Annotated in this window: 42 protein-coding genes, 1 tRNA gene and 2 pseudogenes (2 of these 45 cut by a window edge); 30 read left to right on the top strand and 15 right to left on the bottom strand. The window is 64.5% G+C overall.

Features of this window, described 5'->3' with window-relative positions:
• From ABFX55_RS40610 to ABFX55_RS40600, 3 genes are all read left to right on the top strand, one after another.
• Positions 1-103 carry the 3' portion of an HIT family protein gene (locus ABFX55_RS40610; protein WP_346128684.1) on the top strand. It extends 353 nt beyond the left edge of the window, so the window shows 103 of its 456 coding nt (coding positions 354-456); the start codon falls outside the window, past its left edge; the stop codon is at positions 101-103.
• Between the two features lie 396 nt (positions 104-499).
• Positions 500-1,282 carry a nucleotidyltransferase domain-containing protein gene (locus ABFX55_RS40605; protein ID WP_346128683.1) on the top strand — a complete coding sequence of 261 codons (783 nt, stop codon included), beginning with the start codon at positions 500-502 and terminating at the stop codon, positions 1,280-1,282.
• Complete coding sequence (locus ABFX55_RS40600; protein ID WP_346128681.1) at positions 1,279-1,887, top strand: metallophosphoesterase; 609 nt, start codon at positions 1,279-1,281, stop codon at positions 1,885-1,887. Before ABFX55_RS40605 ends, ABFX55_RS40600 begins: the two co-directional genes overlap by 4 nt.
• 20 nt (positions 1,888-1,907) lie before the next feature.
• Here ABFX55_RS40600 and ABFX55_RS40595 read toward each other — a convergent pair whose 3' ends face one another.
• Entirely contained in the window at positions 1,908-3,341 is a 1,434-nt protein-coding gene (locus tag ABFX55_RS40595) for a tetratricopeptide repeat protein (protein WP_346128679.1), read from the bottom strand.
• Between the two features lie 548 nt (positions 3,342-3,889).
• Between ABFX55_RS40595 and ABFX55_RS40590 the strand changes: the two genes are divergently transcribed.
• Positions 3,890-4,576 carry a hypothetical protein gene (locus ABFX55_RS40590; protein ID WP_346128678.1) on the top strand — a complete coding sequence of 229 codons (687 nt, stop codon included), beginning with the start codon at positions 3,890-3,892 and terminating at the stop codon, positions 4,574-4,576.
• Positions 4,577-4,619: 43 nt separating this feature from the next.
• Here ABFX55_RS40590 and ABFX55_RS40585 read toward each other — a convergent pair whose 3' ends face one another.
• Together ABFX55_RS40585 and ABFX55_RS40580 are read right to left on the bottom strand one after the other, a co-directional pair.
• Positions 4,620-5,594: a CBS domain-containing anti-phage protein gene (locus ABFX55_RS40585; RefSeq protein WP_346128676.1), complete on the bottom strand. Its 975-nt coding sequence runs from the start codon at positions 5,592-5,594 to the stop codon at positions 4,620-4,622.
• A complete protein-coding gene (locus ABFX55_RS40580) occupies positions 5,591-7,435 on the bottom strand; it encodes a GmrSD restriction endonuclease domain-containing protein (protein ID WP_346128675.1) in 1,845 nt (614 codons plus the stop codon). Before ABFX55_RS40580 ends, ABFX55_RS40585 begins: the two co-directional genes overlap by 4 nt.
• Before the next feature lie 260 nt (positions 7,436-7,695).
• Here ABFX55_RS40580 and pglW point away from each other — a divergent pair, with 260 nt between their 5' ends.
• The 6 genes from pglW (at position 7,696) to ABFX55_RS40550 (ending at position 25,479) form a co-directional block, all read left to right on the top strand.
• Positions 7,696-11,895: a BREX system serine/threonine kinase PglW gene (gene pglW / locus ABFX55_RS40575; RefSeq protein WP_346128674.1), complete on the top strand. Its 4,200-nt coding sequence runs from the start codon at positions 7,696-7,698 to the stop codon at positions 11,893-11,895.
• Positions 11,892-15,566 (top strand): BREX-2 system adenine-specific DNA-methyltransferase PglX, encoded by a 3,675-nt coding sequence (gene pglX / locus ABFX55_RS40570; RefSeq protein WP_346128673.1) that lies wholly within the window; start codon positions 11,892-11,894, stop codon positions 15,564-15,566. The genes pglW and pglX (ABFX55_RS40570) overlap by 4 nt, the downstream gene beginning before the upstream one ends.
• A gap of 79 nt (positions 15,567-15,645) precedes the next feature.
• On the top strand, positions 15,646-19,290 hold the full coding sequence (locus ABFX55_RS40565; protein WP_346128671.1) for a BREX-2 system ATPase PglY family protein: 3,645 nt from the start codon (positions 15,646-15,648) through the stop codon (positions 19,288-19,290).
• Positions 19,287-22,019: a BREX-2 system phosphatase PglZ gene (gene pglZ / locus ABFX55_RS40560; RefSeq protein WP_346128669.1), complete on the top strand. Its 2,733-nt coding sequence runs from the start codon at positions 19,287-19,289 to the stop codon at positions 22,017-22,019. The genes ABFX55_RS40565 and pglZ overlap by 4 nt, the downstream gene beginning before the upstream one ends.
• The gene (brxD, locus tag ABFX55_RS40555) at positions 22,016-23,356 is read left to right on the top strand and encodes a BREX system ATP-binding protein BrxD (RefSeq protein WP_346128668.1); all 1,341 of its coding nucleotides are present in this window, start codon (positions 22,016-22,018) and stop codon (positions 23,354-23,356) included. Before pglZ ends, brxD begins: the two co-directional genes overlap by 4 nt.
• Complete coding sequence (locus ABFX55_RS40550) at positions 23,353-25,479, top strand: DEAD/DEAH box helicase (RefSeq protein WP_346128666.1); 2,127 nt, start codon at positions 23,353-23,355, stop codon at positions 25,477-25,479. The genes brxD and ABFX55_RS40550 overlap by 4 nt, the downstream gene beginning before the upstream one ends.
• Before the next feature lie 249 nt (positions 25,480-25,728).
• Here ABFX55_RS40550 and pglX (ABFX55_RS40545) read toward each other — a convergent pair whose 3' ends face one another.
• Positions 25,729-29,268, bottom strand: a complete 3,540-nt coding sequence (gene pglX / locus ABFX55_RS40545; protein ID WP_346128665.1) for a BREX-2 system adenine-specific DNA-methyltransferase PglX — start codon at positions 29,266-29,268, stop codon at positions 25,729-25,731.
• Between pglX (ABFX55_RS40545) and ABFX55_RS40540 the strand changes: the two genes are divergently transcribed.
• Positions 29,259-29,750, top strand: a complete 492-nt coding sequence (locus ABFX55_RS40540; RefSeq protein WP_346128664.1) for a hypothetical protein — start codon at positions 29,259-29,261, stop codon at positions 29,748-29,750. The two genes, pglX (ABFX55_RS40545) and ABFX55_RS40540, sit on opposite strands and share 10 nt — an antisense overlap.
• Positions 29,751-29,889: 139 nt before the next feature.
• Here the strand turns inward: ABFX55_RS40540 and ABFX55_RS40535 are convergent.
• A pseudogene (locus ABFX55_RS40535) lies at positions 29,890-30,786 on the bottom strand (IS5 family transposase).
• 1,064 nt (positions 30,787-31,850) lie between these two features.
• On the opposite strand from ABFX55_RS40535, the gene ABFX55_RS40530 reads away from it, so the two are divergent.
• The 3 genes from ABFX55_RS40530 (at position 31,851) to ABFX55_RS40520 (ending at position 34,915) form a co-directional block, all read left to right on the top strand.
• Positions 31,851-32,660: an alpha/beta fold hydrolase gene (locus ABFX55_RS40530; protein WP_346128662.1), complete on the top strand. Its 810-nt coding sequence runs from the start codon at positions 31,851-31,853 to the stop codon at positions 32,658-32,660.
• 121 nt (positions 32,661-32,781) lie between these two features.
• Positions 32,782-33,582, top strand: a complete 801-nt coding sequence (locus ABFX55_RS40525; protein WP_346128660.1) for a helix-turn-helix domain-containing protein — start codon at positions 32,782-32,784, stop codon at positions 33,580-33,582.
• Between the two features lie 790 nt (positions 33,583-34,372).
• On the top strand, positions 34,373-34,915 hold the full coding sequence (locus tag ABFX55_RS40520; protein ID WP_487047410.1) for a phosphotransferase family protein: 543 nt from the start codon (positions 34,373-34,375) through the stop codon (positions 34,913-34,915).
• Between the two features lie 208 nt (positions 34,916-35,123).
• On the opposite strand, the gene ABFX55_RS40515 is transcribed toward ABFX55_RS40520, so the two are convergent.
• The 3 genes from ABFX55_RS40515 to ABFX55_RS40505 are packed head-to-tail and all read right to left on the bottom strand — an operon-like array spanning position 35,124 to position 37,206.
• A complete protein-coding gene (locus tag ABFX55_RS40515; protein ID WP_346128659.1) occupies positions 35,124-36,350 on the bottom strand; it encodes a site-specific integrase in 1,227 nt (408 codons plus the stop codon).
• On the bottom strand, positions 36,347-36,538 hold the full coding sequence (locus tag ABFX55_RS40510; protein ID WP_346128657.1) for a helix-turn-helix transcriptional regulator: 192 nt from the start codon (positions 36,536-36,538) through the stop codon (positions 36,347-36,349). Before ABFX55_RS40510 ends, ABFX55_RS40515 begins: the two co-directional genes overlap by 4 nt.
• Positions 36,535-37,206, bottom strand: coding sequence for a replication initiator (locus ABFX55_RS40505; protein ID WP_346128655.1), 672 nt, complete (start codon positions 37,204-37,206; stop codon positions 36,535-36,537). The genes ABFX55_RS40510 and ABFX55_RS40505 overlap by 4 nt, the downstream gene beginning before the upstream one ends.
• On the opposite strand from ABFX55_RS40505, the gene ABFX55_RS40500 reads away from it, so the two are divergent.
• The 4 genes from ABFX55_RS40500 to ABFX55_RS40485 all read left to right on the top strand — a co-directional run bounded on the left by ABFX55_RS40500 (position 37,199) and on the right by ABFX55_RS40485 (position 39,778).
• Positions 37,199-37,795, top strand: a complete 597-nt coding sequence (locus ABFX55_RS40500; RefSeq protein ID WP_346128654.1) for a NucA/NucB deoxyribonuclease domain-containing protein — start codon at positions 37,199-37,201, stop codon at positions 37,793-37,795. The two genes, ABFX55_RS40505 and ABFX55_RS40500, sit on opposite strands and share 8 nt — an antisense overlap.
• Positions 37,796-37,864: 69 nt before the next feature.
• On the top strand, positions 37,865-38,968 hold the full coding sequence (locus ABFX55_RS40495) for a DUF6461 domain-containing protein (protein WP_346128652.1): 1,104 nt from the start codon (positions 37,865-37,867) through the stop codon (positions 38,966-38,968).
• Between the two features lie 49 nt (positions 38,969-39,017).
• Positions 39,018-39,117, top strand: a tRNA-Gly gene (locus ABFX55_RS40490).
• 259 nt (positions 39,118-39,376) lie between these two features.
• The gene (locus ABFX55_RS40485) at positions 39,377-39,778 is read left to right on the top strand and encodes a hypothetical protein (protein ID WP_346128650.1); all 402 of its coding nucleotides are present in this window, start codon (positions 39,377-39,379) and stop codon (positions 39,776-39,778) included.
• A gap of 121 nt (positions 39,779-39,899) precedes the next feature.
• Here the strand turns inward: ABFX55_RS40485 and ABFX55_RS40480 are convergent, their stop codons facing one another.
• On the bottom strand, positions 39,900-40,928 hold the full coding sequence (locus tag ABFX55_RS40480; protein WP_346128648.1) for a hypothetical protein: 1,029 nt from the start codon (positions 40,926-40,928) through the stop codon (positions 39,900-39,902).
• Positions 40,929-41,461: 533 nt separating this feature from the next.
• Between ABFX55_RS40480 and ABFX55_RS40475 the strand changes: the two genes are divergently transcribed.
• The gene (locus ABFX55_RS40475; RefSeq protein ID WP_346128646.1) at positions 41,462-42,001 is read left to right on the top strand and encodes a hypothetical protein; all 540 of its coding nucleotides are present in this window, start codon (positions 41,462-41,464) and stop codon (positions 41,999-42,001) included.
• Positions 42,002-42,059: 58 nt separating this feature from the next.
• On the opposite strand, the gene ABFX55_RS40470 is transcribed toward ABFX55_RS40475, so the two are convergent.
• Positions 42,060-42,350: a hypothetical protein gene (locus ABFX55_RS40470; RefSeq protein ID WP_346128645.1), complete on the bottom strand. Its 291-nt coding sequence runs from the start codon at positions 42,348-42,350 to the stop codon at positions 42,060-42,062.
• Positions 42,351-42,433: 83 nt separating this feature from the next.
• On the opposite strand from ABFX55_RS40470, the gene ABFX55_RS40465 reads away from it, so the two are divergent.
• From ABFX55_RS40465 to ABFX55_RS40445, 5 genes are all read left to right on the top strand, one after another.
• Positions 42,434-42,625 (top strand): hypothetical protein, encoded by a 192-nt coding sequence (locus ABFX55_RS40465; RefSeq protein WP_346128644.1) that lies wholly within the window; start codon positions 42,434-42,436, stop codon positions 42,623-42,625.
• A gap of 191 nt (positions 42,626-42,816) precedes the next feature.
• Complete coding sequence (locus tag ABFX55_RS40460) at positions 42,817-43,335, top strand: TlpA family protein disulfide reductase (RefSeq protein WP_346131389.1); 519 nt, start codon at positions 42,817-42,819, stop codon at positions 43,333-43,335.
• Complete coding sequence (locus ABFX55_RS40455) at positions 43,332-43,892, top strand: S26 family signal peptidase (RefSeq protein WP_346128642.1); 561 nt, start codon at positions 43,332-43,334, stop codon at positions 43,890-43,892. Before ABFX55_RS40460 ends, ABFX55_RS40455 begins: the two co-directional genes overlap by 4 nt.
• A gap of 232 nt (positions 43,893-44,124) precedes the next feature.
• On the top strand, positions 44,125-44,643 hold the full coding sequence (locus ABFX55_RS40450; RefSeq protein WP_346128640.1) for a MauE/DoxX family redox-associated membrane protein: 519 nt from the start codon (positions 44,125-44,127) through the stop codon (positions 44,641-44,643).
• Positions 44,644-44,686: 43 nt separating this feature from the next.
• The gene (locus tag ABFX55_RS40445; RefSeq protein WP_346128638.1) at positions 44,687-46,498 is read left to right on the top strand and encodes an ABC transporter ATP-binding protein; all 1,812 of its coding nucleotides are present in this window, start codon (positions 44,687-44,689) and stop codon (positions 46,496-46,498) included.
• A 15-nt stretch (positions 46,499-46,513) separates the two neighbouring features.
• On the opposite strand, the gene ABFX55_RS40440 is transcribed toward ABFX55_RS40445, so the two are convergent.
• Together ABFX55_RS40440 and ABFX55_RS40435 are read right to left on the bottom strand one after the other, a co-directional pair.
• Positions 46,514-47,284, bottom strand: coding sequence for an AfsR/SARP family transcriptional regulator (locus ABFX55_RS40440; RefSeq protein ID WP_346128636.1), 771 nt, complete (start codon positions 47,282-47,284; stop codon positions 46,514-46,516).
• 65 nt (positions 47,285-47,349) lie between these two features.
• On the bottom strand, positions 47,350-48,939 hold the full coding sequence (locus ABFX55_RS40435; RefSeq protein ID WP_346128634.1) for a LamG-like jellyroll fold domain-containing protein: 1,590 nt from the start codon (positions 48,937-48,939) through the stop codon (positions 47,350-47,352).
• 26 nt (positions 48,940-48,965) lie between these two features.
• Between ABFX55_RS40435 and ABFX55_RS40430 the strand changes: the two genes are divergently transcribed.
• The 5 genes and pseudogenes from ABFX55_RS40430 to ABFX55_RS40410 all read left to right on the top strand — a co-directional run.
• Positions 48,966-49,127: a hypothetical protein gene (locus ABFX55_RS40430; RefSeq protein ID WP_346128632.1), complete on the top strand. Its 162-nt coding sequence runs from the start codon at positions 48,966-48,968 to the stop codon at positions 49,125-49,127.
• 355 nt (positions 49,128-49,482) lie between these two features.
• On the top strand, positions 49,483-50,244 hold the full coding sequence (locus ABFX55_RS40425; RefSeq protein WP_346128630.1) for an NUDIX hydrolase: 762 nt from the start codon (positions 49,483-49,485) through the stop codon (positions 50,242-50,244).
• A 5-nt stretch (positions 50,245-50,249) separates the two neighbouring features.
• Positions 50,250-51,410: a 5'-methylthioadenosine/S-adenosylhomocysteine nucleosidase family protein gene (locus tag ABFX55_RS40420; protein ID WP_346128629.1), complete on the top strand. Its 1,161-nt coding sequence runs from the start codon at positions 50,250-50,252 to the stop codon at positions 51,408-51,410.
• The gene (locus ABFX55_RS40415; protein ID WP_346128627.1) at positions 51,407-53,395 is read left to right on the top strand and encodes a hypothetical protein; all 1,989 of its coding nucleotides are present in this window, start codon (positions 51,407-51,409) and stop codon (positions 53,393-53,395) included. Before ABFX55_RS40420 ends, ABFX55_RS40415 begins: the two co-directional genes overlap by 4 nt.
• 164 nt (positions 53,396-53,559) lie before the next feature.
• Positions 53,560-53,859, top strand: a pseudogene (locus tag ABFX55_RS40410) (transposase); the annotation flags it as partial.
• On the opposite strand, the gene ABFX55_RS40405 reads toward ABFX55_RS40410, so the two are convergent.
• Entirely contained in the window at positions 53,819-54,001 is a 183-nt protein-coding gene (locus ABFX55_RS40405) for a hypothetical protein (protein WP_346131506.1), read from the bottom strand. The pseudogene ABFX55_RS40410 and the gene ABFX55_RS40405 sit on opposite strands and share 41 nt — an antisense overlap.
• A 6-nt stretch (positions 54,002-54,007) precedes the next feature.
• Here ABFX55_RS40405 and ABFX55_RS40400 point away from each other — a divergent pair, with 6 nt between their 5' ends.
• Positions 54,008-54,967: a TAXI family TRAP transporter solute-binding subunit gene (locus tag ABFX55_RS40400; RefSeq protein WP_346128626.1), complete on the top strand. Its 960-nt coding sequence runs from the start codon at positions 54,008-54,010 to the stop codon at positions 54,965-54,967.
• 531 nt (positions 54,968-55,498) lie between these two features.
• On the opposite strand, the gene ABFX55_RS40395 is transcribed toward ABFX55_RS40400, so the two are convergent.
• Together ABFX55_RS40395 and ABFX55_RS40390 are read right to left on the bottom strand one after the other, a co-directional pair.
• On the bottom strand, positions 55,499-57,040 hold the full coding sequence (locus ABFX55_RS40395) for a sensor histidine kinase (RefSeq protein ID WP_346128625.1): 1,542 nt from the start codon (positions 57,038-57,040) through the stop codon (positions 55,499-55,501).
• A gap of 45 nt (positions 57,041-57,085) precedes the next feature.
• Positions 57,086-57,671, bottom strand: partial view of a response regulator transcription factor gene (locus tag ABFX55_RS40390; RefSeq protein ID WP_346128623.1) — the 3' portion only. Its footprint extends 98 nt past the window's final position; 586 of the gene's 684 nt are visible here — the last part of the coding sequence; the start codon falls outside the window, past its right edge — the gene reads right to left on this strand; it ends in the stop codon at positions 57,086-57,088.

Below are 57,671 nucleotides of genomic sequence, written 5' to 3'. Positions count from 1 at the left end.
CGGGCGAACCGAGTGGGGCGACGTGCCCGAGTTGCCTATCAGCGAGACGGAAACGCTCGCTGACAAACTGCGGGCAGTGCGTGACGATCTAGCAAGCGAGTAGAGGTAGGACGTTTGAGAGTTCACGATCCTGCTTTAGATCTTGTGCTTTTGGCTGGGACGACCACCCGCGAGGTCCCATCGTAGGGGCTTGTCATCGGATGCCTATGGCTCAGGTGACAGTAACGTTCCCCCACGCTGACACATTCGCGCCACCGTCGACACGCGACTGACTACGGTCTAGGTCAGCGGAGCAGGGCGATTACTCCGCTTGAATAGCGGAGCCAGGCTGCCGCGGGGCTTGGGTTCCTCAGACCTGACAGTCCTGCGGTACGGGTCCCCTTGCCACCGGATAGCTACCTTGATAAGCGGTCACACTGCCACCTCATCGGGGCCGACACGCGTAGGGTGCTAGTCGTTGTTTGTCTCAAGAGCGGGCAGGTCGCAGGAGTTGGGGAACGTGATCCGTGATGATGTGGTTAGTGCCCTGCTGGGAATGAACGTTCCGGCCAGGGTTTTGGAGGACTTCCCTGCACTACCTGCGGATGCTGAGGGGTTGTTGATCTACGGGAGTCAGGCCCGCCAAGACGCCGGCCCCGATTCGGACCTAGATGTGCTGGCCCTGGTGACAACTCAGCGACCCAGCACTGACGCCGGTTACGTACATGTGAGTTACTACACCCGAAAGCAGCTCTCGACTGGCATCGGTACTCTTTTTGGGGCCCACCTCAAGCGTGACGCCAAGATTGTTTGGGACAGACATGGCTATCTAACCCGCGCTGTGGAGGACATGGGCGAGGTCGACACTAAGCGACTCCTTGCCCGCGCTCGGAGCTTGTCTGAGCTGTTCACGAGCTTGGAGCGAGACTTACCGAAGTACCTCGCCGGCCTTTTGCGTCAGGCCCGGTACCTGCTGCGCAGCTGCTTATACGCGCAGGCCATCGCCGACGGTGCTCCCTGCTTCTCAGTACGGGAGCTGGCCGTTCGGCATGGAGATCCTTGCCTGACCAGCCTCCTGGCCTCACGGCAGCCAGGTGAGGCGACTACATCGGACCTTGAACAATGCCTGTCCCGGCTGCGCAGGATAATCGGCGAGTTCCCGCCCAGTGAACATGGTTCCCTTGAGGCCACAGTCGTCAACGAATGGGGACGTCCCAGCGACATCCTCTCGATGGCGTTCATGGCCCTGGGCGTTACCGGCAAGACCTCCGACTACGCCGAGGTGGAGAAGATCCTGTTATGAGTGCCGAGATCGCATTTGTAGGCGACGTCCACGGAAATCTGAGTGCTCTCCGGGGACTATGCGAAATCCTCGCTGCGCGAGGTGGACCGCACGCGATTTTTCTTGGTGACTACATCAACAAAGGAGCACAGTCTGCCGAGGTGATGGAAGAGCTTCTTACGTATTCCGGATCCGGACGCGCGACCCTCCTCAGGGGGAACCACGAGGCAGCGTTGCTCGATGCGTTGGACACCGAAGACTTGACGGCCTTTCTCAAAATGGGCGGGGCGATGACCATTCGGTCGTACGTCGGTGCGAAAGTTGGACCCGACGTACTCAGTGACTTTCGCGCCAGGTTCCCAAGTGAGCATTTGGACGGGATGCGGCGTATGCCCGAAACCTACGAGTCGAATGACTTCATCGCTCAACACACCCCTCCGTCAGCCTCGACGCGCAAGTTCCGGGTGAGTGCGCACGTTACAGTCGGCCAGCTTCCAAGGATCGGTCCCAACTCGGCGCAGCTGGATACCGGCTGTGGGTCCGATGATGGTCGTCTCACGGCTTTGCTGTGGCCCAGCCTCGACTACATCCAGGTTGACGCTGATGGCGCCATCGTGACCAGCTGACCGGGCGAACCAGCGCTCGGTCACTCGTCCAGCTGATCGAGAAGCCACTGGGCTCGCTGCTCACCCTCCTTGTTCCCCATCGCCCTGTTCACTTCAAGACAGGCGCGCGCGTGCTCTCCCGCCTTGCGTCCCATATCGGCCGCGCGGCAGCACTGCGCAAGCAGGAGCAGGGAGATGGCCTCCCCCCGCCTGCTCGCGATCTGCCGGTTTAAAGACAAAGCGCGCTCGGCATATGGCACGCCCTCTTCAGGCCGGCCTTGGCGGAGGCGTACCTGCGCGGCCAACACCTCGGCATTGGCATGTAGTGCCGACGGTGGTGTGCCACGTAGAGTCGAGACTACTTCGTCCGCATGGGAAGCCGCAGTCTCTAAGTCTCCCACGCCAACCTCAAGCCTTGCCAGATTAACAAGAGACTGGCACACGTCCAGATGGTCTTCCGAGCTGCGCCTTGAATCGAGAGCCTTTTGGAAGGCGCGCCGAGCTGGCTCCAGGTCGCCGATTCGCTGGTGCGCAAGGCCGAGGTCGTCAAGGATCCGACAGCGGACTTTCTGTGCATAGGCGTCATTCTCGTTGAGAAGGGTCAATGCCTGGTCGAGCCGTCCTATTGCATCGACGTCGCGTCCCTGCCTGCGCAGCACCCCGGCCTGGGCAGCGAAGGCTTCGGCTGCGAGCGGTGAGTGCAGGTGCGAGGCTGTACTGATGAAGTGTTCGATGGCGCGCTGCGTCGCGGCGTAAGCCTCGTCGAGTTCACCGTAGCGAGCCAGGGACCGGGCGTAGGCCAAATGTTCGGCCGGACCGCCCATCGCGGCTGCCTCTCGGAGGTTTGCCCGTCCCGCCTCAGCCTGACCGAGGTCGATTAACTTCTCACCGCGCAGGCGCAGGTTCGCAGCCCGCAAGACGTCTTTTCCTGACGACGGCAGCAGGTCGACGTGCCTAGGAATCTTCGATCCGGCCAGGGCTTTCCATGCCTCAAGACGCTCAGTTAGCTTCGTCTTGAGGTCGCGCATGTCCGCAATGGACTCGTACATCATCGCGTGGTGCCGGGACATCTGCTCTCGGAGCTTCACGATCCGCTCGGCGGGCGAAGGATGATCGAGGAAGGCCACCCACACATCCCGCATCGGCTGCTCGGCGCGGCCGAGCTCAAGCAGGCCCGTGAACAGTTCCTCTTCGCTACCGGACGTGTATCCCCATGGACCGCCCGACTCGCTACCCCAAGATCCCTTGAACAACGCAACCAGGAAGTGGCTCTCCCCAATGAGTTCGTTGATTGCCTCCTGCGGTCGCCGGGCAGTTCCTCGCGCGCGCTCCCAGCCGACGATTTCGTAGGTCACGTTGCTCTCGCCTCTGCAACGAGCGTTGTGCTCGTCGACACAGGCGCGAACACTTTCCCGCTCGTCCGGGAGATCGCCGGGCGAGGCCAGAAAAATGCGGAGCGGTAGCGCATCAGCCATGTCCCGACGATATCCGGTGCATTGACATCGTGTGGCCAGTCAAGGGTGACTACGCCACCAGCAGGGCTGACTTCACTTCGTAGGCCTGAGTCTCGGGGGTGAACGCCGACCGTGTGCCGGCGTTCGCCCCGGGAGCCTTCGATCCGAACGTGTGAAAGGTTTCGGGCGCCGACCGCCGGGACAGCTCAAAACATCGCCACATACTCATCTTTAACTCATAGAGTTATAGCAACTTGGAGAACAAGCTGGTAGCAGGTTGCGGACGACCCCCTTGGACATCTACTGGACCAGCCCTTCCCACGGAATTTCGGCTATCTGGAATCTGCAATATAGATCTCCAGTCGAGCATACGACAGGAAACAATCACCTCCGCAATACGAGACATGCCTGCGGGCGTGACATACAGTTCCGGAATGCCGTCTCGAGCTATAGGACGGGTTGCCCGTGTCCGGATAGTGCCACCGGCGCAACCAAGCCTCTTCGACACACCGGCCGAACGACTACTCAGCGTCCTGCAATCAGGAACCCGCACTGTCTGGTACCGGCGCATGTGGCGAATAGGCGGCGTCGATACTCCCAAAGGCTATATACGTGGACGCCTCGGTTGCGAAACCGAGATGGGCATAGACCATTGGGACGACGAACAGTTGGACTTTGTGCCAGAAATCCTTCCCGCTGGCGCCGCATCGCCTTTCGTGATCCGTCTCTCCGATTTCGCCGCAGTCTTCCAGGTGAGATCACCCGTAATACGAGTCGCTTCATTCACGGGAGCTCTTCGCGCAATTCTCCGCGAGCAGATGGACGAACAGTGGGAAATAGCCCCTCCAGCAAAAGAGAAATCGTTCGAGGAGTGGAGAAAAACAGTCGACAAAATTATCCGCCTGAGCGTTAGATTCACTCCTCCGTCAAGCAGTGAAGGGGGATCCGAAACTGATCAGCTCATAACAGAAATGCGCCTGGATTCCGCGAGCCTAGAGCTCAAATCCGAATCCGGAATCGAAACCAATGGAAATATCGCTCAACAGATGCTAGATCATGTCGATCGCAGACATGTCCAAGCGTCAGCGACTGGGGTGCGTGAGAACGGAGAGGTTCCAGTAGAGACCGTATGGGATAGCCAACTCCACGGAGAAAGCCTGATCACCACTATCGCCGTCGACCAAAAAACGGGTGAAGCCACCTTCGAGTCACTGTTCGAAGAAGTGGAAATCATGGAGCTTGGTGAGACATCCTGACCGAATAGCGAACTTCGTCCTCGCCCTCAGCCTCGGTCGATTGTCAACGTTGTGGATCGAGGCTGTGCATCCAGGAGGTGAAGTTACGCAGGCGATCGCGCTGTGCAGGGGTCAGTGGGTTGGGGCGAAAGTGCATGATTTCGTTACGGACCATACGGACCTGATCGAGCCGTTCGGTGAAGAGGGTGCAGTCAATGTGCCAATGGAGCTGCGGCCAGATGCCGGGCATGCGAAGGAAGCGAACGTACTGCCCGAAGGTCATGCTGTTTACCGAGGTGATCCTCCCTCCGACGCACTGAAGGTCCTCGACGGAGAAGGCCCTCCCGATGCACCGGCGCAGCCGCTTCTCGATCTCGCCGACGAGGAAGAACGGCTCTGCGAGCAGACGAAACTGCTCGGTCAGGTCAGCCGTGGTAACAATCCCGCAGATCTCATCACTTTGCTCGCGGACGAGCGCGAAGCCGGCGTCGTAGATCATTGGGATCTTCTTGAGCAGGTCGTCGTTGAGCTTGACGACGTTTGGATCACGATCAATCACCGTGCTCAGCTCGGCGGTCGGAGACCCTACACGGATATGGCCAATCCGTTCCCAGCTGACGGTACCGACGAGACGTCCGTCATTGGTAATGACGGGGAGCTGCGAGTACCCGTGATCCATCATCACAGCATGTGCCTGTGCCAGCGTGGCATCCGGAGGGATAGACATCACCTCATGGTTGGCTGAGGGGATGTCCTTGATGAGGAGAGCAGCTTGCGGGAAGAGTAGCTCCACCGAATCTTCGATCTGCTCCTCATCTACAGCTAACGTCTTGGACGATACGCATACGGATGTCGTCATGCTGACATCGTCGAATGCAGGTTCGCATTTCAGGCCGGCTCTGGCGAGGTCGGCCGCGACACGTGGGACCGTGGTGAAATTCCGAATCTTGAAATCCCATTTGTCCAGTAGGTCGCGGACCGTGAGGTGGATCGGCTCCGAGGCGGCATCGTCCAGGAACTGCTTCAGCTTGTCACTCACGCCGCCCCCTGATCCTGGTAGTCGGAGGTGCTTTCGGGCGCCGCCTCAGCCGGGATAGTGAGACGACCCATAGCGTCTTCGATCAGCGCGACCAACTCCCTGTGGCGGGTTGCGTAGAAGCGCTTGAAGTCCCCTGCCCGCAGGTCAGCGGGATCGATCAGGTGGGTGCCCACGGCATCGTCGAGCCAGTTTCCGGGCAAGCCGGTCTCGGTCTCCAGCGCCCTCATATAGACGCTCGGCGCGCGTGCCCCAATCAGCCGGGCAGTGTGGCTGGTCAGCGGGGTCTTGTTCACGATGCTGTTTTTGCGATCCGCCGGGATGCCGTTCTTCTCGCACCAGGCCTTGGGGAAGATCCGCACGACGTCGACCTGCTGTTCCTCGAAGATGGTCGCGTCGATGATGTCCTTGCTGTGCGTCCAGTCGTAACAGCCTTGCCGAAGTACAAGTGCGTACACCCCCTTGTAGGCCGCGCTGTTGCGGCTAAGGAGGGTATCCAGTCGAGCCGCGCGGAAGGTTGCCGAGGTCACCGATTGCGGTTCCTTGCCGCCACGTACCCAACCAGCGACCTGCTCAAGGTCGCGCGGGAATCGGCTCTCCAGGGCTCCGCTGTACTGCTCCCCAAGGACGCCGCACCAGTACCAGCGTGTGATCTTGTCCAGGATCTCAGGCTGGTCGGTCTCCGAGCCGAGGAGAGTTCTGATGGCTGCGAGCGGGACGAGTTGGGTACGGTAGGGCAAATCGCGATAGGCGAAGACACCCTGGCTGTTCAGGAAGCGCGCGGTCCAGTGCAGTGCCTCGACAACCTGTGGCGCCCAAGTGAGGTAGTCCGCTAGAAGCAGCTCAAGGATGTCCTTGCGTTTGCAGCTCGCTGCGGGGGCGACGAAGGGGTCTCCGCTACCTCGCTTCCGATGGTGAGTGGCGAGAAGGCAGACTGCCTGCAGGAAGTCACTGCTGGCGAGCCGCTCACTCCGATCGGAGCCGTTGAAGACCGGATGCACAGACAACTCTTCAAGTGTCTTCTCCCAGTGCTCAACCAACTGGAAGTCATGGTCATGATCGCGAGAATAGACCCGATCGCCCGCGTACGTCGCGGTAAGCAGCTCGAACACGTTAAGGGGCACGCCCCCTGTGTTGACCTTCTCAAAGACCAGACAAACCGCCTCTTTGGGGGTTGTCTTCGTAAGTTTGATCATCGGAACCTGATACTGGGCAACGTTGACCAAAACGGTCTCGGTGAAGGCCCTCCACCTTTCCCGACGCGCATCGTCTGAGGCGTACTCCCACATCCACCGCTGAGTGGCACCGATGTCGAAGACGTAGCGCAGCGGGAAGTACCCCGACGAACACTCTTGTTCCTCCGTGCTGAGGTCAAGAGCGACGCCGCGCCCGAAGTCGTCTCGGACCATCCGGTCGACCGGTACGGAGATCACCGCCTCCTCGCGGTCGCCATCCGGTGAGATCGCCGCCTCGATGTTGATGTAGTACCAACGGCGCAACTTCTTCTTCCGCGCATCCATGGTTTCAACGGGTTTGCCGGACTTGAGCGCCTGATAGAGGGACGTCATCCGCTGTTGCCCGTCCATCAGCAACTCGTCGGGCTCCCGATTTTCCTCCAGGATCACCCCAGCTAGCGGGCGCGGCTTGAATCTGGCGCCGGTCCCGCCAGTTTCCAAGGTCATCATGACGCCCAACGGGTAGTCCATGGTCACGGTGGCCAACAGAGACCTGATCCGCTCGTCATCCCACTTCCATGGCCGCTGAAAGTCTGGAAGCTGAACCTTTCCGTCGGCAACCATGGTCAGCAACTCGCCGAGGGGGTAGCTCGGGTTCTGGAAGGGCATGACGCTCCTCAGGCGTAGCCGCCAACGTTGATCAAAGACTCTAGCCTCTGGACATGGTGCCGCCTGTACCATTCCCCGACATTCATGGGTGTTCAATGCGCCCAGCTTGCAGAATGGTCACAACTCGTTTACCGCCAGTTGCATTTCGTCACGTCTGTGGTGATATGTCGGCTCAGCCGGAGGTGTCGCTGCGCCGACGGCGACGGAAGCTGGCAAGATGCCAATGAGATTGGGCTGGTCAGGGAGAAGAGCGGAGTGGAATGAGCGCGGGGCCGGGACGATGGGTAGGGCACAGGTCTGACTTCCAGTGGGAAGAGGACGCGCTCAAGCACATCCGCGACCTCATGCCCGACAAGGATCCCTACCGCGCCTGGAGCACGTTCACCTTCACAGGCCAGTTCGGCCACGTCCGCGAAGTCGACCTGTTCATCGCCACCCCGAGTGGCCTCTTCCTGGTTGAGATCAAGAGCCATCCCGGCAAAGCCGTCAACGAAGGCGCCAAATGGATCTTCCGTGACGAGCGAATCAGGACGATCGACAACCCACTCCACTTCACCGATCAGAAGGCCAAGGAGCTCAAGGGCCGCCTGGAGCAAGCTGCGCGCGACCTCAAGCTGAAGCTGACGATCCCTTGGATCGAGCCTGCTGTCTTTCTGTCGGCCCCCAACCTGGAGTGCCGGTTCGACGACATTCAGAAGGTCAAGGTCTACGGCCGTCAAGGGCTCACGGAGCAGAGTGAACTGCCCGGCATCTGGGATGGCCTACACCGTGGCAGGGGCGGGGTAACGCCCCAGATTTCTAGGGACCTGCATCGCCTGCTGGCTCACATCGGTGTCGCCGGCCTGCGTAAGCGTTACAAGATCGGCCCCTACCAGCTCAACCGACGCTCCTTCGACACTGGCCCAACCTGGACCGACTTCCTCGCCACCAACAGCGCGATGCCCGACGACGAGCCGCGGCGCGTCCGCGTGTACCTCTCCGAACTTGGTGCCACTGAGGAAGCCCGAAACTCCACTCGCCGCGCGGCTCATCGTGAATACCTCGCCCTGCGGGGGATCAATCATGATGGGATCGTCACAGCTGACCTGTTCAGTGACGAGCATGACGCTGGCCCATCCATAGTCTTCAAGCACGGCAAGGACTGGCAGCGGCTGGACCACCTGATGGCTGCCCAAGGTGACACCCTTGCGCTGGAAACCCGTGTGGAGATGATCCGCCAGCTCGCCGAGGCGATCGACCACGCGCACCGTCGGCACCTCTATCACCGCGCTCTGGCCGCCCGGTGCGTTTGGGTAGCGATGGACGGCCGATTCCCGCGATTGATGATTGCCGATTGGCAGGCAGCATCCCGCCCGCAGACCGCCACGCTGCTTGGCAGCGACGGCACCTCGCTCGCCCAGCATGTCGAGCTGTCAGCAGCGCCCTATCTCGCGCCCGAGTTCGGTACGGCTGACGCCGATAGCGTACTTCTCGACATCTTCGGTCTCGGAGCGCTCAGTCACCTGATCTTGACCGGCCAGCCGCCTGCGCAGGATCGGGCTGGGCTCGCCACCCGCCTCACGAGCGAACTCGCCCTTGTGCCCAGTGCTGTAAGCGATGCCATCACGCCGAGCATGGACGATCTGGTCCGCAGCGCAACCCATACGCAGGCCGTTGACCGATTCGAGACGGTACGGCAGTTCCTTGAGCGTCTGGATGTGGTCGAGGCTGAAGTAACCGAACCAGGCGAACCCGATGCAGATCCGTTGGAAGCCGTGCGAGGCAGCGTCATCGGCCGTTGGACGGTGCAGAAGGTTCTCGGCAAGGGCTCCACCGCCCGCGCCTTCCTCACCACGACCGGCGAGGTCCTGAAGGTCGCACTCAGCGACTCCAGTGCGGCCCGCCTCATCCGCGAAGCCAACCAGCTGCGTCAGCTCCGCGATTCGCACATCGTCCGGCTCATCGACGGCCCGCAGGAAATCGCCAACCGGACCCTCATCGTCCTCGATCGTGCCGGAGAACGCACCCTCGCCGAACATCTACGCCACGAGGGGCGCCTAGGCCTGGACGAGCTAGAAGGCCTCGGCGATCACCTTCTGGACGCCCTGGTCTATCTCGAAGGAGAGGGCGTCTGGCACCGCGATATCAAGCCGGAGAATATTGGTGTCAAGGAGCTGACCAAGAAGGCACGCCGCCTCGTGCTGTTTGACTTCTCACTTGCAGACGCCTCAGGGAGCGCCACCCGGGCTGGAACTCCTCCCTACCTCGACCCGTTCCTCGGCGAAGACCGCAGGCCGTACTTCGACAAGCACGCCGAGTGGTACGCGGCTGCCGTCACGCTGCACAACATGGCCGCGGGCGAGCTCCCCAGTTGGGGTGACGGTGCGACTGAGCCCGGCATGCTGCAGGAAGAGACGCCACAGCTCGCGGAGGCCGCCTTCAACCCCGTCCTCCGGGACCGGTTGGTTCCCTTCTTCGAAAAAGCACTCCACCGGGATGTTGCCAAGCGCTTCCCCGACCTCCGAGCTCTGCGCCGTGGCTGGTCTGACGTCTTCCGAGACCTCGATAAGAGCACGCCGCTAACCACGCCGGACACCGTCCAAGCGACGAACGACGATCCCACCGAGATCCGCGAGGCTGCGGCACTAGTCGCGCGGCTCGACACCCCCGTACAAGCGGCTGGACTGACTGAGCGGGCCCAATCCGTCGCGCTGCACCAGCTCGAAGTCGGTACTGTCGGAGAGCTGATCCGAATCCCCGCGCCGCAGATTATGCGTCTACGAGGCGTCGGCCTTGGTCCTAAAAACGAGCTGGTAAGGCGCGCCCGTCAATGGCGGCGTAGCCTCGGTCTACTCCAGCCTGCCCCAGGATCGACACCTGTCGTTGAGCATGACTTGGCTCACCTGACAGTTGAAGAGGCAGCAGAGCAGCTCGTCCCCAAGCTCACCGCGCGGAGCGAGGGACGAGTCAATGTCGTCCGGCTCGCGCTTCGATTGCCCATAGATGACACGCTCCCGGCTCTAGCACCCTGGTCCACCGCACAGAAGATCGCTGAATTCGCCGGGCTCGACCGAGCGTACGTCTCGAACGTCCTTTCGGAGACCCGTGAGCGTTGGGCGAAGTCCGTTCGCGTGACGACCGCTCTGCGCAAGGACGTGGCTGAGATCCTCCGGGAGAGCGGGCGAGTCATGGAGGTGGGACAGGTGGCCGTCGCCCTCCTGGCCCGCCGCGGATCCAATCTCGAAGACGAGGCTGTACGGCTCGCGCACGCAGCAGCTTGTGTCCGCGCGGCGATCGAAACCGAGGAAAAGCTCGAAAACCCCAGGTTGAAGAAGCGCCGCCGTGAGACTGACGGAAACCTCCCCGATCGCATGTTGGTCGCGATCTCCGCCGGAGAGGATAAGGACGCACCCAGCGAGGCCGAGCTGCTCGAATATGCCGTGAAGCTTGGCGAGCGTGCGGAGCTTCTCGTCACGCGCAATCCTCTACCTGGGACAGTGAGTGTTCTGGCTGGGCTGCGTGGCGTCAAGAAGCCACAGGACATGGTGTCACTCTCGGATACCGGGCTGGTCGCACTCGCCGGTGCTGCATCCAGGACTGCCGCGGTCTCACCACGTCTGGAGCTGTATCCCCGCGACCTTGACCCTGAGCGTGCGCTGCACCTCGCTCAGGTAGTGGGCTACTTGGGCGAGCCAGGTCTTACTCCCGAGCAGCTTGTCGAGCGGGTTCTCGCCAGGTTCCCCGAACTTGCCATGCCTCCTGAGGCTGCCGAACTCCGGCCTCTGTTGGCGAAGATGGGCTACGCCGTCCAGGTCGTCGACGGTCGGTACGTACTGCCTGACGGCACTCGAACCGGAAGCCTCATGCGGAGTCCTGGATCCGGAACATTCCCTGCCACTGGGTACGGCGGGCCCTCCCGGGACGAGACCTGGCAGCGGCTCGACGTTGCCGCCGAGAATGGCGGCTTCCTGGTGCTGAAGGCTGGCGTTAGCGAGGCCGTCGCCGTACGAAACGCCCTGCACGCACACCCGGAGGTGACTCCAGTGAACGTGACGGCAGAGTTCATGCGTCAGCTGCATGCAATCCGAGACGGGCAGGGATGGCCCGATTGGAGCGTTGTGGTGGATGCGGACGTAGATCACGCTGCTCCAGACGCCCGCGCTGGCTTCGGCATCATGGTCACGGAGGCGCTGCGCCGTTTGGAGCAACTGATCCACTCCATCGAGGGCGTTGCTCTGCTCACCGATGCCACTCCCCTTGCCCGTTACACCGGCGGCCCCGAACTCATTGCTCGGCTGGCGTCCAGAGCGCGGCAGTCTGCTGCGAATCCCCGCGGACTCTGGCTTCTCTGCCCGATGAGCGACCCCAAGAGACCGCCTACCCTTGAGGGCCACGGCATCGGTGTCATGCCCGGTGACGCTGAGCACATCGCCATACCGCCGGGTTTCGCACGCGCAGACCGCCTCAGGAGAGTCTCTTGATCGACCGCCTTGCTCTCGTTCGGGATTTGAAGCTTCAGGTTCGTGAGCTCGAAGAAGATCTTCACGCGCGGGCTGCGGGCGAGTTCGACGAGACCCTCCGTGGGGAATGGCAATCGGCCCGTGATGTGTCTCGTACGGCGGTGCCGTACGAGACGGGGCTTAAGAACTCTTGGCTCGACGACCGCGTCACACAAGCTGCTGTCGCCTGGGTACTCGGCACGGTGTTCGTCCGGTTCTGTGAGGACAACGGCCTCCTCGAACATCCTTACCTCGCGGGACGCGTTGCGAAGGAACACGGCTCTCGTTTGGACGTGGCGAAGGAACTCCAAGAGGAATACTGGAACACTGCCGACGATCCAACCGACCGAGGCTGGATCGAACGATCATTCGACGCACTTGCAGTGACCAGGGCAACTGCCGGCCTGTTCGACAGAGCACACAACCCTATGTGGACGATCACCCCGTCACACGAGGCAGCGAAGCGACTGCTGGCATTCTGGCGCGAGACTGACGAGACTGGCGAAATCCGCCACGACTTCACTGACCCCACCTGGAACACTCGATTCCTCGGGGACCTCTATGAGGATCTCTCGCAGCATGCCAAGGACACCTACGCACTTCGGCAGACACCTCAGTTCGTCGAGGAGTTCATCCTCGACTACACGCTTGACCCGGCCCTGGAAGAGTTCGCAGATGACTTCCTCGACGGAAAGTTCCGCCTAATTGATCCGACTTGCGGTTCCGGCCACTTCCTGCTCGGCGCGTTTCACCGACTCCTCGCCGAGTGGGAACGAAAGGCTTCAGGAGCTGGCCGCTGGGAGGTGATCGCTCGATCACTCAACTCGGTGCACGGGGTGGACAAGAACGCCTCGGCCGCAGCCATTGCCCGCTTTCGCCTCCTCCTTGCCGCCATGGACGCCGGAGAAATCAAAAGGCTCGCCGACCTCCGCGGGGACTTCGCCATCAATGTTGCTGTCGGCGACTCTCTCCTTCACGGCCGGAGTGGGCCGATCCGGAATGACGAGATCACCGGCTTCGAGATTCCTGGCAGAGCCACCAACCCTGACGTATTTACCTATCGGACCGAGGATGTTCTCGAATACGTGCGGGAATGTAACATTCTCGGCACACACAGCTATCACGCCGTCGTGGGAAATCCGCCATACATTACAGTCAGAGATAAGCAGGAAAACGCGAACTATCGCGACAGCTATCACTATGTCTGTTCAGGTCAGTACGCGCTCTCAGTGCCGTTCGCAGCACGCTTTTTTCGGCTAGCAAAACGGGCTGGAGGTGACCATCGCAATGGCGGCTACGTTGGCCAGATAACCGCAAACTCCTTCATGAAGAGGGAGTTTGGTAAGAAATTCATTGAGGAATATCTTTCCGGAGCCGATCCTCTACGCTCACCACAACTCACCCACGTAATTGACACCTCGGGCGCCTACATTCCAGGGCATGGTACTCCGACAGTCATACTCTTCGGCCGCAATCAGGCGCAGCTGACGCGTGACGTTATTCGTACTGTCATGGGCATCCAGGGCGAGCCCGGCCAGCCCGAGAATGCAGCCAATGGCAAGGTTTGGCAGGCGATCACCCGGCAACTTGATCATCCCGGAAGCGAGAGCCAATGGGTCTCCGTTGTCGACCTTCCTCGCAGTGAACTATCTACCTTTCCCTGGAATCTTGGCGGCGGCGGTGCAACAGCCCTTCAGACGAAGATTGCCAGAGCAGCGAACCGCCGCATATATGACATTGCCGACAGTGTAGGCAGGACAACCGCAACTGGAGCGGACGATCTATATTTTCTCCCCAACCTAGCCACCGCCCGCCGTCTCGGCGAGGAACGCGTGGTCAGACCCCTCGTTGTGGGCGATGCCGTTCGCGACTATCAGGTCACTCAGTATGTTTTTGTGCGAAATCCTTATGAGATTCCCGATAACTCACAGCCTCTCCCAAATACCTCAAGCCTGGTTACAAGATCCCTTTGGCCCGCCCGCGCTATGTTGCGCCAACGGATGATCTTCGGCGCCACGATCGAAGAACAGGGCAGGCCGTGGTATGTCCACCTGGAGAACTATTCCAGCAAATTGACCACGTCTTCAGCGATCACATTTGCCTTTGTCTCCACACATAACCATTTTGCCTATGATCGCCTGGGTTGCTTGTTCAATCGCACTGCCCCAATGATCAAGCTTAAGAACCAAAACGAAAATGCTCACTTGTCACTAATTGGTGTGCTCAATAGCTCCATAGCATGCTTTTGGCTCAAGCAGGTGAGTCATGATAAGGGATCACAGGGAGTCAATGAAGGATTTAAGTCTCAGGAGTGGGAGCGCTTCTACGAATTTACGGGAAATAAACTCAAAGACTTCCCGCTTCCGAACGAGCTCCCTCTGGCATTTGGGCGCGAATTGGACCTTCTCGCTCAGCGCTACGCCTCAACTGAACCAGCCATCGTGGTTGCGGAAGCGATACCCAACTGGGAACGATTGGACGCCGCACAAGCCGAGCAGGCTCGCATCCGAGGGCAAATGATCGCAATGCAGGAGGAGCTGGACTGGGAGGCGTACCGGCTCTATGGGCTACTCGACGCGAGCGAAGCTGCCGAGCTGATAGCGGCAGCGGAAATCGTGCCCGTCCTGAATCTCGGCGAGCGGGCTTTTGAGATCGCCCTAGCGCGAAAGATCGCTCTGGGTGAAGGAGAGTCCGCGTGGTTCGCTCGGCATGGGTCAACCCCGATCACGGAGGTTCCTGCCCATTGGCCTCTAGCGTATCGAGGGGTCGTAGAGAAGCGAATCGAGGCGATCGAGCGGCGGCGGGACCTGGCACTGATCGAACGGCCGGAATGCAAACGGCGTTGGGCAAGCGAGTCGTGGAAGAAGAAGGAGCAGGCTGCTCTCAGGGATTGGCTGCTGGATCGATGTGAAGAGCGGTCGTTCTGGTTCGCGCCAGATGGTTCGGGTGGAGAGCAGCCCAAGCCGATGACGGTCTACCGACTAGCGGACAGACTCACCAACGCCTTCGACGGCACGGATGTCGTGGCAGTGGCTCGGCTTTATGCGGGCGACGACGCGAAACTAGTCGATGTGATCGCGGACATCGTCAATGCCGAGCATGTGCCGCATCTCGCCCAGCTCCGCTACAAAGAATCCGGACTGATCAAGCGGGCGCGGTGGGAGCAGACCTGGGAGCTGCAACGCGAGGAGGACCGGACGGGGCTGAGGCTCGACATCGACGTGCCGGATAAGTACAGCTCGGGGGACTTCCTCAAAGCCTCCTACTGGCGCAATCGCGGCAAGCTGGACGTGCCTAAGGAGCGGTTTATCTCCTATCCGCTCGCATCGCCCGATACCGACGGGTCGCTGCTGCTCGGCTGGGCCGGATGGAACCACCTTGAGCAGGCTCAGGCGCTCTACACGTTGATCGAAGAGCGGCGATTCGGCGACGGCTGGGATCGGGACCGGCTCGCGCCGCTGGTGGCGGGTCTGGCCGAGGTCATGCCGTGGGTGTGGCAGTGGCACGGCGAGCGCGACGCGGAGGGCCGCATTCCGGCTGCAGGGTATGCCGAGTATCTGGAGGAGCAGCAGCGGGAGCTGAAACTGACGGATGAGGAACTGACCGCGTGGCGACCCAAGGCGGCAGGCCGGAGCCGTTCGAACCGCAAATAGGCCGGGCCTAGAACCACGCCACGCGTACGTTAGACAACCGCGAGCGCTTAGCTCGCAGCGAAGAGACGACTGAGAGACGATGACGAAGCTGCTGAGCGACCTGATTGAGATCCCGGAACGGGTGACCTCCGGGGACTACGTCCTAACCATCTCCGATGGAGTGGACGAGCGGTTCAAGGACGTCACGATTCGGGACTATGTGGTCACCGAGCAGCTCGCTGCCAGCTTCGACAAGGCGCTGGGACTCATCCAGGAGGCGGTTGAGCGTCGACGCTCCCACGCGGCTTACCTCGATGGATCGTTCGGATCCGGCAAGAGCCACTTCATGGCGGTCCTCCACGCCATCCTCAAGGGTGATCCCGCGGCCCGTGGCAAGAAGGGTCTCGCGGACATCGTGGGCAAGCACGACTCCTGGCTAGCAGGACGGAAGTTCCTCCTCGTGCCTTACCACGTGGTCGAGTCCCGATCCTTGGAGGCAGCTGTTCTCGGAGGCTACGTCGCCCACGTACTCAAAGCGCACCCGGACAAGCCCCTGCCTGCGGTGTTCGTAGATGACGAACTCATTGCGGACGCTGCGCAGATGCGGGCCGACGAGGGTGACGAGACGTTCATAGCGCGCATCTCTCGTGGTGGCTCACAGTGGCAGAAGTCCTGGGACTCCAATCTGCTGGATGCGGCGTTTGCGGCGCCGCCTAGCGATGCGGAGCGACGGCGTCTGATCGGTGACCTCCTGATGGGGCCGTTCAAGCGGTACGCCCGTGCCGTTCGTGCCGACGCCGAATCGTATATCTCCCTCGACGAGGGCCTGTCGGTAATCAGCAAGCACGCCAAGAGCGTCCTTGGTTATGACGCAGTCGTGCTGCTCTTGGATGAGCTCGTGCTCTGGCTGTCTGGACTGGTCAGTGACACCAAGCACATGACGCTGGAAGCCCAGAAGATCTCCAAACTGGTGGAGTCGGCGGAGAATGAGCGTCCAGCGCCGATCGTCAGCTTCATCCCCCGGCAGCGAGACCTGAAGGATCTGGTCGGTCGAGACCTCGCCGGCGGACAAGCGGGCAGCCTGTTCGACACGCTGAACTACTGGGCCGAGCGCTTCAACGTGATCAAGCTGGAAGATCGCAATCTTCCGGAGATCGTGAAGCATCGGATGCTCCGCGCAAAGCCGGGAGCATCGGCAGAGCTAGACGCAGCATTCGCCCAGACAACTGCTGTGCGTTCCCATGTCTGGGAAACCCTTCTGGACGCACAAGGTGGTGTCGGTGATCGCGAGTCGTTTCGCGCGACCTATCCGTTCAGCCCCGCATTTCTTCACGCCATGGTCGACCTGTCCGGCGCGCTTCAACGGCAGCGCTCAGCTCTGCGACTCATGCAGCAACTTCTGGTTGCCTACCATGACGTCCTAACGGTTGGCCAGCTCATGCCGCTCGGCGCCATCTACGACGTCCTCACCGATGGCAAGGACGAGCCGTTCTCCGACAAGCTCAAGGGTGAGTTCGCCCAGGCTCAACGCTTCTACAAGGTCAAGCTGAGGCCATACCTGCTGAAGAAGCACGAGCTCACAGAGGATCAGGCTCGGGCTCTGTCCACCCGTCACGCATTCCGCTCCGACGATCTGATCGCCAAGACCCTGCTACTGGCGGCGTTGGTGCCAGGTGTTCCCGCTCTTCGTACTCTCACCTCATCGCGCCTGGCTGCACTCAATCACGGTGCGGTTGTTACATCCCTTGCGGGGCGCGAACCACGAGCTGTTGCCGAGACGCTCCGGAAGCTGGCCAATGAGTTTGGTGAGATCCGTGTCTCCGAAGCCGAGGATCCAACAGTCGAAGTCGCCCTGATAGGCGTCGACACCAAAGCCATCCTCGCTCAAGTGGTCGACAAGGCCGACGAATCCGCCAAGCGCACCACGATCAAGGAGCTCCTTTGGTCGGAGCTGGGCGTCGTGGACAAGGGCCAGTTCGTCCCCACCACTACGGTGATCTGGCGTGGAACCCAGCGGACGGTGGAGTTGGCTTTCGCGAACGTGCGGGATCGCGACAAGGTCGCCGCTGCAGAGTTCTCGCCGACGGACCCCGAGGCGATCCGGTTCGTGATCGACTATCCGTTCGATTCGGGCACGCATAGCCCTGCCGAGGATTACCGGCGAGTCCGAGAGCTCCAGGCCGAACTTGATCGGCCGCCGACGCTGGTGTGGATGCCGCACTTCCTTTCCGCGGATCGGATCCGCGATCTGGAAGACCTCATCAAGATCTCATTTCTACTGGAGCGGGATCTACTCACTGACTACACCCCCACACTCAGTCTGGAAGACCGCCATCACGCGCGCACTCAACTGGACAATCGGCGCGCTGCCCTCCGGTCGAACCTGATCGGGACGATCAAGGCTGCGTACGGCATCGACAGCGACCGGGAACGGGACGCGGATCTGGGCGCCAGGGCGGAGGAACACATTCTCTGTCTGGACTCCCAACTCCAAGCCAAGCCACGGGTGGGACAGGGTTTCCCCGAGGCGCTCCGCTATCTATCGCTGCTCCTCCTCGATCACCGGTATCCCAAGCATCCCGACTTCGACATACAGGGACGTCGTAAAGAGATCTCCCGTTCGGAGCTCTTGACTGTGCTTCAGACGGTCGAGCTGGCTGCCCAGGACAAGGTCGGCAGACTTGAGATCTCTGGAACCGACGTCGCCGTGCTGAAGCGGATCGCCAATCCGCTGAAGATCGGAGTGATGCACGAAGCCGCGTTCGTGCTCGGGGACGAGTGGAAGCAACTCATTGATCGAAAAGCAGGAACGGCCGCTTCAGAGGTGGCAGTCTCCGATATTCGGCGCTGGATCCAGGACGAGCAGCCAGGTCTTCCCCCGCTGGTGACCGATCTTCTGATCTCTTGCTACGCGATTCAGGCAGATCGGGCCTGGGTCAGGAGCGGACAGCCTCAGCGAAACGCTCCGGATCTCGGGAAGATTACCGGCGACCTGGTTCTGAGACGCCAGGAGCTGCCATCCCAGACTGACTGGGCTCTCGCTTGCGAGCGCACAAGAGACATCTTCGAGGTGGCCGTACCTCCGGTGCTCTCGGCGCGAGCCGTACAGGCCCTTTCTGCTGACTTGCGGGTAAGGGCCTCGGAGTGGTTGCCTGCGATCGAGGGTCATGTGGCAGAGCTCAAGCGCCATGCCGCCACGCTCGGTCTGGGCGGCTCAGCTCGGCTCACAACTGCACAAGTCGCGGCGAGCATGCTCAACCGGCTCACTGTGGGTGATCCCACTGCAGCCATTCAGGCGCTCGCAGGCGCAAAATTGCCGGAGGAGGCCGCTATCTACCGAGCGTGCCTCCGCAGCGCGCAGGCACTGACCACGGCGCTCGCGAACGTGCGGTGGAGGTTGATCGACCAGCTTCCGATCCTTGCCGCGGGCGAGGGCGAGAAGGCAGAGCCAGCTCGGGCGATCCTCGATCAAGTGCGAATCGCGGCTGGTCACAACGAGCACGAAGTCCAGCTGGCCGGAGCACTCGCACGGGCTGAGCAGGACGCGATCGATCTGCTTACCGAGCCGTCTCCACCCTCGCCAGGTCCGAGTGGTGGAAGCGAGAAGCTCAAGCCCAAGCCACCGGGGACAACCCGGCACACAGTGCGAGGCAAGGAGGCGCGGGCAGTCACCGAGGAGCTTCAAAAGGCCATGGCCGACAACCCGAACGCCGAATTTGAGATCACCTGGCGGATCGTGCGATGACGATTCCGTCGATAATTCCCATGGCGAACCTCGCGGTCGTCGAGGGGGAACTGCGTCGGGCTAGATCCTTCATCGAGAAGCGCAATCGGCCCGAGAGAGTGTTGCTCCTTCGTGCTGCTCCAGAGTGGCGCGGCGATGCCGAAATTTCCTCGGACGGCATCACCGCCACCGTAGTGGCCTGCCCAACTGTGCTCTCCGTGCTGGACGCGATCAGCAGTCCTCGTGAGCCGGACACCTTCCTGGTCGTCCTCACACCATGCGACGATGAGGAGATCGGGCTCTCCGTCTTGGCCGGAGCTATCGAACATGCGGTTAGGCCGATCAATCGATGGGACCTTGTCTCCGATGACTTCGGGGCGAAACGACTGGATCCACGCCTGGCCAAGAAGGAGTGGCGCTGGCTCGCCGAGTCCCTGCTCGACGCCAAGCCCCGGGAGACCGGATGGCGGAGACTCACCGGTCCGGTGCTCACACTGGAGACCGCGCTCAATCGGCTGACAGCGATCAGATTCGGCGGCTCGTCCGACGAAGAGCAGCTTGACGCGGCAGCGCTGCTGGAGTGGACCTTGAGCGACGTTACCCTGACGCGCTTCTCCGACCTACGCCAGGAGGAGCGAGACGGGTTGGGCGACTGGCTCTCCGAAACCATCGGTCCAGTCGCTCGCGTGGTATTCCGCATGGTTAAGAGCGGGCAGGGGCCCGAGGCTGTGCCGCTCGGGCTCGCTGTGTCGGAGCTACAGGAACCCATGCTCAAAGAATCGGATGATGGCATCGAATCCGACACAAGCTCAACACGCGTCCGCATCACCGCCAGGGTCCGCGCGGAAGAGCGCTTTTTCGGTGGACAGGCCCCCTCCGTAACCGACATCGCGAGCTTCGCCGAGGCCTGCGAGTCGCTTGTGGTTCGATGGAGTCTGGGTTCGCGCGCCCAGTTGGCCGATGAGATGTGCGATCGGGCACAGCAGATCCTTCGTGGACTTGGTGCAGACCGATTGGCTGGCGCCAGCTCAATTTTGGACGCGGGCTTCAATGCTCGCTTGGCTGCCTTGACTCACACGATTTCCCAGGCGCTGCCCGCGCCACGTGGTGGAGATATCTCAGCGATCGAAGAGGCGTGGGCGCGACTTGGGGAGCATCGTCGGACGATTGCCCGAGCCACCGAAGTGGAAGCGGCGGCGTCAGCCGTACGGCTGACGCGCTGGCTTGCCCTGCCGGCGAAGGAACCTGGGACGTTGCGTGACGGGGCAACGGCATACCTGAGGGAGCACGCCTGGGTAGATCGTGCTCTAGCCCAGATCTGGGGTGCAGACACCACACGCGTTCCATCCGCCGGGAGTGCTTATGGGGCACTCTACGAAGCGGTCCGTGAGCGCCGTGCGGACTTTGATCGAGTGTTCGCAGAGCGGCTCACGACATGGACAGAAACTTCCGCTGAGACTGGAGAGCTTGTCCTCGCCGAGAACCTGCTGGAGCGGATTGCCCGACCACTGGCCGAACGGCGACCTCCTCTGATCATCGTTCTGGACGGTATGAGCGCTGCCGTTGCTTGCGAACTCGCTGAGGACATCGTCAACGGGCGCCGCTGGATCGAGACAGGCCGACGCGACGACGGGCGTGAGCCAGCTATCGCTACGGTCCCGTCGGTCACTCAGTTCTCGCGGGCCAGCCTGCTGTGCGGCACGCTGCGCGCCGGTGGGCAGCCAGAGGAGAAAGCCGGGTTCACCTCGTTCTGGCGGGGCAGGAATTCGGTTCTTTTTCACAAGGGCGAACTGCGTGGAGGTGCAGGTACGCATATCTCCAACTCCGTGTTGGCCGCGATTCGGGACGCATCCACGGTGGTAGGTGTAGTGCTGAACACCATCGATGACGCATTGGATCGGGGGCGAGAGGATGGATTGCCTCATTGGCGACTCACCGATATCGCCTTCCTCAATTCGCTCTTGGAAGAGGCCTGGCGGGTGAGCCGTCCAGTCATCCTCACCTCCGATCATGGGCATGTGCTCGACCGCTTGAACGACATTCACTCAGCTTCAGCCGACTCAGCACGCCACCGTCTTGGAACTCCTGGGGATGGGGAGATCGAGGTGCGAGGTAGGCGAGTGCTGTCAGGGCCAGCCGTAGTCGTACCGTGGGACGAGCGGATTCGGTACACACCACGTAAGGCGGGCTATCACGGCGGGGTGTCTCCGGCGGAGATGGTCGTTCCCATCCTGGCGTTCGTACCCACACCGGAGCTGGTGCCGAAGGGGTGGGCTGAGTACAGCACGCCCGTTCATGCTCCCGCGTGGTGGGATACCCCGGTGGCGGCGATACCTCCAGCGACCTCATCTGCTGAGAGCACCACGAAGAAGAAGGCCCAAAAGCAGCGGCCTCCCCTTGGGGATTTCCTCTTCGATGAATCGGATGTTCCGGCTGCGGCCACGCTCGGTGCTTCTGTCGCCGCTTCGGCGCTGCTTGCCGCGCAGCGAACCTTTGTACGTCGGGCGCCCGACGACGTAGAGATCGCCAAGCTGATCGACGGGCTGGTCTCAGCTGGAGGAAAGCTGCCGGTCACAGCCGCTGCGGCGCTCGTAGACCAGCCGGTCTTCCGCATGTCCGGGTACGTTGCGCAGGTGGCCAAACTGCTCAACGTGGATGGGTACATAGTCATCGCCGAGACTGATGGCGGTCGCACGATCGAGCTGAATATCGCACTACTCCGCGAGCAGTTCCTCGGGACCAAGTCGTGACCAGTCCCGGATCGGTCAGCGCAGTCCGCCGCCGCGAGGTGGTCGATGCGCTCCGCAGGGGTACGGTCCCGTCCGCTGGCCTCGATATGTTCGCCGTGGGGCTGGAGCGGTTCGAGAACGCGCTGGATGACGAGCTTTCTGCTGCTGCCTCAGGCTCTGCGGTCTTCAAGGCCGTAAGGGGTGAATACGGCTCCGGCAAGACCTTCTTCGCACGGTGGCTCGCCGAGCGGGCCAAGCGCCGGGGGCTGGCAACCGCTGAGATTCAGATTTCGGAATCCGAGACGCCACTGCACCGGCTGGAGACGGTTTACCGACGGCTGGTTGAACGGCTGACCACCGCTTCCGCGCCGCCCAGCGCGCTGAGGGACGTGATCGACGGCTGGTTCTTCACGCTGGAGGAGGACGTTCTCGCCGCTGGCTCTATCGCGGCGAATGACGTCGACGCGCTGAGCGCAGGAGTTGACGAGTTGCTGGAGCTGCGGCTCTCTGGAGTGGCACGGACCACACCGGCCTTCGCCGCAGCCTTGCGGACCTATCGCCGGGCTCGGTTGAGTGGGGACAACGCGCTTGCCGAGTCGCTCCTCGCCTGGATCGGAGGACAACCCAACGTGGCAGCCTTGGCTCGTCGCGCCGCCGGAATCCGCGGCGATCTGGACCATTTTGGCGCGCTCGGGTTCCTGCAGGGCCTACTCACCGTGCTACGTGATTGCGGCCATCCGGGGCTATTGGTGGTTCTGGATGAGACCGAGACGCTGCAGCGGGTACGGACCGACGTGCGGGAAAAGGGACTGAACGCGCTTCGACAATTGATCGATGAGGTCGATTCCGGCCGTTTCCCAGGGCTCTATCTGATGATCACCGGGACGCCGGCGTTCTATGACGGACAGCAAGGAGTACAACGGCTCACCCCGCTGACTCAGCGACTCGCGACCGACTTTAGGACGGATCCTCGGTTCGACTCGCCCCGAGCGGTGCAAATCCGCCTCCCTGGGTTCGATCTTCCTCGATTGGTGCAGCTTGGCTCTGCCGTACGAAATCTCTACGCAGCGGGAGCGCAGTCTCCCAAACGGGTGGAGGCGCAAGTAGACGACGCATACATCGCGACACTCGCCTCCGCCGTCGCGGGCGGATTCGGGGGGAAGGTTGGCGTGGCGCCCCGCGTCTTCCTGCGGAAACTCGTAGCAGACGTGCTCGACCGGGTGGACCACTTCCCCGACTTCGATCCCCGTCAGCACTACGTGCTCACAATGTCTGCTGGCGAGCTCACCGAGGAGGAGCGCAACGTCCTGGTTGTTCGTGCGGCCGATCCCGGCGATGTAGATCTCGATCTGCCGTGACGATCGAGCGGCTACATCCGTCCCTGGCCCATCACATCGTGAACACGTTGGGCTGGCCGGAGCTGCGCCCGCTTCAGGCTGCCGCTGTGACGCCGGTGCTCAACGGATCGGATGCTCTTCTATTGGCACCGACTGCCAGCGGCAAGACTGAGGCCGCCGTGTTCCCGATCCTTTCAGCGATGGCTTCCGGCCAGTGGAGCGGTGTCTCGGTTCTCTACGTCTGCCCGTTGAAGGCGCTCCTCAACAACCTTCTCCCGCGCCTGGAACTGTATGCGACCTGGACGGGCCGTCGGGCCGCCCTCTGGCATGGGGACGTTTCGACCGCACGCCGGCAGTCGATCCTTCGGGATCCGCCGGACATCCTGCTGACCACTCCCGAGTCGATCGAATCCATGTTGGTCTCGACGAAAGTCGATCACCGGCACCTCTTCGCGGGACTCCGTGCAGCGGTAGTTGACGAGGTACACGCTTTCGCGGGAGACGATCGTGGCTGGCATCTGCTTGCCGTACTGGAGAGACTCACCCACCTGATTGGGCGTCCAATTCAGCGAATCGGGCTGTCTGCGACGATCGGGAATCCGGCCGAATTGCTCTCCTGGCTCCAGGGCTCCAGCAAGGGAACTTGCTCCGCCGTAGTCGTCGCTCCGGATTCCCAACCCCCCACTCCGTCCCGTGTGGAAAACGCGTCTGTCCTCTCGGCACCTGCGGAACCCGACGTGCAGCTCGACTATGTCGGCTCCATGGCGAACGCAGCGCGGGTGATCGCCTCTCTCCACACCGGCGAAAAGCGCCTAGTGTTTGCCGATTCCAAGCGCCTTGTTGAAGAACTCGGAGCCGCACTTCGGGCGCGCGGCGTCACCACGTTTCTATCCCACGCATCGCTCTCTGCCGACGAGCGCCGTCGCTCCGAGCTGGCTTTCGCGGAAGCGAGAGACTGCGTCATCGTGGCGACGTCCACCCTAGAACTTGGAATTGACGTTGGCGATCTGGACCACGTCATTCAGATCAACGCTCCCAGTTCGGTTGCGTCATTCCTCCAGCGACTTGGCCGTACCGGGCGCCGGCCTGGAAGTACTCGGAATTGCTTGTTCCTCACATTGGACCAAGGCTCGCTCTTGGCAGCCGCCGGACTACTGCTGCTCTGGCGACGTGGCTTCGTCGAGCCGGTCCACCCCCCGCCGGATCCCCGCCACATCATCGCCCAGCAGATGCTTGCCCTCTGCCTGCAGGAGCATCGGGTCGGCTCCCATCTGTGGCCTGAGTGGTGGAACGGACTCTTCGGAGATGCCGCGAAGCCAATCGTCGACTACTTGGTGGCAGAAGGATTCCTCGAACAGGACGGCGGGATGCTGTTTATCGGTGCTCTCGCCGAGAAGCGCTTCGGCCGCCGCAACTTTATGGACCTCACGGTCGTCTTCACAGCCTCGCCTGAGTTCACCGTTCTCTCTGGCCGGGAGGAGATTGGCCGTACAGATCCCGGGCTACTAACCGAGAAGATCGACGGACCCCGTCTGATTCTGCTCGGCGGCCGAACCTGGCGAGTGACCTGGATTGACTGGAAGCGCCGCCGCTGCTTCGTCGACCCATTTGACGGCTCGGGCGGCAAAGCGCGATGGTTCACCCCCGGAATGGGCGGCACCTCCTTCGAACTTGCGCGGGGTATGCGTGACGTTCTTCTTGGTGCCGATCCTCCTGTCCGCTTGACTCAACGAGCGATTGCGACGCTAGCAACTACGCGAGTGGACTCGAGGGACAACGTGCACCCGGGCGGGACTGTGATCATCCACGATGGATCTGATCTCCGCTGGTGGACGTGGGCAGGGTACCGAACCAACGCAACTTTGAAGGCGACCCTTGGTCGGCTCGCCGACGAGGCCCAACGCGTCGATGACCTCAACATCCGTCTCAGGACAGATCTGACGCCGGCTGCCTTCGCGGCCGCCCTGCAGGAGCTGGATGGCCGTCTCTGCTTGCCCTCGGTGGACGACAGAGCGGTCGCGGGGCTGAAGTTCAGCACAGCGCTACCGCTGCATCTTGCCGAGCGAACGCTGGCTGCTCGATTGGTAGACCTCTCGGGCGCGGCGGACGTCCTCGGAGAGCCCTACGGCTTCGTTCAGCTCTGAATGCAGCCTCACCCACATAGGCCTGTGGATAATGGGGCCTGATGGCAGACCGCACGACCGCGACGAAGCGGCAGTGAGACGCCGTGTCGGAGGCCGTTGTGGATTCTTCGACAAACTGGCCAGCGCGGGCCTCGCCTCCGTGGAATCTCCACCACACCACCACCGTCATCCGCTCCGGCCACCCCTGCGGCCCCGCTCGCCTCAAACACGACGTAGCTACCTATAGCTCCACCCGCTGACCTCGGGCGCTCAGCCCCGCTTCTTCGGCGGCCGTCCTCGGCGGGGTTTGGGCGGCCGCCACGCTCGCAGGGTCTCGTCGGCAACACCGCACTGATCCTGGAGTGTCCGTCGCAAATGCCTCAGTTCATCGGCGCGCGCGCCCTCCGGGGTTCCGCAGGTGCCATGCCACTGGTCGATCCAGGGCTGGAGCTCGGCGAGACCCGCGATCTGGGGGATGAGGTCGGACGCCTCGACGCCCGCGCTCTTGGCGTCGAGGGCGTGCAGGGCTAGCGCCGTCCCTCGTTCCAGTGCGTTCCATCCGGCCCAACCAAAGGCCACGGTCACCCCGCTGCCGGAAGGGTAGGAGATGAAGGCCTCGTTGGCGATGTCGTTCTTGCCTCGAGCACGCCAGTAGGAAGGCCTCAGGAAGTCGGCCGAGGTGTACCGGGGCGGGACGGGAAGCCCTACTCGGAAGGCTTGGATCTCCGCCTCGTCGGTCAGCATGTCCTCCTGCCGCTGGGCGTCCCAGACCTCCTCCCAGTTGCGGCGCTTACGGAGGCCGGTCTCGGTGAGGCGCATCGCGGCCAGGAAGGGGACGCTCTCCTCGGTGAGGATGGAGGTGAGGACCTCCTCGATGGGCTTGCCGGGGGCGGCGAGCGAGGCCAGGCGGGCCACGCGGGCGGACCGGCCCAGTTCTTCGAGGAGCCAGCCGAGCGCGCGGATCCTGGGCTGGGGGACCAGGGATCCATCGTTCTCGTACCAGAGGTCACGCTCCTCTAGACATGTGATGAGCCGTTCACCGGCTGCCTCTCGCAGGTGCGTCTGCCAGTCCTCGGTTGTCCACCGCCTTTTGTACTCGGGACTCTCGAGGACTCGGAGGGCGGCGGTCGAGGATATGGCGCTGATGCGCCGCTCCACGAGAGTTCGGTAGGACTCCGGCCAGCGGGCTGGGACCTCGGTGGTAGCCGTTCGGCCGTGCCGGGAGAACCAGTCGGAGGTCTCCCGTCCCGCGGCGATCGCTCGGGCGAGCAGAATCTCGAACGGACGCTCACCGGGGACCAAGGACGGAAGCTCGTCAAGGGAGCGGAGTGCTAGGTCGGGAGGGCAAAGCCCGTAAAGGGAGTAGACGTGCCAGTCGAGTTCCTCCTGGTGTACGGCCATCCGCGCGCTCACCTCCGTCCACTTCAGGCGAGCATTTTCGATCAGCTCCTCGGAAGGCAGGTCCGCACCGGCGAGGACGGCCAACGGGTCTGCCGCCTCCGCCTCGGCCGCGAGCGCGTCCAGCGCCGAGGGGAGGTCGGGGTTCCACGACCGGTCTGACTGCCAGCCGTGAGGGAGCGGCACGTCACCGGTGCGTGTTCCCGTGAACTCGTAGTACAGCGTCCAGGGTTCGCCAGATCCAGTCTGGTCGGTGCGTGGCTGACCCTTGCTATTGCTGTGGCGCTTCAGCCAGAAGCCGAGCAGCGAGCTGTTCAGGAGGGCGTTGAGCCTGACGATGTCGGTGCCGCTCGCGTCTTGGTCGAACTCGATAACCGGCGCAGAGTTCAGCGGTGTGGCTCTGGTCCGGACGATCGCGAAGTGGTTGTGAGTGCTTACCCAGGAGAAGACGATCGACCAGGGGTGTACCCCCTCGTCGCGGGAGATCTGGTGCCAGGAGTACCACGGGCGCCCTTCGGCGAAGTAGGTCGTGCCGCCGAAGGATCTGCGCTGGCCCAGCAGGGTCCGGTACGGCCACAGTCTCCTCGCAAGGTGAGGGAAGTTCTCAGGGGCTCGCTCGCCGAGCTGGATACCAGTGCGATCGCAGACGGCCCGCCAGTCCCGGACCCCGGATCCCGAGATCACGGGGACGAGTGGCGTGGGCTCAGCCTTGATCCGTCGAAGGGTGGCAGGGGACGCGGTGAGGATGTCGTCAGCTCCGGTGCTCGCGCGGTAGCCGATGCGCCTGACGTGATCGGCGAGTGGGTCTCCCGTGTCCATGGCCTGGAGGATTGCGGTGGTGTCGGTGCCAGCGAGGTTCCAGGGGAAGGTTGTGAGGACGGATCGGTCGAGCTCTAGGTTCTGCATCCATGCGGAGGGGCGTGTGTCGTCGCTGAGGCTGGCCCGGATGCCGCGCCAGACGTGTCCCTGCGCGGGATCGTCCGGAACGGATGGTTCGCCCTTCAAGCCCAGGACGATCTGGACGCGTGGGAACTCGGGGGTTTGATTAACGCCGAAGAGCAGCACTGTCGGCGTCCCATGCCCCGGGATGTAGGCACCCGAGGTGTCGACGACGCACCGGAGGTCGACCGTGGGAAGGAAATCCGTGATCAGCCTGCGGCCGAACTCCCGCTTCATGAAGCTGTTGGCAAGCAGGATCCCGACGTGTCCGGGGGAGCGCGTGCCGCGGATAGCGAGTTCAAAGAACCGCACGGTGAACGGGACGGTCAATGCGTAGCGCCCCACGCTGACGGGGTAGGCCCGGCGGTATAGCAGGCTTTCGGCCTTGTCTGCGACCGCCAGATAGGGCGGGTTACCCACGACGGCGTGGTAGCTACCAGGGGCTAGCAGCGCGTTGTCGGCGAAGGCGCTCACGTCGTCAGCACGACGCTCCGGGGATTCCAGCCGTTCGAGGAGGTCGGACTCGGGCCATGGCCGACCGGCGAGCAGCACGTCGCCGGTCGCGATGATGGGCAGGAGCCGGTCGGTGTCACGCAACATGCGGATGCCGCTCTCCCGCATGGCGACGATGAGCAGACGGAAGCGGCTGATCAGGGTAGCGTTCGGATACTTGTCGACGCCGTGAAGGCTCCGCAGGACTCGGGCGGATCGTTCCTCCGGCGTCAGGGCCGGGTCCGACCGTTTCCAGTAATCGGCGAGGCGATTGAAGGCCAAGAGGAGGAAGGTACCGGATCCGCAGGCGGGGTCGATCAGGCGGAGAGCGTCGAGACCGTGCTCCTGTATCGCGGGGTCGAGGGTCTGGTCGAGAACGAGATCGGCGACGAATTCCGGGGTGGGGAGCAATGCATAGGTCCGCGAGGCGGTCTCGGAGAGGCCCTGATAGAGGTCGCGCAGAAAACCGGTGTCCAACGCCGGATCAGCGAAGGAGCGGTGGCCGGACCGCCAGAACGCGATGAGCGCGACAGCAGCCTCGTGGGACAGGGGAATCCGACCCAGCGGGTTAGTCGCAGGATCGAAGATCATGGCCATGGGGCGGGCGACGCTCAGGTCAGCGAACCCGGCCAGGAGCCAGTCACGGGCTGTGGCGGTCGGGTTCTGACGGAAGAAGGCGGCCTCCCGTACCGCAGCAAGTCCGGGGCCATCCGGGCCCGATAGGTAGGGCTCGGAGATCATCGTGTTGTCCTCGGCGAAACGCAGGAGGACTGTGCCGAGGAGCCAGGCGGTCGCCGTCTCGGAGAGCGTCGCGGCGCGCCAGTCCGAATAAGTGGCGGTGGTCAGGCGTCCGGAGATCAGCTCTGCCCATTCCGAGCGCAGGCCTTCCTCCGCGCCGAAGGCATTGGCTTGGGCGCTCAGGTCATCGGTCAGAACGGCCAGCCGTGCCCTTAGGTCGCGGAGGAGCGTCCGTGGATCCATGGCTTGCATCCCTTAAATATTTGGCACGTGTTAGTCGAGTTGATGTTACTCTACTTGAAGTCGGCTTCCTCAGACCTTCTCCTCCTGCCTCTAAAGAGGGCCTGCTGGTTCGTGGATCCGGTGCAGCCGTCGTGTCGGCGATTCTGTCGACAGCTGCCGAGCGTACCGAAATCAATCCAGACGTGTTTGGGTTCACGCGACGACGGGCCGATGGAGAAGATATGCAATGGGGTGGGAAGGTGGGGTTCGCCTTAACGGCGGCCGGTTCAGCGCTGGCTGGCCTGCCCTGGTGGACTCTTCTCCTCGGCGCGGGCCTAGGAGCGTTCTGCTACATGGCTGACCGGGTTATGCGGTACCGGCTGAGCCTCAGTGTCATCGACAAAGCCGGAGAGCTTGACGCGGCGGTGCTCCTCGCCACGGTCTGGGAGCGCTCGCCGCAGCCGCGACGTGCTGCGAACCGGGGACGTGCGGCGCGGAAGTGAGGTTTCCGCGCCGGGGGTCAAGGAAGCGGTGTTCGACACGACCGCACTGGATCTTCCTGCAGCACTTCCTACTCAAGGTGGGCGGTGGCCCGCTGCCACACACGGAACAGGCTGGGGCGACTAGGGCGTGTCCCGTGGATCATTGAATGGGGTCGCGGAGCCAGATCCTAATCGAGGCGACGTCGACGGTGCCCTGGTAGATGCGCTCGCGCTTGTCGGTGCGCAGGGCGACCGCACGGTAGCCCTTCAGCTTGTTGACGCACCGCTCGGCGGTGTTGCGCTCCTTGTAGCTGTCGGCGTCGAAGCCGGGTGGTCGCCCGCCCCTGCTTCCTCGCTTGAGGCGGTTGGCCTGCTGATCCTTCTTGATCGGAATGACCGCCTGGATACCGCGCCGGCGCAGGTAGGCGCGGTTACCCCTGGAGGAGTACGCCTTGTCGGCCAGCACCCGGGCGGGACGCTTGCGGGGGGCGACCCACACCGCGGCGCACGATCCGTACGCCCTCCAGCACCCGCCGGAAGTACGGGCTGTCGGCGTGCTGGCCAGGACTGATGATCCGCGCGACGGGGCGGCAGCGCCGGTCGGCGACCAGATGCACCTTCGTGCTCAGCCCGCCCCGCGAGCGGCCCAGCGCCTCCCGCCCCTTGGCCGGTTTGTGATCTACGACGCCCCCTTTACCGGGAAGTCGGCCGGCGGCGCCTTTCGGACTCCGGCGGCATGCTGATGGGCGCGCACCACGGTGGAATCCACACTCAGCGTCCAATCCTCACCCTCGGCCGCATCGCATCCAGCCCGCAACCCGTCCAGGATCTTCTCCCAGGTACCGTCCATCGACCAGCGGCGATGCCGGTTATAGACGGTCTTCCAGTTCCCGTACCAGGGCGGCAGGTCACGCCAGGTGATGTTGGTCCGGACCCGGAAGAAGACCCCATTGATGACCGTTCGGTGATCGGCCCACCGACCACCCTGACGCGGGTTGACCGGCAGCAACGGCAGCAGCCGTTCCCACTCCTCATCCGTCAGATCGTGACGCTTCAGACGCTCCTCATCCACACGGATGATCTACACCAAACCCCCACCAATGATCCACGGGACACGCCCTAACTCCGACCCAGGTCCATCGAACTCAAGGCCGATCACATCGCTCAAGGTGGCGGTGGTGAAGCGATATGACCTGCGGCACCTGAAGACGACTTGGACGTACCTGGCGTCTAACACTTGCTCAACCATCACGATGACGAGGAGTGTTGGGGTGGTACGTCGACGAAGTTCCAGGCGGCGGGGGTACGTTTAGAGCAAAGCACTGTGAGCGGCCGCGGTTGGGGTCATCGAAAGGTTCGAGACCAGGCGGAGCACCAGCTGATCGCCTATAAGTTGATGCGGGGCATTCTCGGGATGATCTTGCGCTTTCTAGAGATCCGTTCAGGCGTTTGCACAGGTCAACAACTATGAGGTTTAACCATCAGCGCCGCTCTCCTAAAGCGGGTGTCGCATGTTCGAATCATGCCGGGGGCACACAGTTGATCAGGCATTCCGGCATCTGACCTGCGACTTCTCAGTCGCAGGTCTTTTGCTTGCTAGGCCACCGAGAGCAGCGGAATGCAGCCGTAGGCCAGTGATCGCGAACCATACGCGAACCGATCTTGAGGCTATTGGCCCAGGTCACCAGCCCTTCTATGTCGGCGCATAGCTAGGCCGTAACGATCGCTCGCGGTGGCTGAGCATCGTACGGGGCCGGGGCGATCGCCGCCGCAGGGCCTCCTTCGTCGGCCCCACGGCATTGGTGACCGTGGCTGACGACGGGTGTTATCCGTCGCTTGGCATGAGCATGAAACGTCACTGGGATCGAGCACGTTGGGGACCGAAAGCGACACGATCGTGAGTATGACGAGGTGTTCGGCATCGTGGCCCTCGCCTGCCCGCGGGCACGCAGTGCTGGCTGATCGATCGTGCCCAGTGCTGGAAAAGGCGATGTCGTCCTCATCTGCCGATGACAGCGCCGCCCTCCGGGGACTGCGACGATGGTGGCGGGCCGGCGGTCGTCAACTCCGCGGGAACATTTGTCCAAGACTGATAGTCGACCGCCCGTACATAGTCTCCGCATGAGTAAGTACGACATTGAGCACTCGCATGGGATGCACGTGGTCCATGACGGCCCGCGGCAGGCGCCGCCGTTGTTGCTCATCCACGGATCGGGGGCCTCGGGCGGCTTCTGGAGCCCGGTGGTCCCGGCACTGGCCGGCCACCATAACGTCATCCGGGTCGACCTCCCGGGCTGCGGCCAGTCCCCGCCCGCGCCGTCGTACGACGTGCCTGCGCAGGCGGGCCAGGTGGCGGCGCTGCTGGATGACCTCGGCCTTCGTCACGTCGCCGCGGTCGGGCACTCCAGCGGCGGCTACGTCGCCACCGCGCTTGCCGAACAACGTCCCGACCTCGTGGGTTCGCTTGCACTGATCAGTAGCGGCCCACGTCCGGATGCGCTCCTTCGGCAGCCGTTCATCCTTCGGGTCCTGTTGGCCCCGCCTTTGGGCCCGCTCCTGTGGTCGAGGCGCTCGGATGCGATGATCCGCAGAGGGATCAGCGCGATGGCCGCTCGCCCGGTGGACCTCCCGGACGACGTGGTCGCCGACGTACGGGGCATCACCTACCGCGTGATGAGGACGGTGCTGCGCCGGAATACCGCGTACATCGCCGAGCGGAGCGTGCCCGAGCGTCTCGCCGCCCTCGAGGTCCCCGTGCTGGTGATCTTCGGCGCTGCCGACCCCCGTTGGGAGCCGTCGTCGGCGCACCAGTACGACGCGGTGCCGAACGCGCGGGTCGAGCTGCTGCCCGGCGTCGGGCACCTACCCATGTTGGAAGCGCCCGAGACGACCAGCAAACTGCTGCTGAGCTTCACGGCACCGGGCCGCTGACAGCCCACCCTTGATCCCTGAGGCCTAGACTGGTCACGTGTTGTCGACCGGGACGCCACCTGACCGAGCGTGGGTGGACGTCGCAGTCCCACGCCCGTCGGTTCGGCTGCCGGGGGTGAGCATGGCCGGGTTCCGCCATCGTGCCCCGGCCTTTGTGGACATCGCCATGGTCGCGTACCCGTCCGTCACCCTGCTCGTCGATCTGAGCGAGGGAGAAGGCGTCGTCTACGAAACCCATGGCCGGCACGAGCGCGGCAGTGTCGTCGTCGGGCTCCTCCCCGGCGATCTTCGGGCAACTGGCTGGGGAGTCGGCGAGTGCCTCCAGATCCGGCTGGAGCCGGTCGCGGCGGCTGCGTTGTTCGGCGCATCGACCGAGCTCAGCGGGATGGTGGTAGCCCTTGAGGATGTCTGGGGCCGCGACGCCGGGCGAGCCGAGGACAGGCTGCGCGCCGCCGCGTCGTGGGACGAACGGTTCACGATCGCGGTGGACATCCTCGGCCGACGGCTGGGCGCCCACCCACCGGTCGATCCGCAGGTCGCCTACACCTGGCGGCGGACGCTCACCAGCCGGGGGCGGGTGCGGGTAGACGGCTTGGCGGACGAGGTCGGCTGGAGCCGCAAGCGCCTGTGGTCCCGCTTCCGGTCCCAGCTCGGCATCACGCCCAAACGCGCCGCCCGACTGGTGCGCTTCGACCACGCCGCCCACCTTCTCGCGGCGGGTCACGCCGCCGCCCGCGTTGCCACCGAGAGCGGCTACGTCGACCAGTCCCACCTCCACCGCGAGGTCACGACGTTTGCCGGGCTCACGCCCACGGCCCTGGCCGTGGCGCCGTGGCTCGCGATCGACGACGTTGCGTGGCCGGCTTCATCGCCAACCCAGCGCCCTGCGAAGGGTGGCGAACGCATCCCCGACCTTCGTTGAACAGCTTGCCTACACGATGCGGCTGCCACGCGCTGCGCTGACTGAGAAACCCGCCGCGTCAGGGCAGTTTCGTCAAAGTCCCCGAGGAAGGTTCGCCGGTCGTGGCTGCATCTCGAGAACTTCCTGCCCGGCACCTGCCGTGAGGAGTGTGATGCCGACGACGGGGCGCGACTCCTCCAGACGCTGGCCGCCATGACGAGCATCACGGCGTCAGCACGAGCATGGCCGAAGATTATCGGTCAGAACATATCACCGTGTTCATACTCATCGGCAGTGACGTTCTGTGCTCATAGCCAGTGACGCCTAACACGACGGGCTCCGGTCCTCGCTGCCCACGATCGTGGCCGTTCCTCGTCGCCGGTCAAGGTCGTACGTCCTCGCTACGCTCCGGGCGCTCCACCTTGACCAGCTCCTCAGCCCGGCGATTGAGGTTGCTGCCGAGGAGCGGAAGGAAATGGTCAGACAGGAAAACTCGCGCTATCAGCCACCCACCTGCGAAGGCCAGCCGACTGGGCGATAACGGCGTAGCGCTCGAACTGCGCGGACCTCGTCTCTCCGAATTCCGCCCACGACCTCGGGCGCTCTCCACGGCGTGACTCATCATGGCTATCGTGACCGAGGAACCTCTCACCGGTGGCAACAACGCCCTGGAAGTCGTCCGGGTCGGTGACACGGTGCGCCGCGCCCGTGATGTGGGTGCGGCGTTCGCCGCCCAGGTCCTGGCGCACCTTGAGTCAGTGGGCTACTCCCACGCACCGCGCCACCTCGGCATCGACAACGCGGACGGGACATCCTCACCTTCATCCCCGGCAATACCACCGACCACCCCATACAGCGAGCACCCGACGCCTACACAGCTGGCGGCCGGATGCTGCGTGAACTGCATGAGGCAACCGCCGGACACGCCCTGGCCGAAAACCATGACTGCGTCATCCACGGAGATCCCGGACCGTTCAACACGATCTTCCAGGAAGGCCTACCGATCGCCTTCATCGACTGGTCTTCCAGCCGCCCCGGCGACCGACTCGACGACTTGGGCTACATGGCCTGGACCTGGTGCATCCAGTCCCAGGGCCAAGTACCGATCACCGAGCAAGCCCGGCATCTGCGAGAAATACGCGACGGTTACGGCGCCATCGAACCGCAGCATCTCCTCGATGCCATAGTGCGCAGGCAGACCTGCATCGCCGACATCGAGGCAGCGAACCTCACCAACCCCAAGCTCACGCCCACCCGCCGCCGCCACGCCAAAGCAGCCATCGCCTGGGCCACAGCCGATCGCGAACTCGTCCATCAGCACGAGACGCTCCTGCTATCGGCACTGCAGCAATGACGGGTTTCACCGTTTGGGTTGCTGCAAGCAGAGGGCCCGGCGGTGAGGCCGGGGCTGAGGTGGGCGAGGATCAGCTATTCGCGAGCGTCGTTGATCTTTCCGTTGATGTGGTCCTGCTGGCCGTCAATGCACTTGGCGTAGACGCGCAGCAGGACGTCCACGCTGTGACCAGCGCGCTTGGCGACCTCGGGAGCCGGGACGCCCGCGTTCAGCCAGAGCGAGACGGCAGCGCCCGCAGGTCGTACGGCCGGGCGGCCAAGGATGAAGCGACCTGAGCGGGCGTGAAGGCCAACCTGCGGGCTTCCTGCCAGACGTAGGAGTAGGCGGAGCTTGAGTAGGAACCGCCGGTCTCGGTGCGGAAGAGCCTGCCGTCCTTGGCGACGCCGTACGCCTCGATGTACTCGCGGAGAATGGCCACCAGGACCGGAGGAATCGGGATCTCTCTCGTCTCCTTGTCGGCCCGATGCTTGAGCCGACGCGACTCGTGGGTCTCGCCGCTGTCGGTCCAGCGCTTGGTGCTCTGGGGCCGGGCTCGCTCCAGGATGATCAGTCCCCATCCCGACTCGGGCAGCGTGCAGTTCTTCTCCCGTAGATCCGCCGCTTCCTCGGGGCGGAGGGCCGCGTAGTAGACGCAGGCGAACAGTGCCTTGAGCCGGGCACCGCGTTTGCGTCCCACCTTGGGGACAGCATCGAGGAGCTGCCGGGCTTGGGTCGGGTTGACGACTGTTCGAGGGTCAACGACGGTTACGGCCTTGGGCGAGGTCCACTTGATCTCATCGAGCGGGTTCGTCATGAAGAGCTTCTGTTCTACGGCCTGCCCCAGGAGGTGATGCAGAACGGCACGCTTCCTGCGAACGGTGTTGGCCCCGGCGGTCTTGCCCTCGAAGGTCACCGCGATGGCGTCGAGGGCCAGGCGCAGCGTGGCCGCCTCGCCCAAGGCCGACATGGGCAGGGAGGCCTTCTCCAGCCAGGCGAGAGCCGCGGCTTGCTCGCGGGGCAGCTCTGTCCGCCTGTCTTCGGGCAGCAGCGCGTGAGAACGCAGCGCTTGCCGTACGTCTTCCGCATCGGGACGGCCCGGCAGGTCGGCCACGAGAGCGGGCACCAGCGTGAGCAGCGCGTAGGCGTCTGTCTCGCGGGTGCGGGCCGCTGAGGTGCGCCAGCGGCTCATGACATAGGACTGCGCGAACTCCAAGAAGGTGGGGCCAGCTGGTTCAGGCTCCAACATCGACAGCGGGAGGCCGGTGGCCAGGTCGAACGCCTCTCCTCGCTTCGCGGCTTGCCGGAGATCGGACAGGAACGAGTCGGCCAGGCCCTTGGTGCGGAAGGTCTTGCTCTTGGGCTTGCGCGCCACCGTCCAGCGAACAAGGAACGCCGAGGTCTTCCGGTCAGTGCGGCGCTGGATCTCCCAGAACTTCACGTCATAGGTGGTGTTCATGCGATCCCCCGGCGGGAGTCGAGCCAGGACACGAGATCGCTGCGCCAGACGCGAAGCTCATGGTTCGGAAGTTGGATGCAGACAGGCGCGTTCCCAAGTTCGCGCCAGCGGTAGAAGGTGCGGCGGGAGACCCCGCCCAGCTCGTCGAGGACCTGAGCGACGGTGAGCAGCTCGTCACGACGACTCATCGGACACCACCGCCCACATCCGGAAGACGGGTGCCGGTCAGCGCGGCAGCGAGGGGCTGATCACCCGCGGAGCGGCCCTTTCCTGCGTAGGTCCATTCGCTGATCACGAGGACGGTGTCCTCGTCGAAGAGTGGGAGGCGTCCGGTGGTGATCTCGTGGTCGCGGGCGTGGTCTTCGCGGGCGGCGCGGAGGGCGCCGAGGGTGGTGGAGTAGCGGCGGGATCGGGTGGAGAAGTGGCCGCGGAAGCCGAGCATGTGCGCCCACTGGGCCAGCCGGAGGTCGGCCAGGTTCTCGATGGCACCGAGGCGTAGGCATTCGGCGATGAGGCGTTTGGCGTGGTCGCGGAGGTTGAAGGCGTCGAGGTTGTCGAGCGGGTTGATGCGGCGGCCGAGGGTGCCGACGCATTCGGCGGCTTTGGTGGCGTACTTGGCGATGTAGCCGGCCACGGCTTGTTCGGTGAGGTCGCCGTCCAGGGTGATGGGGCGGATGTCGAGCTGGGCGCCCCACTTGAAGAGCCGGGCCGGGGCGTCGTCGAGGGCGGGGACGAGGGCGCTGACCACGGTTGCGGCGCCCGAGCGCGTGACCATGGCGTTCATCTGCGACAGCGCGGCCTGGATCACCGCCCACAGCGGGGGCTGTATCGTCAGCAACGTCCGGCCGGTGTTCATCCTCAACGCCAACGACAAAAAGAACAACAAGTACGTTGTGAGAGAGTCAGCGTCCCACCTCATCAAGGCCCTCTACCAACCTGGCAGCACCGAACCTGATAAGGGGACCGCCAAGCGGATTCCCGGAAAGTTCGATCCGGCGAACAGTGGATGCGGCTCCAGTCCCGGCAAACCGAGCGGCTGCCTTCATCGAACCCGGTTGAGCTCTACGATCGATGGGAATCGTGCGGTGGCGATCCCCATGTGCCGGACTGTCTACGGGAGCTACAAGAGCCCGGACAGCTGCGACGAGTTCCCCTTCGCATCTACGCGCGAGGGAGCGGCCAGCACGAGCAATCAGTACTCCGTCGAGTTGATCGACGTGAAGGACAACTGTTCTTCAGGATCGCGGCTGGGGGTCTGGTACAGGCGGAACCGGATCAGGGAAGGCTCGCCGTTCGCAGTGGACGTTATTCCGTTCGGTCAGACCCGGCCGATCAGCGGCGCGCCCGGCGTGGTCGTGACGGATCCCCTGCCCGATGAAGCCGATTACTTCGACCGCTGCACGATTGATGGCGTCGGCGAATTCGTCGGCCCGATCCAGCCCTAATCCATCTGATCGGGGTCGGGGCGGGAAATCCGCCCCGACCCCGCCCTATCCCTTGTACAAGGAAAGACGATGTCCGACCTCTTCGCCTCCTATGTCACTACACGCGATCTATTCCCCGATCAGGGATCGATCACCTGGGGCAGCGTCGCCGAGACGGAGGCCCTCGTAGAACTCCTGGGAAGCCCCGCCCGAGAGATCTCCGGCGCTACCGTGGATGACGTGTCCGCCGCCGTCATGGACCTTTCCGGCGACGAGGCAATCGTGCTCATCTCTCAGCGGGGCGGGTGGACAGTCCTCTTCGAGCCGGCCCCTTGCTGCGGCTTCGATCCACGCGCTCTCCAACAACTCTCCGCAGCAGGCGCTGCTCTAAATGTGAGTTGGACCGTGAATCACGACGTGTGGATCACCTACGCGTCCGGCGGCCAAATCGTCGCGAAGTTCGACCCGCTCGACCTTGCAGGCGTCCAGCCGAAATCTGGGGAGGAATGGCTGCAGGGACTCCCCGTAACCCCCTCTCAGTGGGCGGCCGATTGGATGGCGGCATGCCTGGCACTCGGCGAGCACCTCTCCTCGATCCACCTCGACGCGAACTGGTTGCGAGCCGGCCACCAGGCCATCATTATTCGCCGGAGCCCCGTAGTCACCACTGCGGCCTCGCACCTCGACCTTGAAGACGACGAACTCGCCGCTGCCCAGCAGGACCCCCGGGTTGCGGCTGTGATCGCCGAACCCACGACCGACAAACTTCCCCTTATCACCGAACTCATCGCGCGGATCGCGGTCTCCTCGGCGAGCCTGCCCGGACAAGCCCTGGTTGACCGGACGTTTCAGTTGATCATGGCGGGCCACGACAATCGCAGCGACTCGGCGGAGGTGCGCAGTCAACTCCGTATCTGGAGCAACGATCTCACTAAGCAGGCAAACGCGGCCTTCGCGTCATCCGGAGCATCGGGACACGCGCTTCCCGGCCGCGAGACCGCCCACGGACGCCTGCTGCTGCAGCGAGCGGCAGTAGAAACCCTGGTAAAGGCGCTGACGGACGACGATCCGGCCTATGTCGCCTACAAGACTGCCAGCCAAGCCCAGGCGACCCACCCGAACACAGCCAATGGCGACGCCGGGCGTCTACGGGCTCTACTGCTGGCGGCGTATCACATTTACGACCAAGGATAAGTGCGGGATGCCTGCGAGCCGTATGCGAGATGATCAAGAAATGCCCGGTGCCCTCATCGCGTATTCCCGCAGGTCAGGTCTTATGCTCGCATTTCGCAACAGCCGCTCTCCCAAAGCGGGTGTCGCATGTTCGAATCATGCCGGGGGCACTGGATCGACCAGGCAAAATAGCATCTGACCTGCGGCTTCTTAGTCGCAGGTCTGCTTTCTGAGCAGCCGTAGGCCACGTGATGCCGTCGTATGTCAGCGGTTGTGGGATATATGCAGGATGGACCAAGGCCCGTTTCCGCAGGTCGTGCCGTGGATCGCGCCCAATCAGCATCGGCCCTCTGGGGAAGTATTGGGGACGGGTCTGCTCTATCTGGGCATGGTTCAATCCTCGGGTTCACGCTGCGAGGGGACTGTGACATGGGCTATGAGCTGCGGGCGGTCATCGCGGACGCGCGGTTACTCCAGGAGGTTAACCTCTTTGACGCCGTCACCGATCGCGAGGCCGAGAAGCATGCTGACTTCTGGGGCATGCCGTGTGGATTCGATCGCCTTCTCGCCCGCTGGTCACGCCACAGGCCGATCGCCTACGTCGAGGCGGAATACTTCGGTGGAGTTGGCGAGCAGAGCGCGGCCGTCTGGGAGCGCGAGCGCATATCTCTCGGACCGCTGAAGGTAGGCGAGCGTGAGTCCTCCCCCGTTGAAGGTAGTCCTGTCTCCCAAGCACTTCGGAGCATTGGCGTCCGTCGGCGTTGGGCGCACGACGAGTTCGACGCGGTCGGCCTCGGACAACATCGACACATCGAGGACTGGATTTCCTGAGCACAATCGGGGCCGCCCGTCCGCGGTGCCGCGATCGTAGCCTTCCCTCGTCGCCGCTCAAGGTCAGACGGCCTCCCGCCGCGTAGAGATCACCAGCAGCACGTCCACGGCGATGGCTACGTCAAGCCCACTCAGTGACGCGGAAGACCGAGAGCATGTCGTGCCGACGAGGATCCGCCTGGTCGTTGTACGGGTAGAAGGAAGCCTCGACGCCGACCCAGCCACGCCACCTGGCCTTGTCATCGATGATCTGCAGCAACGGGTATACATGAGAGTTGCCCTTGTAACACTGGCTGCCCTTCGCCAGGCAGCTGCACCAGTGCCAGTGCGTGTCACGGCGATCCTTGCCGGTCACCTGCTGGATGTAGTTCTGCAGGCTTTGGTCTTTGTCGTACGGCGCCGCGCACTTGCAGTTGCTCGTCGATGCGGTCTTGTAGGTCAGGCACCAGGTCGAGTCGGTGCATCGAATGTACTGGCCCATGTTCCAGTTCCTGTCGACGTACGCGATGCTCCCCTTGGTCGCGCGGTGATAGGTCATGGTCAGCGGCGCGTCATGCCCGAGCACCGCCTCCATCGGCCGCCGCACGGTCAGCCCGGCGTTGCTGCCGTAGCCGTAACCGTGGGTGAACTTACGGGCGTACTTGGACGTCAGGCGCGCGTACGTACCGTCAGGCGCGGTTTCGACCCACCATTCCTCGGTGCGCCACGCGGTCTGGTCCCAGGCGATGTTGACGTATTGACGTCCAGAGGCATCGGCGTGCAGCGTGAAAGACCCCGCTCTGACCTCTGTCGCGGGGGTGAGGAACCCTTTAACGGTGTTGATGTCGCACGGCCTTACGGTGGTCGACGTGCCGGAGCACCTTCCACCGGGAACGGTGCCCGTGCCGACGCGGGGGGCCGGTGCGGTCTGGCTCCAGGCCCAGGTGTCGCTACGTACCCGGCCGTTGGAGGTGAAGCTGTAGGTGCCCAGGCGCACCCAGTTGCTCCCGGATGCTTCGTGCAGTGATCCGAAGGAGACGACGTAGTTCGCCTTCTCTCCAGGAAGTGCGGCGGCGCTTGCCGGAGTTGCCGGGCCGAACAGCGCCGCTACCAGTAACAGCACACCGCCGATATAGCGAATCATGAGCTTGGTTCCCTTGGTGGCGATCATCGAGGCGGGAACTGTACCGTCCGGTGGTATAGCGAAGGTATGCCGTTCATGGCTCCCGGGTTTCGCCGCGCCGCCGCTTGTTCTTGGCAGCCTGCTTCTTGATCCAGCGGTCGCGGGCCAGGCACTTGAGACAGCGGGCCTGTCCCTCGTCGAGCTGGGCGCGGCCCTCGCAGGTGGGGGGCCGGGTAGATCTCGTTGGTCACGGTGATCACCTCTCCTTCCGGTTGCTGTTGTTGCTTGCAGATCGAGGATGCGACGGAGAGTCAGGACGAGATCACTACACGACGGGGCATGTTCAAGACGTCCGGCCTACGCTGGCCACGTTCCCGAGACGTCCCCCGGAGCAGGTGAGATGGCGAACGAACGGCTACGCGCGGCCCTGTTGTCCAAAGGCATCGACATCGAGCAGCTGACCGAAGCGATCCAGGTCGCTCCCAAGACCGCTGAGCGGTGGGTTACGCAGGGGCGTCAGCCGTACCGAAGCTGCGGCCGCCTTCCTCGGGACGGACGAGGGTTACCTGTGGCCGCAGGCGTTGACGCGTGAGCAGGTGGCGTCGGCGTCGGAGAGCGAGATCATCACCGTTCACCCGCACCGCTGGGCTGTACGCCGTGACGTCTGGGGACGTCTGTTCGCTGAGGCGTCGGAGGAGATCGGGATCCTCGTCTACAGCGGCACCTTCATTCACGACGACCACGGGCTGATGCGAGTGCTGTCCGACAAGGCCCGCGCCGATGTCCGGGTCCGGATTCTGCTTGGTGACCCGGATTGCCCCAATGTGGTCCAGCGCGGCCGGGATGAGGGTGTGGGCGACTCGCAGGTTGAGCGTTGTAGGAACGCCATCCACTGGTACAGCAGCAAGCTCGTTCCGGCCGGGGCCGAGATTCGGCTGCATCAGACAGTGCTGTACAACTCCATCTACCACTCCGACGATCAACTGCTGGTCAACACCCACGCCTACGGCCAGCCAGCCGGCGACGCCCCCGTTCTGCGTCTGCGTCGGGTGGCCGGGGGCGACTGGTCGGCGATCTCGAAGTGCCCGGCGCAGCAGGCGTTCTCCGCGATGGACCGGTAGGCGTTGACCTCCTGGCGGTGCCGGGGCCGGTCACCGGTCCGCCGCCGGATGTCGCCGGTCAGCGCGGGTCGCCCAAGCAGCTCAGGGACATCGCGACCTTCCCGAGCACGAAGACCTCGGCGACCGGGTCGCCGATGGCGGGTACGGTCTCCAGCGCGCGGTCCAGCCAGCGGGCATGCTCGGCCACCGGCACCGAGGGATCCATCGGCCGCCCGAGCGCCGCCATCACCCAGGCCGCTAGGTCCGGACGCTCACCGAGGTCCTCGACCGCGGCCGCGAGGGAACGCCGCTGCACGGCGGGATCGCCGCCGGAGCGGGTGGCGTCGGGGCGCGGCCTCTGCGTGAGCATGACGCTCACGATCCGCACAACGATCCGATTCCGCGCTAGTCCCGGGCTATCCAGGCGCTAACGGTCTCTCCGACGATCGGCGCATGACAAATCTGATTGATAGGGCGCTGGCGTACGTCCTGCGGGAACACCAGGCGTCGGCCGCCAACTGCCGGTACGAGTACAGGTGCCCGCTCGCCGGAGGCTGGTACCGGCGGCGGTGCTGCTCCTCTCCTGGCGGGGTGGAGAACTGCTACAGCTGGGTGCGCATCGGTTCCGTCTGCGCGACACCCTGACAGACAAGCGCTCGCGCTCATCGGAGGAGCCCGGTCGCCTCGAGTTCCGGGCAGCTCACGGTCTTGGTTGCCGGGACGCGGCCGCAGGCCGGTGGAAAGCGCAGTCCCGTTGGGCCGGGCCGGCGATCGCGGCAGCCACCTGTTGATCGTCTTCGACGATCTGTTCAAAGAGAGATACGGGAGCGTGTGTGATGGAGCTTCTTGCCGCGGCCGTTGTCGTGGTCGGCCTGCTGTCGATGGCGAATCTGCTGCTGATGGTCGGCGTGATCCGTCGTCTTCGCAAGTTGGCCACGCAGTCCGAGTTCGGTTCGCCGATGATGGACGGCCTTCTCGTCGGCGAGAGGATGCCCGAGTTCGCGGCGATGACCACTGCCGGCGAGCCGGTCACGCACGAGCTCGTGAGCGGCCCCGCGCTCATCGCCTTCTTCTCCCCAGGCTGCCCGCCCTGTGAGGAGTTGCTGCCGCGGTTCATCGCACGAGCCCGCACGTCGTCAAGTCAGGCTTTCGCCGTGGTCGTCGCCGATCCCGGCGAGGACGTCGCCGAGAAGGTCGAGCGACTGCGTGAAGTGGCGAGAGTCGTGGTCGAGCCGCCGATGGGGGACCTGCAGAGGGCTTTCAAGGTCCAGGGGTACCCGACCGTCTACGTGATCGACGCCGACGGCACGGTCGCGGGCACCAACCTGGACGCGCAGGTCCTGGTGGAATCATGATCCAGTCCGTGGAGGCAGCCGCCGTCGGGTGCACCGCCGTTCTCATCGCGGTGATCGTATGGCTGCGCCGTACGTACTCGGTCATCCGTGTGGACGGCTACAGCATGGAGCCATCCCTCATCGACGGCGATCGGCTCCTGGCCCGCCGGGCGACCCCGTCGGCACTGCGACGCGGTCAGATCGCCGTGGTGCTCAGCCCGCTGCCGATGGGCGGCCCGTTCCTCATCAAGCGCATCGTCGCACTGCCCGGCGATCCCGTCCCCCAAGCCGTGCGACCGCTCGTATCCGATGCCCATGTGCCCGACGGGCAACTCATCCTGATCGGCGACAACACCGACGCGAGCTTCGACTCCCGCGACCACGGCTACTTCCCCGTCGCCGACATTCGCGCCATCGCCCTACGGAAACTGACCCCCGCCGGAGTCCCCGGCGGAATGGAGAGCGATTCCGCAGGAATTTCATGTCAGAAATCGAACCGGCAACATAGAGAGGAATCAACAAATGATGCGCTCCATCGCGAACATCGGAGATCGTCTACTCGCATTGCTCGTTCCTGAGCACCGCGCTGCGGCGGACGATTGCATCACGGAGTACCGCTGCGGTCCGTACGCCTGCACCAAGTACATGGACTACAAGGTCAGAAAGCAGGTCAGGAGGAACTGCTGGAAGGCCGGCGCGGGGCCGTGGAGGAACACGAACTACTGCTGCTACATCTGAGTATGTGAGAAGCGGAGCGGTGCTACCGGCGCGCTAGCACCGGGCTAGCAGGCCCGGCGAACATCTGTGGACATGTCCCATGTGCTGGTGGCGAGCCAAGTCCTGCTCGCCGTGATCTTCGTCGTCTCCGCGTTCTCGAAGCTGCGCAGCCGTACCGCACTGAGGTCCTTCGCCGCCACCCTGGGCATGCTGCCCGGCCCGGCCCGGTTGCCGGCCGCCGCGGCGACCGCGGCTGCGGAGGTCGCCGCGGCGGCCACCATGATGGTGTTCCCGCCCATCGGGCTGGCCGTCAGCGGGATGCTGTTGATCGCTTTCTCCCTGTGGATCGCCGTTTCCCTTCGCGGAGGCCGGCGCGAGCCATGCCAGTGTTTCGGCGCGTCCGCGACACCGCTCGGGCCGGTGCATCTGATCCGCAACGGGCTCCTGCTGCTCGTCGTCGCGCTGGGGTGGGCGACGCTGATGTTCCCCGGCGACCCGGTGACCGTGGCCGGTCTCGCTCTGGCGGTGCCGGTCGGACTGGCCGGCGCCGCCCTCTTGATCATCTTCGACGACATCGCCGATCTGTTCATGGAAATCTCGGGGAGTTCGTGATGCCCAACATGACCTCGGCCACGTCGCCCGCCACGGTCAGCGCATGATCGGACTGGCGAGGACGGCCACCGGGGTCGCCCTTCGCGCGGCCCCGGGACTGATGGCGGTCTACGTCCTGATCATGCTTGTCGAGGCGATCGCACCGATCGCGGTGGCGTGGCTGACCAAGCTGGTGGTCGACTCCCTGACGGGACAGGGATCGGGAGCCGAGCTGAGCACCCTCGCGGTGGGGTTGGCCGGCGCGGGCGTGCTGATGGCGGCGCTGCCGCAGCTGCTGCAGTACCTCAGCAGCGAGATGGGCAGGGTGTTCATCGCCCACACCACCGCACAGCTGTTCTCCGCGACGCTGCGGTTCGCCGGATTGCGACGGTTTGAGGACCCCAATTTCCACGACCGGCTGCGGCTGGCACAGAACAGCCTGTCGACGGGGCAGGAGATCGTCACCGGATCCCTCGGGGTGGTGAGCGCGATGATCACACTGGCTGGGATGGTCGGCTCCCTCCTGATGATCAGTCCGGTTCTCACCGGGATCGTGCTGGCCACCGGCGCTCCCGCGCTGGTGGCACAGTTACGGCTGTCGCGTCGCCGCGCCGCCATGATGTGGGACATCGGCCCGGCCGAACGACGCCAGATGTTCTACGGCGACCTGCTCGCCACGGTGGCGGCGGCCAAGGAGATCCGCCTGTTCAACAGCGGACGTTTCCTGCGAAGCCGCATGATGACCGAACTCCGCACGTCCAACGCCGCACGCCGCCGGATGGACATCAAGGAACTGTCCGTCGAGGGACTGCTGACGCTGCTGGGCGCCGTGGTCGCGGGCGGCGGGCTGACCTGGGCCGTCATCGCCGCAGGCTCCGGAGTGTTGAGCGTCGGCGACGTGTCCCTGCTGATCGCCGCCATGGCCGCGGTCCAGGCCTCCCTCAACGGTCTGATCTCCGGTATCGCCGCCCTTCACCAGGATCTCCTCATGTTCGGCCACTACGTGGCGGTGACCTCGGCCGAACCAGACCTCCCCATCGCCGCCGAGCCCGTGCCACTGCCGCGTCTCGAACACGGGATCCAGCTGACGAACGTGTGGTTCCGCTACAGCGAGGATCACCCGTGGATCCTGCGTGGCCTGAACCTGTTCATCCCCGCCGCCGCGGCGGTCGCCGTCGTCGGCCTGAATGGCGCCGGCAAGTCCACGCTGGTCAAGCTCCTGTGCCGGTTCTACGACCCGCAGCACGGAAGCATCACGTGGGATGGCGTCGACATCCGTGACGTACATCCCGACGATCTACGGCACCGCATCACCGGGGTGTTCCAGGACTACATGACCTATGACATGTCCGCGGCTGACAACATCTCCATCGGCTTCGTCCCCGCCCGCGAGGATGAGAGCCGGATCCGTGCGGCCGCGCACGAGGCCGGAATCCACGACAAGCTCTCCGCTCTTCCCCGCGGATACGACACCCTGCTCACGCGCACGTTCTTCGGCGAAGAGGACAAGGACGACCCCGAGACGGGTGTCGTACTCAGCGGCGGGCAGTGGCAGCGCACGGCCCTGGCCCGCGCGATGTTCCGCGGCCATCGCGATCTCGTGATCCTCGACGAGCCCTCCGCCGGGCTGGACCCGGAGGCCGAGGCCGACCTGCATGCCCGGACCCGACGCCGGCGCCACGGCGTTGCGAGCCTGCTCATCTCCCACCGGCTCAACACCGTTCGCGACGCCGATCTCATCGTCGTCCTGGAGCATGGCGCCATCCGGGAATCCGGAACGCACGACGCCCTCATGGCCGCCCGCGGCCCCTACGCGCGGCTCTTCACCCTCCAGGCCACCGGATACCGCGAGCCGGAGCAGACGGCGGCCCGGTGATGCGGGAGCTCCCCCCTAGCGCTGGCCGCTCGAAAGGAGCGGGCTGGCAGGGTGCCCGTGAAGGATGTCCTGGTAAAGCAGCTGCACTTCGGCATTCGGCCGAATACCGAGTTCTTCGTCGAGGATCCGGTAGAGCCTCCGGTACGCGGCGAGCGCTTCCATGCGGCGGCCTCCAGAATTCAGCGCCCGCATCACCATGATCCACAGGGTCTCCCTGAACGGGTGGGCGGCGATGAACTGCTCCAGTTCCGGAACGACGTGGATACCGCGACCGAGCCGCAGCTCCGCCTCCAGGCACATCTCATGGGTGTTCAGGCAGATCCCTTCCAGCCTGCGGCGTTCCTGGCGGACGAGCTCGACATCCACATCGGCCAGCAACGGCCCGCGCCACCTCCCGAGTGCTTCTCGCAGGCATTTGGCCGCCCCGCCGGGGTCTCCCGCGGCCAAGGCTTCGGCGCCGGCGGCGGTGAGATCCTCGAATGTCCTGAGGTCGACGACGCCGTCCGGCACGGTCAACAGATATCCGGAGCCCTGGGTCTGAAGCTCGACGCCTCGCGCGACGAGAGGGGCGATCGCCTGCCGGAGGCGGTAGACATAGGTCTGCAGGCTCGTCTTGGCCGTGGCCGGCGGACCGGCTGCCCACAGCTCCGACGTGAGAAGGTCGAAGGTGACCACCCGATTCGGTCTCAGCAGAAGCACGGCCAGGATGGCCCGCTGCTTGGCGGCCTGAATAGGGATCTCTCGCGCGGAATCCATCACCTGTAGCGGCCCCAGCAATGAGAACATCCACTCGCCTCCAGGCGTTTCGAGAACGTCACGGGGAGGGCCTTCTCCCCTCCCCGCATGGAATGTCAGAAGTGCCCCGCCCAGCCCGACCCGCGGGACAGGGCTTCTCCGAACTGGTTGTCGCCCCTGCCGTTCCAGATGTAGAGGATGCCGTCGCGGGTGGCCGCGAGCTCGGAGCGGCCGTTGTGGTTGATGTCGCCGGGCGACATCAGCGTGCTCGCGTACGGTTCCCAGCCCGGCCCGATGTCCTGGGCGGAGGTGAAGTTGTTGGCGCCCCTGCCGTTCCAGATGACGAGGGTGTGGTCGGCCTTCCTGACCGCCGCCAGGTCGCCGATGCTGTCGCCGTTGAAATCACCCCCGATCGGCCGGCTGTAGGCGTCCCAGCCCGGCCCGCGGGCCTGGGCGGCTCCGAACTGGTTGTCGCCCTTGCCGTTCCAGACGTACAGCGTGCCGTTGTGCGTGGCCCCGATGTCGTCGTGGCCGTCCTGGTTGATGTCGCCGAGCGAGGTCAGCGTGCTCGCGTACGGTTCCCAGCCCGGCCCGATGTCCTGGGCGGAGGTGAAGTTGTTGGCGCCCCTGCCGTTCCAGATGACGAGGGTGTGGTCGGCCTTCCTGACCGCCGCCAGGTCGCTGAGTCCGTCGCGGCTGAAGTCGCCCGCGATCGGCCGGCTATAGGCGTCCCACCCGGGGCCGATCGGCGCGGCGGTGGCGAACCTGTTGGCGCCATCGGCGTTCCAGATGGTCAGCGTCCCGGTGGCGGCCGAGAAGATGTCGCCGCCCCCGTCGGCGTTGAAGTCCGTGTTCGCGCCGGTCATCACCGCGTAGTGCGAGCGGAGTTCGGCAGCCGTGAGCGCGCGATTGTAGATCGCGAACTTTCCGATCGCCCCGTTGAAATACGACCTGAAGTCCCGGGTGCCCACCCGGACGGGAGCCGAGCCGGGCTTGGGCTTGACGATGACCTCGTCGGCCTGGCCGGGGCGGAAGACCAGGTTGTCGGAGCCGGCGGGCAAGCCGTTCTTGTAGATGCGCACCTTCCCGTACGTGCCCTCGGAGGTGTCGAACGTGAGCGCGACATGCATCCACTGGTTGACCGTCAGCGGGTGCTGGAAGGCGGCGCCGGCCCCGAAGCCGCCGTCGAGGTTCCAGGCGTAACCGGAGATGCGGTTGGGACGGTCGGGGTGGGACTTGTTGTACATGCGCCCGGCCCACTCCCGGTCGCCGCCGGTGCCGGACTTCGTCCCCTTGCCCATGAAGTAGACGTAGCCGTCCTGCTCGTCGTCGGCGAACTCCAGCGTGTGGGGCCTGATCCACGCCTCGACGGTGAACTTCCCGGTGGTGGAGATGTGGAAGGCGTTGGCGTTGGGGACCTCGAAGTAGCCCGAGGTGCCGTTGAAGACGGCGGCGCCGTCCCTGTTGGGGAGCTGCACCGAGCTCGTGACGCCGCGGAAGGTGCCCTTGTAGCCGTTGCCGGTGCGGTCGGTCTCCGTGCCGGCCCACGGGTGGGACAGCCGCCAGTAGGCGGCCGGTTTGTGCGAGAGGACCAGCTGGTCGTAGGGGCTCAGCCCGCTCTGCTGTGCGGTGGCGGCCCCCGGGACGGCTATGGCCGCCGATATCCCTATCAGGGCGGCGAAAAGGCCGATTCTCGTCCATGTCACGAACGAGCAAGATAGAGGGCGGCGGTATGTCGGCGGTATTTCGCTGCTCATACGACCTGCGCGGACGGCGTGCCGCGCTGCGACTGCTGCCACAGGGCGCGATCTTCCACAAGCTCGGTCTGGAGAGCGCTCCTGACGTGCACCGGCGCGTCGCGGCCGTAGTCCGGTACCTCGGCACGGATCCCTAAGGGGTGTACCGGGTGGTCCCCAGATCCCGCACCACGCCATGAGAGCAGGGCCGAACCGCTCCTCCACTCGCGCCGCTCATATAGCAGTCTCGGCCGAGACGAAGTGGCAGGCGGCCCGGTGCTGGCGGCCGGCGGCACCGGCGGCCGGGTCGAGCTCGACGCAGATCTGGCGCGATTCATCGGCGAGCGGGCCGACCGGACAGATCGTGCGGTAGCGGCAACCCGTCGGCGGGTGCAGCGGGTCGGGACTGGGTCACACCCACCGCCGCGCACGAGCGCTGACGCGGGCGCTATCCCGCTGCTGTCACCCCTCGGTAAGTTCCTGTCAGTGTGACAAAAAGCTACGGTCGTTCTCATGACCGACGACCGGTGGCAGCCGCCGAGCGTTCTGCTCGCGGTCGATCTGGTGATCTTGACTCTGCGCGACGCTCGCCTTCACGTCCTACTCGTCGAACGCGGCGTCGAGCCCTATCAGGGAGCGTTCGCCCTGCCGGGCGGTTTCCTGCACGACGAGGGTGAGGCCATCGAAGCGGCGGCACGCCGGGAGTTGGCAGAGGAGGCTGGCCTGTTCGACATGCACCTGGAGATGATCGGCGTGTACGGCGAGCCCGGACGTGACCCGCGCGGCCGAGTGGTCTCCGTCGCCCACCTGGCCATCGCACCCCGGTTGCCGGACCCCATCGCCGGTACGGACGCGGTCAGTGCCTGCTGGACACCGGTGGAGGACGTCCTGTCCACCTCCGCACATGTGAGGCTGGCATTCGATCATCGGCGCATCCTTGCCGACGGTGTCGACCAGGCCCGGGCCAAGCTCGAGCACACGTCGCTCGCGACAGCCTTCTGCGGTGAGACCTTCACCATCTCCGAACTCCAGCAGGTCTACGAGGCGGTGTGGGGAGTCCGACTCGATCCTCGCAACTTCTACCGCAAGATCCAGAGCGCCCGCGGCTTCATCGTTGCGGCCGGCCCTATGCGGCATGCACAGAATGGCCGCCCCGCCCGGCTGTTCAAAGCTGGGCCGTCCCAGGCCTTGTATCCGCCCATGGTCCGGTCAGCTCAGACCGGACACGACGTCCGCGGCGGCCACGCTGCTGAGGTCGCCCCCGAAGGAGGCTAGCGCGCATGAACAAGCGTCCTGTCGTGATCCTCACCGCGCTGGATCTGGAATATGCAGCCGTTCGCAAGCACCTGGCCGGGTTGCGAACGCATCACCACCGCGCCGGCACCTTGTTTGAGGTGGGCCACCTGGCAGACGGCGAATGCCAGATGGCCCTGGGGCTGGTGGGCAAGGGCAACCACCCCGCCGCTGTACTCGCCGAGCGGGCGATCAGCGAATTCGATCCCCTTGCATTGCTGTTCGTCGGGGTAGCCGGCGCACTGTGGCCGCAGGTCGGCTTGGGCGATGTGGTGGTCGCAACTCACGTCTACGCCTACCACGGAGGCACTAGCGAGGACAACGGGTTCAAAGCACGCCCCCGCGTCTGGGAGATCTCGCACGAGGCGGCACAGGTGGCCCATCACCTTGAGCGCAGCGGAACTTGGACTCGGCGCCTTCCCGATCGTATGGACATCCCGGCAGTGCGCTTCGGACCAATCGCAGCCGGCGAGGTCGTGCAGGACTCCGCGATCTCCATACATGCCCAATGGGTTCGCCAGACATACAACGACGCGCTGGCAATCGAAATGGAGGCCGCCGGTGTGGCGCAGGCTGCACACTTCAACAGGTCGCTACCGATGATCGTGGTACGGGGTGTCAGCGACCGGGCCGACGGCACCAAGGCCACCACCGACGGCGCGAACTGGCAACCGAGAGCCGTGGCCAACGCCGCAGCCTTCGCCACTTCCCTCGCCGCGGAACTTGCCCAAAGGCCACATCACAAGTGGCGTACTGCCTCGTTGAGAAAGGCGGAGGACAAGCGCATGACGGAGAGCGTGCGAAACATCGCCCGCGACCACGCGCGGGTAGGCGTGCAGGCAGGGGCGATCTACGGCAATGTTTCGCTGGGACAGCCACCCGAGTCCGGCTTTGACGCAACGGCACTCCTCGCGGAGCTCCGCGAGGAGCTGGCGCGGGCACGGACGGTAGGGACGATTGACGAGGACACGTTCGCCGCAGCCGAGGAAGAACTCAGCATCGTCACCGAGTCGTTGTCGACGGACACCGAACAGGGCAAGAACCGCGCGATGATTGCGCTCAGGAGATTGCGCGGACTGCTGATGGACCTGGCCGAACTGGCCCCAATGGTGACATCGGTCATCACCGCAATCAGGGGCGCCTCATGAGCAGTCCTGGTCCGGGCACGACCAACATCGCGGACGGCTCTGCCACCGTCGGTATCCAGACCGAGACTGTGCATGGCGACGTCTACGTGTACCAGGTGCCGACGGGAGCATCGCCGGAGGAGCGGTTCGAGGTGGGGCTGCGCTGCCTGAGTGGCGGCATGTCAGGAAGAGCGAGAGAGCACATCAGCGAAGCCGTCATGGCTGGATACGCCACCAGCCGTTCCTGTTTCTACTTGCTTCTTGCCTTGCTAAGCGGACGGACGCTTCAGCAGGTCCCGAAAGAGGACCTTGCCCCTCTTGCCCTCGCCCAAGAGGCGCTCATCGGCCGCATCGACGACGAGTGGACCCACGCGATCAGGGTGATCAACCGCCTCCTGGCCTCCCTCCAGGAGGGTGACGTCGACTTCTCCGTCATCGAGAAACAACTCAGCGAGCTGAAAGACGACCGACGCAACGAGATCGTCCGTCATCTCGAGATGTTCTTGCACGGCCCCATTCAGGACGCCATCTGGGCGCGGGCTTTGGACATGGCCAAGCAGGATCAATGCGATCGAGAACGTCTGCAACGGGTCTGGAAGTTCTTCCAACCCGAACCGATCGGCCCACGGGTACGACTGCCGCGTCCGCCCGACACCACGCTCGGCACCTGGATGTTGTCCGTAACGACCACGGCCCTGACGCTGGCGGCCGTCGGTTACATCGGCATCCATGCCTGGCAGCATTCCTGGCCGTCGGCCGCCCTCGCCCTGCTGCTCGTCATCGCGGGCTCATACCGGTGCGTGCGTGAGGGGGTGGAATGGCGCTTTCGGGTCATACGCCTATGCCACAAAGACGAGTTGCAGGTCGTGAAGCAATCGGTGGGAAAGGGCTTCGCGAGCCGGATCGACCAACAGTTCGCCGACTATTTCGCACGTTACGTGCCGCGTAACACGGACAGAGCCAGGTGGCTGACGCAGACGACCGGTGTCCGTCAGGCGTTACGAGATGAGGTCGTCGAGCTGTACCGGGAGAGCAGAATCGACACCAAACGGGTCGCGTGGCTCATTCGATACCTCGTCAGCGACGTGAAGGATCGCTGGCAGAAGGGCCAACTGTGGGAGTACCGCGATCAGCTCCGGGTACCCGCCTCCATGAAAGCGCGCGTCGCTCTCGGCACCGTGGCCCTCGGCGCCGGTACGGCCTGGCTGATCTCGGGCGGGCTGAACCTTGCGCCCCTCAGTGTTATCGGCGCCACACTCATCACCGCGGCAGCAGGCTGGTTCGCCATGGGCGGCTGGTTGCGCATCCTCCTGGAACACAAGAGGTACGCCGCCGACCGCGAAGAAGCCGAGCGGCTGCTAGGAAATCGCCAGGCGGCCTTCGTTCGGTGGAAGCGCAAGCTCTCCGACAAACCGGATGATCGAGAAATGGCGTACTGGCTGGACTGCGACCGCAAGCTATTGACAGAGGAAGCGATGCGGCACTACAAGCTGAAGCCACACGACGTCATCGCCCACGCCTTCATCGAAGCCCCCGCAGCTCCCTATAAACGGGCATGCGTCCGAAATGGCCCCTGGCGTTATTCCAGATACAAGCTCCTCGTATTTCTGCTCACCAGAGACGGCGTCCGGCAGATGACCATCGACCTCGACTTTGAAAAGGCCACTTTCCACGATCGAAGAAGAATCAACTACCGCTACGACGCCGTAGCCGCGGTTCAGACCGCAGAAGCCGACAACGGCCACAAAACGTTCGAGCTGACGTTGGTGAACGGTCACCCGATCACGGTCGAGGTGACCGGACCTCCACCCAACCCCGAGGCGGAGGGAGGGGAGGACGCGCGCACCGTGTCACAGGCGACACTAGACACTGCAGGGCTCGAAAACACCCTCCACGTTCTCGAAGGCGTCGCCGCTGAAGGAAAAAAGTGGATCACTTACAAGCGAGAGCGCGAGCAGGATCGGTTGGCCGATCTCACAACAACTTTACATGGCATGTCCGACTAAGTTCAGCATGCAAGCGAACCAAGCAATGCGGTGTCCATCACGAAATCTTGCGGCGGTTGTTCTCCGTGAACGAAAGGTATGGTCGCCCTGCAAGACGCGTAAGTCGATCCACAAGCGGTCCGCTAGTCCCCACAACAGTGGGGCACGACGCCTCCTTCCCATGCAAGATCTGGCTCAATAGCCCGCAGGAGCGGATGAATAAGGAGATCCGCCGCCGCGTCGAAGTGTTGGGATCTTCCTGACCGCGGCTTGATCGTCCAGCTGGTCAGTGCGGTGTTGGCCGAGCAGACCGACGAGTGGACCGAGGCCCGCCACTACATGGGCTGGATGTCCTGGCGAAAGCCCGCTTGGGGCGATCGCTGGCGACACACCGCAACACAACCCATCCCGCAGACATTTACCGCTCAACCTGCAGAAACAGGATCACGCGAAGGTCAACTCATACACCACTTCGCTGGACGTGACCCGCGACCGCGGGTTGCTGTCGGCAGTTGCACCAGTGCGCGGCAGTTTGACGTCGATGAAGCCTTGTCGGAGGGTGGCGCGGATCTGGTGCGTTGATGAGACGCTGCTGACATCGGCGACCGTGGCCGTCGTCCGTATCATCTCGGCATGGTGGTGAACCTGGGGTTACGGCTCAGTCGGCGGGCGGTGCTGCTGGCCGCTGGAGGGCTGTTGGTCGGTTGCTCGCGGCAGTCCGAGGTTGACCAAGTCCATCTGCGGCTGGCTACCGGGCCGGAGGGGGCGGTGTATCGGCGGATCGGTGGTTCGCTGGCCGCGCACATCTCCGAGCAGGTGCCGGGTGCCACGGTGATCACCGTGGCGAGCAGGGCGTCCACCGACAACATTCGGATGCTGCGGGCCGGTGAGGTGCACCTGGGGCTCACGAGTCTGGACGCGCTGATCACGACGGACGGCAGCGCGCCCGAGGGGCTTTCGGCGATATGCCGGCTCTACGACAGTCACCTGCATCTTGTGGTCATGGCCGGTTCGGCGATCGACGGGTTCCGGGATCTCGAGGGCAAGCGCATATCCCTTGGTGCTCGGGACTCGGGCACAGAGTTCACGTCGCTGCGGGTCTTGGGGCTCGGCCTGGTGGACGTCGACAGTCGGTACCTCAGCCAGGCCGAATCGGCGGCGGCACTGCGCGACGGGGAGATCGACGCGATGTTCTCCCTGACCGGCGTCCCGACACCCGCCATCACGGAGCTGGCGCAGCGGCACCCGATCCGGCTGATCCCGTTGGACGCGCAGGCGGACGCGCTCTTCACGGCGTTCCCTGGTCCCTATGCTCCGGCCATGATTCCCACGACCGCCTACGCCGGTGTCCCGGCCACCCGCACGGTCGCTGTGCCGAACGTGCTGCTCGTGCGCAACGACCTGCCCGATGACCTGGTCCACGCCATCACCGACACCATCTTCACGCACACCGGCACGATCACCTCCGCCGGCCGTGACGACGCCGAAGCCGTCCCCGAAGCGTGGCAGATCAACGTGCGTACTGGGATCTCCACCGCGTCGATCCCGCTCCATCCGGGTGCCGCCGCCTGGTTCCGCGACCGCAAGCGCTGACCCGGGCGTCGATCCGCGCACCGCCGCCTAGTTCCGCGACCACGAGCGCTGCCCCAATCCCTGGACGCAAACGCTGACCCGAGCGGTGACCCGACTCCTGGACGCAAACGCTGACCCGAGCGGTGACCCGACTCCTGGACCCAAGCGCTGGCCCGGGGTACCGATCCGCACGCCGCCGCCTGGTTCCACCACCGCAAGCCCTAACCCGAGCGCTGATCCAAGCCCTGGACCCGAGCCCTTAGACCCAAGCGCTGACCCGGGGCGCCGATCCGCACGCCGCCGCCTGGTTCCACCACCGCAAGCCCTAACCCGAGCGCTGATCCAAGCGCTGACCCGAGCCCCGGACCCAAGCGCTGACCGAGCGCCGATCCGGGCGCCGCCGCCTGGTCCGCGACCGCAAGCCCTGGGCCCGAGCGCTAATCCGAGCCCTGGACCCAAACGCTGACACGGGCGCTGGCCCAGGGCCGATCTGGGCGTCGATCCGGGCGCCGATCCGAGACAGCGACAGGCCGGCGACGGAGCCGGGGGTCCTCACACCGACGACGATGCCACCCGTGGAACGACTGGTAACGCGACCACCGCGGCGAAGCCGTGCCCGGACCCGTCCGGACGCGGAAGGCCGTCCTCCAGCCGCAGTTCGCCCCCGGCTGCCCCTACCAGGTCGGCGCAGATCGCCAGTCCCAGGCCGGTCCCTGACACGTTCTGGTGCCGCGGCGACCGCCAGAACCGCTGGATTGCCTGGGCCCGTTCGGACGCATCCATCCCCTGGCCGTCGTCACGGACAGCGATCGCGACGACGCCTCCAGCCGCGGAGGCGTCGCCGTGTCCGGCCCCCGCGCCACCGCCGCGTCCGGCATCCTCGCCACCGCAGCGTGCTGCGCAAACACCATCGCCGCGTCCGCCACCCGCACCACCACCGTGTCCTACGCCAACGCCACCGCCACATCCGGCACCCGCACCACCCGGGACGACACGGGCGGTCACCTCCACCACCTGCGCGTCCGACAGTCGTAACGCGTTGCTGATCAGTTCGTCCAGGATGCTGCCCAGCCCACCCGACGGCTCCAGCAGCCGCAGTCCCGGCGGCACGTCGACCCTCAGTGTCTGCCCGGCCGTCGCCGTCAACGCCCGCCACCGGTCCACCCTGGTCGCCAGTACCGCGTCGAGATCCACCGGCGACGTCGTCCTTATGCTCTCCATCCGCGCGCTGGCCTGCAGCGAGTTCAGCATCCGCTGCATCGCCTTCAGCTCGTCGACGGCGACGTCGTACACCTGGCGCCCGTCGCCGTCCGCGCGCAGATGCGGTTCCAGGCTCTCCACGGCGAGCCGGAGGCTGGTCAGCGGATTGCGCAACTGATGCGACGCGTCGGACACGAACGCCCGCTGCCGCTGCACGGCGTTCTCGACCGCGTCCATCATGGTGTTGAACGACCCTGCCAGGCGCCGCAGCTCGACCGGGCCTGCCTCGGCGTCCGCCCGGGTGGTGAGGTCGCCCTGTGAGATCCGCGAGCTCGCCGCGTCCAGCTCCCGCACCGGCCGCAGCACCCATGCCGACACCGGCCAGGCGACGGCCACCAGCGCGATCAACGGCAGCAGTCCGAGCCCGGCGAGCCTGGCCCATCGCACGAGGATGCGACAGCGCGTCTTCGACAGGTCGGAGATCGTCACGACGGCGCCGACGACCTCGCTGTCCCGGCCCACCGGCTCCGCGACCACGAGTGCGGAGTCGTCCCACGGCGCCCATTCCCCTGACGGTTCGGACCTCGCCCCGGCCAGCGCCGCGGTCACGATCCGGGGCAACGCCGGCTCGGACCGCGCCGCCTCCTGGTACGCGCCGGCGGGTCCGAGGAGCACCGTACCCGACGTGTCGATCACCGCGACCGGGATGCCGTACAGCTCGCGGTAGCGCGCCAGTTCCTGGTGGAGCGCCTCGGTCCGCCCGGTGGACAGCGCGGTCTCGGCCAGCGACGCGAACCGGCCGACGTCGTTGAGCCGGTCGACGTAGGTCTCCTGCATCTCCCGCTCGGCCACGGTGACGCTGAGCGGCACCCCGAGCGCCGCGACGAGCAGCACCGCGAGGGGTACCAGGACGGCGAGCAGGCGACGGTGCACGGCGCGTCAGCCGATCGGCTCCGGCCGGTCGGCCAGGAGCCGATAGCCGACCCCGTGGATCGTGCGGATGAGCACGGCAGGCCCGAGCTTGTGCCGTATCGCCGCGATGTGGGTGTCCAGGGTGCGACTCGAGGACTCCCAGGTCGCTCCCCAGATCTGGTCGAGGATGACGTCGCGGCTCACCACGTTCGGCGCCCGCCGGGCCAGCAGCAGGAGCAGCTCGAACTCCTTGCGGGTCAGCGCCACGGGCGTGCCGTCGACGGCGACTTCGCGGGTGCCGACGCCGATCCGCATCGGCCCGAGGGCGAGCGGCTCGTCCGGGTGGCTCAGGGCGCGGGCCACCCGGGTGCGCCGCAGGACGGCGTCGATCCGGGCCAGCAACTCCGGGATGCCGAACGGTTTAACGATGTAGTCGTCGGCGCCGGCGCGCAGGCCGCGGACCCGCTCGTGCTCCTCCGAACGTGCCGTCACGGCGATGACGGCGGTCTCCGGGCGGTCACGCAGCTTGCGGATCACGTCGAGCCCGTCGCCGTCGGGCAGACCCAGGTCGACGAGGACCACATCGGACGGGGCGGCGCGCACGGCCTCCGCG

Origin of the sequence: Nonomuraea roseola (assembly GCF_039535395.1) — a bacterium.
Lineage (GTDB): Bacteria > Actinomycetota > Actinomycetes > Streptosporangiales > Streptosporangiaceae > Nonomuraea > Nonomuraea roseola.
Note: the sequence above shows the minus strand (reverse complement) of the source record. Positions and strands in the feature narration are given on the sequence as shown.

What these genes read in the sequence shown, in the direction of transcription:
- ABFX55_RS40600 (WP_346128681.1), top strand. Translation starts at nt 1,279, where the DNA reads ATGAGTGCCGAGATCGCATTTGTAGGCGACGTCCACGGAAATCTGAGT.
- ABFX55_RS40595 (WP_346128679.1), bottom strand. Translation starts at nt 3,341, where the DNA reads ATGGCTGATGCGCTACCGCTCCGCATTTTTCTGGCCTCGCCCGGCGAT.
- ABFX55_RS40590 (WP_346128678.1), top strand. Translation starts at nt 3,890, where the DNA reads ATGTGGCGAATAGGCGGCGTCGATACTCCCAAAGGCTATATACGTGGA.
- ABFX55_RS40580 (WP_346128675.1), bottom strand. Translation starts at nt 7,435, where the DNA reads ATGCCCTTCCAGAACCCGAGCTACCCCCTCGGCGAGTTGCTGACCATG.
- pglW (WP_346128674.1), top strand. Translation starts at nt 7,696, where the DNA reads ATGAGCGCGGGGCCGGGACGATGGGTAGGGCACAGGTCTGACTTCCAG.
- ABFX55_RS40565 (WP_346128671.1), top strand. Translation starts at nt 15,646, where the DNA reads ATGACGAAGCTGCTGAGCGACCTGATTGAGATCCCGGAACGGGTGACC.
- pglZ (WP_346128669.1), top strand. Translation starts at nt 19,287, where the DNA reads ATGACGATTCCGTCGATAATTCCCATGGCGAACCTCGCGGTCGTCGAG.
- pglX (WP_346128665.1), bottom strand. Translation starts at nt 29,268, where the DNA reads ATGGATCCACGGACGCTCCTCCGCGACCTAAGGGCACGGCTGGCCGTT.
- ABFX55_RS40530 (WP_346128662.1), top strand. Translation starts at nt 31,851, where the DNA reads ATGAGTAAGTACGACATTGAGCACTCGCATGGGATGCACGTGGTCCAT.
- ABFX55_RS40525 (WP_346128660.1), top strand. Translation starts at nt 32,782, where the DNA reads ATGGCCGGGTTCCGCCATCGTGCCCCGGCCTTTGTGGACATCGCCATG.
- ABFX55_RS40515 (WP_346128659.1), bottom strand. Translation starts at nt 36,350, where the DNA reads ATGAACACCACCTATGACGTGAAGTTCTGGGAGATCCAGCGCCGCACT.
- ABFX55_RS40510 (WP_346128657.1), bottom strand. Translation starts at nt 36,538, where the DNA reads ATGAGTCGTCGTGACGAGCTGCTCACCGTCGCTCAGGTCCTCGACGAG.
- ABFX55_RS40505 (WP_346128655.1), bottom strand. Translation starts at nt 37,206, where the DNA reads ATGAACACCGGCCGGACGTTGCTGACGATACAGCCCCCGCTGTGGGCG.
- ABFX55_RS40495 (WP_346128652.1), top strand. Translation starts at nt 37,865, where the DNA reads ATGTCCGACCTCTTCGCCTCCTATGTCACTACACGCGATCTATTCCCC.
- ABFX55_RS40485 (WP_346128650.1), top strand. Translation starts at nt 39,377, where the DNA reads ATGGGCTATGAGCTGCGGGCGGTCATCGCGGACGCGCGGTTACTCCAG.
- ABFX55_RS40480 (WP_346128648.1), bottom strand. Translation starts at nt 40,928, where the DNA reads ATGATCGCCACCAAGGGAACCAAGCTCATGATTCGCTATATCGGCGGT.
- ABFX55_RS40470 (WP_346128645.1), bottom strand. Translation starts at nt 42,350, where the DNA reads ATGCTCACGCAGAGGCCGCGCCCCGACGCCACCCGCTCCGGCGGCGAT.
- ABFX55_RS40465 (WP_346128644.1), top strand. Translation starts at nt 42,434, where the DNA reads ATGACAAATCTGATTGATAGGGCGCTGGCGTACGTCCTGCGGGAACAC.
- ABFX55_RS40460 (WP_346131389.1), top strand. Translation starts at nt 42,817, where the DNA reads ATGGAGCTTCTTGCCGCGGCCGTTGTCGTGGTCGGCCTGCTGTCGATG.
- ABFX55_RS40455 (WP_346128642.1), top strand. Translation starts at nt 43,332, where the DNA reads ATGATCCAGTCCGTGGAGGCAGCCGCCGTCGGGTGCACCGCCGTTCTC.
- ABFX55_RS40450 (WP_346128640.1), top strand. Translation starts at nt 44,125, where the DNA reads ATGTCCCATGTGCTGGTGGCGAGCCAAGTCCTGCTCGCCGTGATCTTC.
- ABFX55_RS40445 (WP_346128638.1), top strand. Translation starts at nt 44,687, where the DNA reads ATGATCGGACTGGCGAGGACGGCCACCGGGGTCGCCCTTCGCGCGGCC.
- ABFX55_RS40440 (WP_346128636.1), bottom strand. Translation starts at nt 47,284, where the DNA reads ATGTTCTCATTGCTGGGGCCGCTACAGGTGATGGATTCCGCGCGAGAG.
- ABFX55_RS40430 (WP_346128632.1), top strand. Translation starts at nt 48,966, where the DNA reads ATGTCGGCGGTATTTCGCTGCTCATACGACCTGCGCGGACGGCGTGCC.
- ABFX55_RS40425 (WP_346128630.1), top strand. Translation starts at nt 49,483, where the DNA reads ATGACCGACGACCGGTGGCAGCCGCCGAGCGTTCTGCTCGCGGTCGAT.
- ABFX55_RS40420 (WP_346128629.1), top strand. Translation starts at nt 50,250, where the DNA reads ATGAACAAGCGTCCTGTCGTGATCCTCACCGCGCTGGATCTGGAATAT.
- ABFX55_RS40415 (WP_346128627.1), top strand. Translation starts at nt 51,407, where the DNA reads ATGAGCAGTCCTGGTCCGGGCACGACCAACATCGCGGACGGCTCTGCC.
- ABFX55_RS40405 (WP_346131506.1), bottom strand. Translation starts at nt 54,001, where the DNA reads ATGATACGGACGACGGCCACGGTCGCCGATGTCAGCAGCGTCTCATCA.
- ABFX55_RS40400 (WP_346128626.1), top strand. Translation starts at nt 54,008, where the DNA reads ATGGTGGTGAACCTGGGGTTACGGCTCAGTCGGCGGGCGGTGCTGCTG.